Annotated in this window: 50 protein-coding genes (2 of these 50 only partly in view); 26 read left to right on the top strand and 24 right to left on the bottom strand. The window is 73.5% G+C overall.

The genetic code is table 11. The annotated features are described in order from the left end of the window. From J2S58_RS05395 to J2S58_RS05385, 3 genes are all read right to left on the bottom strand, one after another. Positions 1 to 596, bottom strand: the 5' portion of a protein-coding gene (locus tag J2S58_RS05395) for a HEAT repeat domain-containing protein (RefSeq protein ID WP_205257607.1). The gene continues 31 nt to the left of window position 1, outside the view; only the first 596 of its 627 coding nucleotides appear in the window; its start codon is at positions 594 to 596; the stop codon falls past the left edge of the window. A gap of 208 nt (positions 597 to 804) precedes the next feature. Next, complete coding sequence (locus tag J2S58_RS05390) at positions 805 to 2,988, bottom strand: HNH endonuclease signature motif containing protein (protein WP_205257606.1); 2,184 nt, start codon at positions 2,986 to 2,988, stop codon at positions 805 to 807. Between the two features lie 259 nt (positions 2,989 to 3,247). Continuing rightward, positions 3,248 to 3,880, bottom strand: coding sequence for a pyridoxamine 5'-phosphate oxidase family protein (locus J2S58_RS05385; RefSeq protein WP_205257605.1), 633 nt, complete (start codon positions 3,878 to 3,880; stop codon positions 3,248 to 3,250). Between the two features lie 203 nt (positions 3,881 to 4,083). Here J2S58_RS05385 and J2S58_RS05380 point away from each other — a divergent pair, with 203 nt between their 5' ends. Then, entirely contained in the window at positions 4,084 to 4,467 is a 384-nt protein-coding gene (locus J2S58_RS05380) for a DUF3500 domain-containing protein (RefSeq protein ID WP_205257604.1), read from the top strand. A 17-nt stretch (positions 4,468 to 4,484) separates the two neighbouring features. Here J2S58_RS05380 and J2S58_RS05375 read toward each other — a convergent pair whose 3' ends face one another. Genes J2S58_RS05375 through J2S58_RS05365 form a run of 3 tightly spaced genes read right to left on the bottom strand, consistent with a single transcriptional unit; the run spans position 4,485 to position 7,330 of the window. Then, positions 4,485 to 5,498, bottom strand: coding sequence for an alcohol dehydrogenase (locus J2S58_RS05375; RefSeq protein WP_205257603.1), 1,014 nt, complete (start codon positions 5,496 to 5,498; stop codon positions 4,485 to 4,487). Between the two features lie 38 nt (positions 5,499 to 5,536). Next, a complete protein-coding gene (locus J2S58_RS05370) occupies positions 5,537 to 6,412 on the bottom strand; it encodes a spermidine synthase (protein ID WP_205257602.1) in 876 nt (291 codons plus the stop codon). A 12-nt stretch (positions 6,413 to 6,424) separates the two neighbouring features. Then, positions 6,425 to 7,330, bottom strand: coding sequence for a potassium channel family protein (locus J2S58_RS05365; RefSeq protein WP_205257601.1), 906 nt, complete (start codon positions 7,328 to 7,330; stop codon positions 6,425 to 6,427). Positions 7,331 to 7,472: 142 nt separating this feature from the next. Here J2S58_RS05365 and J2S58_RS05360 point away from each other — a divergent pair, with 142 nt between their 5' ends. Next, positions 7,473 to 7,838, top strand: coding sequence for a hypothetical protein (locus J2S58_RS05360; RefSeq protein ID WP_205257600.1), 366 nt, complete (start codon positions 7,473 to 7,475; stop codon positions 7,836 to 7,838). Positions 7,839 to 7,856: 18 nt separating this feature from the next. Here the strand turns inward: J2S58_RS05360 and J2S58_RS05355 are convergent, their stop codons facing one another. Beyond that, entirely contained in the window at positions 7,857 to 8,720 is an 864-nt protein-coding gene (locus J2S58_RS05355; protein WP_370881854.1) for an NAD-dependent protein deacetylase, read from the bottom strand. Between the two features lie 63 nt (positions 8,721 to 8,783). On the opposite strand from J2S58_RS05355, the gene J2S58_RS05350 reads away from it, so the two are divergent. Next, positions 8,784 to 9,359, top strand: a complete 576-nt coding sequence (locus tag J2S58_RS05350; RefSeq protein ID WP_205257598.1) for a GNAT family N-acetyltransferase — start codon at positions 8,784 to 8,786, stop codon at positions 9,357 to 9,359. Between the two features lie 39 nt (positions 9,360 to 9,398). Here J2S58_RS05350 and J2S58_RS05345 read toward each other — a convergent pair whose 3' ends face one another. After that, positions 9,399 to 10,280 (bottom strand): NAD-dependent epimerase/dehydratase family protein, encoded by an 882-nt coding sequence (locus J2S58_RS05345; RefSeq protein WP_205257597.1) that lies wholly within the window; start codon positions 10,278 to 10,280, stop codon positions 9,399 to 9,401. A 114-nt stretch (positions 10,281 to 10,394) separates the two neighbouring features. On the opposite strand from J2S58_RS05345, the gene J2S58_RS05340 reads away from it, so the two are divergent. Together J2S58_RS05340 and J2S58_RS05335 are read left to right on the top strand one after the other, a co-directional pair. Continuing rightward, a complete protein-coding gene (locus tag J2S58_RS05340) occupies positions 10,395 to 10,970 on the top strand; it encodes a TetR/AcrR family transcriptional regulator (RefSeq protein WP_205257596.1) in 576 nt (191 codons plus the stop codon). 83 nt (positions 10,971 to 11,053) lie between these two features. Continuing rightward, positions 11,054 to 11,998 (top strand): septum formation family protein, encoded by a 945-nt coding sequence (locus tag J2S58_RS05335; protein WP_205257595.1) that lies wholly within the window; start codon positions 11,054 to 11,056, stop codon positions 11,996 to 11,998. A 41-nt stretch (positions 11,999 to 12,039) separates the two neighbouring features. Here the strand turns inward: J2S58_RS05335 and J2S58_RS05330 are convergent, their stop codons facing one another. Both J2S58_RS05330 and J2S58_RS05325 read right to left on the bottom strand, forming a co-directional pair. Further along, positions 12,040 to 13,275, bottom strand: coding sequence for a cation:proton antiporter (locus J2S58_RS05330; RefSeq protein WP_205257594.1), 1,236 nt, complete (start codon positions 13,273 to 13,275; stop codon positions 12,040 to 12,042). A gap of 95 nt (positions 13,276 to 13,370) precedes the next feature. Further along, positions 13,371 to 14,030, bottom strand: a complete 660-nt coding sequence (locus tag J2S58_RS05325; protein ID WP_306826484.1) for a pyridoxamine 5'-phosphate oxidase family protein — start codon at positions 14,028 to 14,030, stop codon at positions 13,371 to 13,373. A 103-nt stretch (positions 14,031 to 14,133) separates the two neighbouring features. Between J2S58_RS05325 and J2S58_RS05320 the strand changes: the two genes are divergently transcribed. After that, the gene (locus J2S58_RS05320; protein WP_205257592.1) at positions 14,134 to 15,498 is read left to right on the top strand and encodes an aminotransferase-like domain-containing protein; all 1,365 of its coding nucleotides are present in this window, start codon (positions 14,134 to 14,136) and stop codon (positions 15,496 to 15,498) included. 9 nt (positions 15,499 to 15,507) lie between these two features. On the opposite strand, the gene J2S58_RS05315 is transcribed toward J2S58_RS05320, so the two are convergent. Further along, complete coding sequence (locus J2S58_RS05315; protein WP_205257591.1) at positions 15,508 to 16,929, bottom strand: GntR family transcriptional regulator; 1,422 nt, start codon at positions 16,927 to 16,929, stop codon at positions 15,508 to 15,510. Positions 16,930 to 17,064: 135 nt separating this feature from the next. Between J2S58_RS05315 and J2S58_RS05310 the strand changes: the two genes are divergently transcribed. The 9 genes from J2S58_RS05310 (at position 17,065) to J2S58_RS05270 (ending at position 28,588) form a co-directional block, all read left to right on the top strand. After that, positions 17,065 to 18,543 (top strand): amidase, encoded by a 1,479-nt coding sequence (locus tag J2S58_RS05310; protein ID WP_205257590.1) that lies wholly within the window; start codon positions 17,065 to 17,067, stop codon positions 18,541 to 18,543. A gap of 2 nt (positions 18,544 to 18,545) precedes the next feature. After that, a complete protein-coding gene (locus J2S58_RS05305; RefSeq protein ID WP_205257589.1) occupies positions 18,546 to 19,742 on the top strand; it encodes an ABC transporter substrate-binding protein in 1,197 nt (398 codons plus the stop codon). After that, a complete protein-coding gene (locus J2S58_RS05300; RefSeq protein WP_205257588.1) occupies positions 19,742 to 20,797 on the top strand; it encodes an ABC transporter ATP-binding protein in 1,056 nt (351 codons plus the stop codon). Before J2S58_RS05305 ends, J2S58_RS05300 begins: the two co-directional genes overlap by 1 nt. A gap of 2 nt (positions 20,798 to 20,799) precedes the next feature. Beyond that, positions 20,800 to 21,735, top strand: a complete 936-nt coding sequence (locus J2S58_RS05295) for an ABC transporter permease (RefSeq protein ID WP_205257587.1) — start codon at positions 20,800 to 20,802, stop codon at positions 21,733 to 21,735. Further along, complete coding sequence (locus J2S58_RS05290) at positions 21,728 to 22,525, top strand: ABC transporter permease (protein ID WP_205257586.1); 798 nt, start codon at positions 21,728 to 21,730, stop codon at positions 22,523 to 22,525. Before J2S58_RS05295 ends, J2S58_RS05290 begins: the two co-directional genes overlap by 8 nt. 7 nt (positions 22,526 to 22,532) lie before the next feature. Continuing rightward, positions 22,533 to 24,722 (top strand): hydantoinase/oxoprolinase family protein, encoded by a 2,190-nt coding sequence (locus J2S58_RS05285; RefSeq protein ID WP_205257585.1) that lies wholly within the window; start codon positions 22,533 to 22,535, stop codon positions 24,720 to 24,722. Further along, on the top strand, positions 24,703 to 26,688 hold the full coding sequence (locus tag J2S58_RS05280; protein ID WP_205257584.1) for a hydantoinase B/oxoprolinase family protein: 1,986 nt from the start codon (positions 24,703 to 24,705) through the stop codon (positions 26,686 to 26,688). Before J2S58_RS05285 ends, J2S58_RS05280 begins: the two co-directional genes overlap by 20 nt. Positions 26,689 to 26,938: 250 nt before the next feature. Continuing rightward, a complete protein-coding gene (locus J2S58_RS05275) occupies positions 26,939 to 27,832 on the top strand; it encodes an SDR family oxidoreductase (RefSeq protein WP_205257583.1) in 894 nt (297 codons plus the stop codon). A gap of 147 nt (positions 27,833 to 27,979) precedes the next feature. Next, the gene (locus tag J2S58_RS05270) at positions 27,980 to 28,588 is read left to right on the top strand and encodes a gluconokinase (RefSeq protein WP_240189123.1); all 609 of its coding nucleotides are present in this window, start codon (positions 27,980 to 27,982) and stop codon (positions 28,586 to 28,588) included. A gap of 71 nt (positions 28,589 to 28,659) precedes the next feature. Here the strand turns inward: J2S58_RS05270 and J2S58_RS05265 are convergent, their stop codons facing one another. After that, positions 28,660 to 29,352, bottom strand: coding sequence for a metal-dependent transcriptional regulator (locus J2S58_RS05265; protein ID WP_205257582.1), 693 nt, complete (start codon positions 29,350 to 29,352; stop codon positions 28,660 to 28,662). 77 nt (positions 29,353 to 29,429) lie between these two features. On the opposite strand from J2S58_RS05265, the gene J2S58_RS05260 reads away from it, so the two are divergent. Beyond that, positions 29,430 to 30,254: a sulfurtransferase gene (locus J2S58_RS05260; RefSeq protein ID WP_205257581.1), complete on the top strand. Its 825-nt coding sequence runs from the start codon at positions 29,430 to 29,432 to the stop codon at positions 30,252 to 30,254. Between the two features lie 38 nt (positions 30,255 to 30,292). On the opposite strand, the gene J2S58_RS05255 is transcribed toward J2S58_RS05260, so the two are convergent. Beyond that, positions 30,293 to 31,747, bottom strand: a complete 1,455-nt coding sequence (locus J2S58_RS05255) for an amino acid permease (RefSeq protein WP_205257580.1) — start codon at positions 31,745 to 31,747, stop codon at positions 30,293 to 30,295. Between the two features lie 21 nt (positions 31,748 to 31,768). Next, a complete protein-coding gene (locus J2S58_RS05250; RefSeq protein ID WP_205257579.1) occupies positions 31,769 to 33,112 on the bottom strand; it encodes an alpha/beta hydrolase in 1,344 nt (447 codons plus the stop codon). A gap of 161 nt (positions 33,113 to 33,273) precedes the next feature. Between J2S58_RS05250 and J2S58_RS05245 the strand changes: the two genes are divergently transcribed. From J2S58_RS05245 to J2S58_RS05225, 5 genes are all read left to right on the top strand, one after another. Further along, a complete protein-coding gene (locus J2S58_RS05245) occupies positions 33,274 to 34,218 on the top strand; it encodes a MarR family transcriptional regulator (protein WP_205257578.1) in 945 nt (314 codons plus the stop codon). Positions 34,219 to 34,357: 139 nt separating this feature from the next. Beyond that, positions 34,358 to 35,365: an SDR family oxidoreductase gene (locus J2S58_RS05240; protein WP_205257577.1), complete on the top strand. Its 1,008-nt coding sequence runs from the start codon at positions 34,358 to 34,360 to the stop codon at positions 35,363 to 35,365. Between the two features lie 2 nt (positions 35,366 to 35,367). Continuing rightward, positions 35,368 to 36,216, top strand: a complete 849-nt coding sequence (locus tag J2S58_RS05235; RefSeq protein ID WP_205257576.1) for a helix-turn-helix transcriptional regulator — start codon at positions 35,368 to 35,370, stop codon at positions 36,214 to 36,216. Between the two features lie 43 nt (positions 36,217 to 36,259). After that, entirely contained in the window at positions 36,260 to 37,447 is a 1,188-nt protein-coding gene (locus J2S58_RS05230; protein WP_205257575.1) for an acetoin utilization protein AcuC, read from the top strand. A gap of 1 nt (position 37,448) precedes the next feature. After that, positions 37,449 to 40,181 carry a bifunctional acetate--CoA ligase family protein/GNAT family N-acetyltransferase gene (locus J2S58_RS05225; protein ID WP_240189121.1) on the top strand — a complete coding sequence of 911 codons (2,733 nt, stop codon included), beginning with the start codon at positions 37,449 to 37,451 and terminating at the stop codon, positions 40,179 to 40,181. Positions 40,182 to 40,283: 102 nt separating this feature from the next. On the opposite strand, the gene J2S58_RS05220 is transcribed toward J2S58_RS05225, so the two are convergent. The 3 genes from J2S58_RS05220 to J2S58_RS05210 all read right to left on the bottom strand — a co-directional run bounded on the left by J2S58_RS05220 (position 40,284) and on the right by J2S58_RS05210 (position 43,703). Further along, positions 40,284 to 41,279: a sigma-70 family RNA polymerase sigma factor gene (locus J2S58_RS05220; protein ID WP_240189120.1), complete on the bottom strand. Its 996-nt coding sequence runs from the start codon at positions 41,277 to 41,279 to the stop codon at positions 40,284 to 40,286. 414 nt (positions 41,280 to 41,693) lie between these two features. Further along, positions 41,694 to 42,122 carry a D-aminoacyl-tRNA deacylase gene (gene dtd / locus J2S58_RS05215; protein ID WP_205257574.1) on the bottom strand — a complete coding sequence of 143 codons (429 nt, stop codon included), beginning with the start codon at positions 42,120 to 42,122 and terminating at the stop codon, positions 41,694 to 41,696. Positions 42,123 to 42,170: 48 nt separating this feature from the next. After that, complete coding sequence (locus J2S58_RS05210) at positions 42,171 to 43,703, bottom strand: class I SAM-dependent methyltransferase (RefSeq protein WP_306826467.1); 1,533 nt, start codon at positions 43,701 to 43,703, stop codon at positions 42,171 to 42,173. Between the two features lie 114 nt (positions 43,704 to 43,817). Between J2S58_RS05210 and J2S58_RS05205 the strand changes: the two genes are divergently transcribed. Together J2S58_RS05205 and J2S58_RS05200 are read left to right on the top strand one after the other, a co-directional pair. Then, a complete protein-coding gene (locus J2S58_RS05205) occupies positions 43,818 to 44,405 on the top strand; it encodes an HhH-GPD-type base excision DNA repair protein (RefSeq protein WP_205257573.1) in 588 nt (195 codons plus the stop codon). Between the two features lie 192 nt (positions 44,406 to 44,597). Then, entirely contained in the window at positions 44,598 to 45,092 is a 495-nt protein-coding gene (locus J2S58_RS05200; protein ID WP_205257572.1) for a DUF3099 domain-containing protein, read from the top strand. Between the two features lie 89 nt (positions 45,093 to 45,181). Here J2S58_RS05200 and J2S58_RS05195 read toward each other — a convergent pair whose 3' ends face one another. Next, a complete protein-coding gene (locus J2S58_RS05195) occupies positions 45,182 to 46,060 on the bottom strand; it encodes a carbohydrate kinase family protein (protein ID WP_205257571.1) in 879 nt (292 codons plus the stop codon). Next, entirely contained in the window at positions 46,057 to 47,007 is a 951-nt protein-coding gene (locus J2S58_RS05190) for a pseudouridine-5'-phosphate glycosidase (protein ID WP_306826465.1), read from the bottom strand. The genes J2S58_RS05195 and J2S58_RS05190 overlap by 4 nt, the downstream gene beginning before the upstream one ends. Positions 47,008 to 47,256: 249 nt before the next feature. Here J2S58_RS05190 and J2S58_RS05185 point away from each other — a divergent pair, with 249 nt between their 5' ends. Further along, complete coding sequence (locus tag J2S58_RS05185; RefSeq protein ID WP_205257570.1) at positions 47,257 to 47,496, top strand: DUF3039 domain-containing protein; 240 nt, start codon at positions 47,257 to 47,259, stop codon at positions 47,494 to 47,496. A gap of 18 nt (positions 47,497 to 47,514) precedes the next feature. Here the strand turns inward: J2S58_RS05185 and J2S58_RS05180 are convergent, their stop codons facing one another. Beyond that, on the bottom strand, positions 47,515 to 48,762 hold the full coding sequence (locus J2S58_RS05180) for a YihY/virulence factor BrkB family protein (RefSeq protein ID WP_306826462.1): 1,248 nt from the start codon (positions 48,760 to 48,762) through the stop codon (positions 47,515 to 47,517). A 431-nt stretch (positions 48,763 to 49,193) separates the two neighbouring features. On the opposite strand from J2S58_RS05180, the gene J2S58_RS05175 reads away from it, so the two are divergent. Beyond that, complete coding sequence (locus J2S58_RS05175; RefSeq protein WP_205257569.1) at positions 49,194 to 51,092, top strand: DEAD/DEAH box helicase; 1,899 nt, start codon at positions 49,194 to 49,196, stop codon at positions 51,090 to 51,092. A gap of 58 nt (positions 51,093 to 51,150) precedes the next feature. Here J2S58_RS05175 and J2S58_RS05170 read toward each other — a convergent pair whose 3' ends face one another. Then, positions 51,151 to 51,684: a hypothetical protein gene (locus J2S58_RS05170; protein ID WP_205257568.1), complete on the bottom strand. Its 534-nt coding sequence runs from the start codon at positions 51,682 to 51,684 to the stop codon at positions 51,151 to 51,153. A 197-nt stretch (positions 51,685 to 51,881) separates the two neighbouring features. Next, positions 51,882 to 52,067 carry a DUF7455 domain-containing protein gene (locus tag J2S58_RS05165; RefSeq protein ID WP_205257567.1) on the bottom strand — a complete coding sequence of 62 codons (186 nt, stop codon included), beginning with the start codon at positions 52,065 to 52,067 and terminating at the stop codon, positions 51,882 to 51,884. 467 nt (positions 52,068 to 52,534) lie between these two features. On the opposite strand from J2S58_RS05165, the gene J2S58_RS05160 reads away from it, so the two are divergent. After that, a complete protein-coding gene (locus J2S58_RS05160) occupies positions 52,535 to 55,018 on the top strand; it encodes a glycogen/starch/alpha-glucan phosphorylase (protein WP_306826458.1) in 2,484 nt (827 codons plus the stop codon). 82 nt (positions 55,019 to 55,100) lie between these two features. Here the strand turns inward: J2S58_RS05160 and J2S58_RS05155 are convergent, their stop codons facing one another. Both J2S58_RS05155 and J2S58_RS05150 read right to left on the bottom strand, forming a co-directional pair. Then, a complete protein-coding gene (locus J2S58_RS05155) occupies positions 55,101 to 56,057 on the bottom strand; it encodes a ketose-bisphosphate aldolase (protein ID WP_205257566.1) in 957 nt (318 codons plus the stop codon). A gap of 58 nt (positions 56,058 to 56,115) precedes the next feature. Continuing rightward, on the bottom strand, positions 56,116 to 57,263 hold the 3' portion of the coding sequence (locus tag J2S58_RS05150) for an FGGY-family carbohydrate kinase (protein WP_205257565.1). The gene runs 430 nt beyond the window's last position; the window shows 1,148 of its 1,578 coding nt (coding positions 431-1,578); its start codon lies off the right edge, out of view — the gene reads right to left on this strand; the stop codon is at positions 56,116 to 56,118.

Genomic DNA, 57,263 nt, shown 5'->3' with positions numbered 1-57,263 from the left:
GGCGGCTCCTCGGGGTCGCGGATGAGTCGTTCGGCGGCGATGGCGTGGGCACGCACCGCCGGGTGCGGGTCCGTCCGCGATCGGCGGAGCGCAGGGAGTGCCACCTCGCCGAGCGTCGCGAAGGCTCGGCACAGACTGAGTTGGACGTCGCGCTCGCCCCGTCCGAGCTGGGCTGTCAGCGTCTCGGCCAGGGCGACGCGCTGCTCAGCCGGCACGAGCCCGGCAGCGGTGCGCCAGGCGGCCCGGGCGACGTCGTCGTGGGCGTCGGCGAGGAGGGCGGGGGTGATCGCCGGCCAGGCCCGCTGGTCGCCGATCTTCGACAGGGTGTGCAGCGCCTGACTGCGTGCCTGCGGGGTCTCCGAACGCAGCTCGACCAACAACGGATCGATGGTCAGCTCGGGGTCATGACGAATGAGCGCCCAGGTCAGGATCTCCCGCACGGAGAAGTCCGGTTCCACGGCGCACCGTTCGACGAGCACCTCGACGTACCCGGGGTCCGGCCTGGTCCCGGCGGCCATGGCAGCCTGCAGACGGGCGGACGGCTCTGCCGCCGTCAGCGCCGTTCTCAGCTTCCACGCCGCGGTGCTGTCCTCCACGAGGTCCTCCCTGCGTCGACCTGCTCTCCCCATTGTGGACGTCAGGTCCGCGGGGTCACGGGTACTCCGCCCGCGGCGGCGATCATGCTGACCGCCGATGGCGGACGACGCCTCGACACACTGACGCTCGCCGCTCACCGATGGCCGCTTCTCGGTCGTTCATCGTCGGCCGCGCGCGGCATCCTCCGTTGTCCCATGGCTACCCGGGTCAGAACGGCGGCGGGTCGTCACGGGCGTCACGGGCGTCCGGCGGGGTCCTGGAGTCGGCGTCGGCTGCGCGCGGTCTGTCGAGTTGTTCCCGGAGGTGCTGGTGCAGGAGGAGGGACACCAGGTCGTCCTCGACCATGCTCGGCCCGCGGTCGACCTCGAGATCCCTACCCGTACCCGCACCCGGGTCACCTGTGCTCCCGCCTGCCACATCGGGCTGGGTGGGGTCCGCCGGACATTGCAGGTGTCGGTGTTCCAACCGGTCGGTGACGGGGCGTCGTGTCACCGACTGTGCGGGCCGTGGTGGGGAGGAATCGCTCTGATGGTCCCGGATGTCCGCGGGGGCGGTGGTGTCGGACTCGATGTCCAAGCCGACTGCACTGTTGCTACCCACACCCCCGTCAGCGCCGGAGGTGATCGCCGGGGCGGTGGAGTCGTCGAGATCGGTGAGATCGATGGTGATCTCGCAACCCCAGTCCTCGGGGGTGCGCACGATCCAGCCCGAGGGGACGGCGACCTGGCGGGGTGGGTCGGGGTAGGTGTGTCCAGTGGGGCTGCGCCAGGTGACGCCCATCCCGGCGGGGTCGGCGGGTGAGGGCTGGTCTCGGCGCAGGGTCCAGTCGGTGTGGTGTTTGAACAGGTGGTGTCGTCGGCAGAGCGGGTCGAGGTTGGTCGTGGTGGTGGGTCCACCGGCGCCAGGTGTCCGGTGGTTGTAGGGGTTGCGGTGGTCGATGTCGCAGCGCCAGGCGGGTTGGCGGCAGGAGGGGAAGCGGCAGGAGTCGGCCAGGGCGGTGAGGTGATCACGCAGGTCTTGGCGTGGCCTGTACTGGTGGGTGCCGGCGTGGGTGACGGCGCCGGTGGTGGGGTCGGCGAGCAGGGTGCACAGGGATCCGGCGGAGGCGGCGATGGTGCGGGCCATGCCGGCGGTGATGGCGCCGTAGCCGGCGAGGTCGGCGGGCAGGTCGTCCAGGCCGGCCAGGGTCTCCAGCCCGAGGGTGACCTGCAGGTGGGGTCGGCGGCCCTGCCGGGACAGGCGGCGGGTGGCGCGCTGATCGGCGCGGCGGACCACACCCCCGGCAGAGGCAGAGGCGACGCTGGCGGATCCGGCAGAAGATCCCCCGGAGCGAGCAGGCGGGGCAGGCGCGGCAGGGCCCGACACCGAGTCGGCGTCGGCGTCGGCGTCGGCGGCAGCGAGATCTGTCCCGAGGAGCGATGCTGGATCAGCAATGTCGCTGGTTATGGAGCTGCCCGAAGCACCGGCAGTGTTCGCGGCAATGTCGGCGGCGACTCCCGTCACATTGATCGCGTTGGCGGTGTCAGGGGTGAGGTAGTCGGCGAGGTCGACCTGCCCGTGGGTGAGGATCTGCCCGGCCAGGTCGGTCAGCGCATCCACCCGACGGGCACTGATGGACCGGTCGTCGTCAGCGAAGCCGACGGTGTGCGTCGCGAGAAGATCCGCCAACTGGAAGATGCTGACCGCGCCGTCCGCCGTCAGGTAGGCCTTCAGGGTGGACATACCGTCGGTGCCGGGCTGCACCAACAGCCCCCGCTCCTTGCGCGCCTGCTCGTGCCGTTCCTGGGCTCCGCGGGGGTCGACAGCGATCACGGCGGCCGCGGTGGCCTTGCGGGTCGCCGCGGTGGACTGCGCCGCGGCGATCGGCAGCACCCGGCCCTCCACCACACCGGCGAGGTGAGCGGGCAGCGGCGCGGTGTATTCCGCGATGACCCTGGCCTTGCCCCGGTCGATCACCCCGGACGACAACGCCGCCAAAGTAGCGGGCAGTTCGGTGCACATCCGGATCGCGTCCCGGACCTTGACCCCGGCGGTGACCGGGGAGATCCGGAACGTCGCGGCGACCTCACCGGCGGCCATCGACTGCGCCGCATCCAGCACGAACGAACCCAGGACATCGGGATCGGAGTCGGCTGGACCGGTCACTTCCCGGCCGGCCAACCGACCCGCCAGCGCGTACGGATCTCCGGCCACGCCCGGGACGGCGAACGCCGCCAGAGCGCGCATCTGCCACGCCGCCACCGCGGACATCACCCGCTCGGACTCTGCGATCGCATCGACCAGGTCAGCACCGGACATCGACCCCGGGTCGGCACGCAACAGGTCAGGCACGGCAAGGGGCGGGACGACGTCGACCGCCGCCCCGTCCGACTCGTTCCCGTCGTCGTACATGTGTTCGATTCTACGGTTGGAAGAGGTGCGAAGGGAGTCCCCGTCCGGGTGGTCGTCGATAACGACCCAGCATGCGGCTCGTCGAGACGAGGACCGTCAGGACAGGGACAACCGATGAGCCGTTCGACGAAGGGCACCGTGACCCCGTCGGCGGCCCGATCCCATCGGTGTCGACATCACCGGAGTTCTGATCCGACCCATGCGAGGCCCCGCCCCCACCGGGCAACGACAGGAATGGATTCGAGGGCCCGGCCGGGGATCACGCGCGGTACAGCCGGTCGCCGTACGACTCTCCGTAGTACTCCTCGAGCTCGGCCATGGGGGCATCCGGAGCTACCAGGGTCTTGGCCAGGACGGCCGTCGACGGAAGCTCGTCCTTCCACGTCTCGGGGCTCCACAGCTGGGAGCGTAGGAACGCCTTGGCGCAGTGGTGGAAGACCTCGTCGATCTCGACGACGAGAGCCAGGATCGGGCGGTGGCCCTTCACCACGAGCTCATCGAAGAACGGCGCGTCCCGGACGAGGGTGGCGCGACCGTTGATGCGCAGGGTGTCGTCCCGGCCCGGGATGACGAACAGCAGTCCGACGTGCGGGTTGTCGACCACGTTGAGATACCCGTCCACGCGCCGGTTCCCAGGCCGCTCGGCCAGGGCGATGGTCCGGTCGTCGATCACGTGGGCCAGGCGACCGGCCGGATCGCCCTTGGGGGAGACGTCGCAACTGCCGTCCGCCGCGGACGTGGCCAGCAGGCAGAACGGCGACGCGGCCAACCACTGCCGGTCCAGGTCGTGCAGGGTCGGACGGACCTTCCGCACCGCGCGTTCCGCCGGCTCGCCGACCAGGTCGCGCAGCTCACGGGCATCCCGGACGGTTCTCCAGCGTGGATCGACCATGCGGTCACCCTAGGGCCCGCCGCCGGACGGCGGCCACGACATCCTCAGCGTCCGGCCAGCTCGTCCACGCCTCCCGGCCACCTCGGCGTGGTGCCCTGACGGGGTCAGCACCGGTCGTCGCCCGGGTCGGACGGTCGCCCGCCCGGCCCGGCCACGACGACCGACGTCCACGATCGGCCGCCGGGCCGGGAATCGAGACCGCCATGACCACCGTCGTCGCCAGCCCGTTCGCGCTGCCCCTGGCCCGAACCCGTTCCGGTCGGACCACTCTCGTCGCCGCGCCGGATCCACGGGGACTGCGGGTGGCCGATCTCGACGCGTCCCGGCAGGCCGACGTGCTGCAGGTGCTGGCGATCCTGGTCCACACACTGGGCCCGGCCGTGGGGATGGCTGAGGTCCACCGGCACTGGGACGAGACCTACCTCGGTCGCGTCGCCGGCACCGGCGGACCGGCACTGGGGTGGTGGTTCCGCCTGCAGAACCCGGTGCTGAGCTGTGAGTTCGACAGCGACGTGCCGGACCCGTTCGGGCCGGACGTCATCATCCCGGTCGCGCTCACCACCCCCGCCCGCGTCACCGCACCCTGAGCGGACCGCCCGCGGACCTACTCCATGGTCAGCACGACGCGGAACCGCGCGCCGCCGCTCATCATCCGGTCGTACCCCTCCGCGGCCTGCTCCAGCGGGTAGCTCTCGACCATCGGCCGGACGTCCTGCAGGGCACTGAACCGCAGGGTGTCCTCGGAGTCCTTGGACGTGCCCGAGGCGTGGCCGAGCACGCCGGTGCTCCCCGGGATCAGCGCGAACGGCGGGATCTGCATGGGATCCGCGGACGCACCGACGACGACCATCCGGCCGCGGGGGCGCAGACCACCGACCACCGAACTCATCGCGTCGGGGGCGGTGACGGTGGCCAGGATGGTGACCGCACCACCCAGCTTCTGCAGCTCCTCCGCGACGTCCACCGCGGTCGAGTCCAGGTAGTGGTGCGCCCCGAGCTGCAGGGCCTGCTCCTTCTTGTCCGTGCCTCGGGCGATGGCCACCGTCTCGAAGCCCATCTTCCGGGCGAACTGCACCCCGAGGTGGCCGAGGCCGCCGACACCGAGGATCGCGACGAGATCCCCGGCCCGGGCGCCGCTCTCGCGCAGGGCGTTGAACGTGGTCACCCCGGCGCACAGCAGCGGGGCGGCGTCGACGGCGGCCAGATCGTCGGGGATGGAGGCCAGCGCGCCGGCCGGGACGACGACGTGATCGGCATAACCGCCGTCGTACGCGATGCCGGGCACCTGCCCGTTCACACAGCTGATCAGGTCACCGCGCCGACAGGGGTCGCAGTGCCCGCAGTTGCCGCCGAACCAGCCGACGCCGACCCGCTGGCCGACCTGCCACGGTTCGACACCCTCGCCGACGGCCTGGATGGTGCCGGCGATCTCGTGGCCGGGCACCCGCGGGTATTCGATGGGCATGCCGCCCTCGACGGTGAACGCGTCGGAATGGCAGACGCCGCAAGCCTGCACCCGCACCAGCACCTCGCCCCGGCCCGGCTGCCGGATCTCGCGCTCGACGAGCTCGAGCTGCTGGCCGGGACCGGCCACCTGGACCACACGTGTCTGAGTCATGCGACCAGCAAACCACCCGGCGGCTCGGGCGCCCACGGTCAGGGCGCTGACCAGCCACCATGGGCAGCGTCGCGCAGGGCGCGACGGACGTCGACCGCCGCGCCCAGCTCGTCACGACCCCGGAGCTGGGCGGGGGTGCGGTCGCGGAGCAGGGCGGTACGGACGGCCGGGGTGACGAACGGGGTGTCGCTGCCGGCCAGGATGAGGTTGCCGCGCTGCCGGTCCTTCAGGGTCGAGGCGTGCGCGATGACGGCGATGTACGGGAACACCGCAGCCAGAGTGCCCAGCTCACCGTGGATCTCGCCCAGCACCCCGATGCTGTTCGCCAGGTAGAGGCCGCCGGGTCGGAGCACCCGCTGGACCTCCCGGGTGAACTCCACGGTGGTCAGGGCCGCGGGGGTGACGGCGCCCGCGAACACGTCCCGGACCACCACGTCGCGGCTGCCGTCCCCGAGGGACTCGGTGACGGTCCGGGCGTCACCGACGCGGATGCGCAGGACCGGTGCGGTCGGCAGCGGGAACCAGCGGCGTACCCCCTCGGCCAGGGCGGCGTCGATCTCCACGGCCAGGTGGCGCGAGCCGGGCAGGGCGTCGGCGAGATGCCGCGCCAACGAGCACCCGCCGGCGCCCAGGTGCAGCACGTCCGTTCGTGCCGTCGGGTCCACCGCTGGTCGGCTGAGGAGGGTGAGCGCGATCCAGCGCAGGTAGTCGAAGTCGAGCAGGCCGGGGTCGTCCAGGTCGTGCACCGAACTGGGCACCCCGTTGACCAGCAGGACCAGGGTGGACGGGCGATCCAGGTCGCGGACGATCTCCGCGGTTCCGGTGTCGATCGGGTGCGGCCCGAGCAGGGCGTCGGTGGCGGCGGCGGTGTCGCCGCCGGAGGTACGGGATCGGTCGGACGGTCGGCGGGGCACCCTGCCATCCGATCACACGGTGGGTGGCAGGCCGGTCGGTGTGACAGCGGGGCCGGCGGAGCGGGCCGCAGGAGGAGTGGAGCCCCCAGTGGAGCCGGCCGCGCGCAGATCGGCCAGCTCCGCGCGCAGGGCCCGGACCTCGCGGGCCAGCTCGGCGGTCTCGGAGAGCTGACCGGCCGGGACCGGGGTGTCGGGGGTCACGGCAGTGGAGGGAGTGGCAGCGGCAGCGGGCTGCGGAGCTGCCCGGGAGAACAACCAGTTGGCGAAGGACGCCGTCCAGACGCCGATCAGCGCGACACCGCCGAACACCAGCACCCCACCCAGCACCCGCCCCACGGCCGTGCGCGGGTAGGTGTCGCCGTACCCGACCGTCGTCACCGAGGTGACGGCCCACCAGACCGCGTCGCCGAGTGACCGGATCGTCGCGTCGTGCACGTGGCGTTCCACGACGAGCACGTTGACCGCGATACCCCACATGAGCACCACGGTGACGAACAGCGCGTAGATCATCACCTGATTGCGCAGCGATCGCATGGCCAGGTGGTGCACCACGATGACCAACGCGATCACCCGCAGGAAGTGCAGGTGCGGGACGATGGTCAGGACGATCAGCACGAGGTCGGGCCAACGTGCGCGCAGGAACCATCGGCGGCTGTGCGCCAGACACAGTCGGATCAGGTAGTCGACGAGGAAGTACGCCCAGCAGACCACCCCGACGGCGGAGAAGCCGACCACCGTGGCCCGGGGCGGACGGTCCAGGACGAACAGCCAGGACATCGAGGCCATGAACACCGCGGACACGACGACGACCGCCGGCACGCTCCGCCGCTCCCAGTCCAGCACCCGCTTCTCGCTCGGTGGGCCCGACCGGAAGAGGCGGGTGGGGCCGGACAGGGTCGCGGCACCCTCCACACTCATTGACTCATCGTAATCGAAGGCGCACTCAGAGTGGATGAGCCAGACCTGCGGCAGACTGGGTCCGATCGCCCGTCCCGATGACCGGAGGTGTCAGCGTGCCGCTGCACGATCGCCGCTGCGCCGTGGCCCGTGGATGGACGACATGGGGCCGCTGATCCAGCTCGTCCTCGTGCTGGCCGTCCTGGTCATCGCCGGGATGCTGCTGTTCCGGACCGCCCGCCAGGTTCCGCCGGCGTCGGGCCGGCGGGTACGACCGGTGGACGCCCTGCCGGCCCTGCCGGCCGTTCCCGCCCATCGCGGTCCCTGGCAGGCGCGGTACCTGCTGGACGGCGACACCATGGTGTGGTCGGTGGTGCGCACCGTCACCGACGCCCGCGGTGAGTGGGAGGAGACCCAGGCGATCATCCGGATCGACTCCGGGGCGGCCGATTTCGACGAACGCTTCGTGGCCGGGGAACGCAAGGCCCACGAACGGGCGCTCCTGCTGAACAGCTCCCTGTCGCCCTGAGGCTGCCGCGCCGGCGGGTCAGAGCGAGTCGAACAACTGCGACAGCGTGTCCGAGCAGCCCGCGTCGATCTTCACGGTCGCCTGCGGGTCGCCCCGGGTGGTGCCCCGGTTCACGATCACCACCGGGATGCCGCGGGCTGCCGCATGCCGGACGAAGCGGTACCCCGACATCACCGTGAGGGACGATCCGGCCACCAGTAGCGCCCCTGCCGCATCGACGGCGGCGTAGCAGCGGGCGACCCGGTCGCGGGGGACGTTCTCCCCGAAGAACACCACGTGCGGCTTGAGCACGCCGCCGCACACCAGGCAGTCGACCAGGTGGAAGCCGGAGGTGTCCTCCAGCTCGACATCGCCGTCCGGCGCGGTCGCCAGGTGGTCCTGCGCGGCCGCGTCGACGAGCGGGTTCACCGACTCCAAGCGCTCGTGCAGCTCGGCGCGTGAGCTCACCGTCCGGCACTGCAGGCAGATCACCTCGTCGATGCGGCCGTGCAGCTCGACCTGCGCGCGGGTGCCGGCCTCGGCGTGCAGTCCGTCGACGTTCTGGGTGATCAGGAAGAGCAGACGGCCCCTCGCCTCGAGCCCGGCCAGCGCACGGTGACCGTCGTTCGGGGCGGAATGGGCCAGGCGCCGCCAGCCGAGGTGGCTGCGGGCCCAGTAGCGCTGCCGGGCGACCGGACCGGAGCAGAACTCCTGATACGTCATCGGACGCCGCGGCGGGGCGCCCGGTCCGCGGTAGTCCGGGATGCCGGAGTCGGTGCTCATGCCCGCGCCGGTGAGCGCGACGATCGGTCGGCCGGTCAGCAGTCGGACGGCCCGCGCCAGGTCGTCCGCATCCCGTTCGGTCGCCGACGCACGTGTTCCGTCCACGGTGGTCTCGACGATCACGCCGTCGACGGTACGCGCAGGCCCGGGCCGGACAGTGCGCCTGGACTACCGTCCTCCGGCATGAGCGAACCGCCGCGGACGCCGCTGCCGGACCGGGTCGAACGGTCCGGGCTGACGCTCGTCCGCTGGCAGGAGGACGACGCGCCCGCTCTGCACCGGCTGATCCTGGACAACCTCGATCACCTCCGCCCGTTCATGGCCTGGACGGCGGGGGAGCCGCGCACACCGGAGGAGCACCATGCGCTGATCGCCGGCTGGACGCGGGAATGGGCGGCCGGCGGCAGTCTCGTCGTCGGCATCCGGCAGCACGACACCTGGGTCGGTTCGGCCGGCCTGCACCGCCGGGGCGGCCCGGACGAGCTGGAGATCGGCTACTGGGTCGACCACCGGCACCTCCGGCAGGGGGTGGCGACGGCGACGGGACGCGCGCTGACCGATCTGGCCTTCACCGTCCCCGGTATCCAGGTGGTGTCGATCGTGCACGACCTGGCCAACCTGGCCAGCGCCGCCGTCCCCGCCCGGCTCGGCTTCCGGCGGCTCGCCGACCGCGACTCCCTCGCCCCCCAGGGGCCCGCGGGGACCGGGCGTGACGGGGTGTGGGTGACGAGCCGGGCGGAATGGGCGGCGGCCCGGTGACGCCGGGGTCCCCGGACCCCGCCCGCCGCCGGGAACCGTTCAGGGTCGGAGGTTCTCGAGATCGGCGAGCAGGGCGGGGTGGGTCGGCCGCCAGCCCAGGGTGGCCCGGGTGTGCGCACTGGTCGCCGGCTGGTCCAGCGCGAAGATCGCTCCGAACGGGCCGAAGTCCTCGACCGGTAGCGGCTCGACGGGCAGGCCCAGTCGCCGGCCGATGACCGTGGCGATGTCCCGGACCCTGTCGCCCTCGTCGGCGACCGCATGCCAGGCCGTCCCCGCGGGGGCGGACTCCAGGGCGAGCCGGAACAGCACCGCGGCGTCCTTCGCGTGCACCGCGGGCCAGCGCTGGGCGCCGTCGCCCGGGTAGCCGGACACCCCGGACAGGCGGGCGGCCTCGGTCAGCATCCCGGCGAAACCACCCCGGCCCCCGTCGTGCACGGTGCGCGGCAGCCGCACCGCGGTGCTGCGGACGCCCTCGGACGCCAGCGCGAGCACCGCGTTCACCGTGCGCCCCCGGCCGCCGACCGGCCCGTCGGTCGGCAGCGGATCGGCCTCGGTGGAGGCGCGGCCCGGGATCCACGGCGTGCCGGACACGGTGACCAGGGGGCGGCCGGTGCCGGTCAGTGTCTCGCCGAGGGTGGTCAGCGCGGCGGTCTCCTCGGCCACGGACGCGGCTACGGCCCCGGCGGTGCTGTAGTCACCGCCGAAGGCCAGGCTGATCACCCCGTCGGCCCGCTCGGCCCCGGCGCGCAGGACGTCGAGGTCGGCGGTGCTCCCGCGGAGGACCTCCGCGCCGGCCTCGTGGATCTGCCGGGCGGCGGTGTCCGACCGGGCGAGGGCGAGGACGGTGTGGCCGTGGGCGAGCAACTCGGTGACCACGGCGGTGCCGATGGTGCCGGTGCCGCCGGTGACGAAGACCTGCATGACGAGCCTCCTGCTGTGATGGGACATGTGTCTCGTCACCGTAGCAAAGTCATGGGACACCAGTCCCGTCGCGAGGGCGCCGGGGTCACGTCCGGGTCTTCTAGGCTGGCGGACATGGGGCGATGGGAACCGGGGGCGACGCAACGTCTCGTCGTCGCGGCCGTGGACCTGTTCACCGAGCAGGGGTACGACGCCACCACGGTGGCGCAGATCGCCGAACGGGCCGGGGTCACCCGCAGCACCTTCTTCCGCCACTTCGCCGACAAGCGCGAGCTGCTGGTCGCCGGCCAGGAGACCCTGAGCAGACTGCTGGCCGACGGCATCGCCGAGGCGCCGGACGGGGCCAGCCCGCTCGAGGCGGTGGCCGTCGGCCTGGACCGGGCGTCCAGCGAGATGGGGCCGGTCAACCGGGATCTCGGCCCCCGGCTCTCCGCCGCGGTGGCGGCGAGCACCGAACTGCAGGAACGGGACGCGCTCAAGAGCGTCGGGATGGCGGCGGCCATGACCGCGGCGCTGGTGGCCCGCGGGATCCCCGATCCGACCGCGCATCTCGCGGCCGAACTGGGTGTGCTGGCGTTCAAGCGCGGGTACGCGGCCTGGTCCACGGGGGAGCGGGACGGGACGGGGCTCGCCCCGCACGCCCTCGCCGCCCTGGCCGAGCTGCGGGCGGCCACCGCGTCGTTGGGATAGGGCCCGGCGCCCGTCGGAGGGGGCCCGGCCTGCGACGGTCCGACCTAGGGTGAACCATGCGACGGCGCGGGACGGGTCTGGCGGTGATCGTCCCTGCCGTCCTGCTGGCCGTGATCCTGCCCAACCTGGGTGAGCGCCAACTGCCGGGTCGGGCCCAGGGGATACCGCTCCGCCTCGCTCCCGCCGTCGGTGACTGCGTGTCGACCCCGTTCCGGCCCGACCGGCAGGAGACGGGCGCGCTCGCCGTCGTCGCAGACGCGGACCTGCGGATCGGCCCGTGCGACGGCACCCGGTACGGGGAGGTCACCGCCGTGCTGGACGGGGCCGGGGCGTACGACGGCGCGAACAGCGACGGGCGATACCTGTCCGGCGAGTTCGCCGGCGCGGCGTACGTCTGCGATTACCAGACGCAGGATTACCAGGGGGTCCCGGCCGCGCTGCGCGGTGGGGCGCTGTTCGCCGACATCTGGTCCAGCAGGTTGTTCACCCCGTCCGTGTCGGTGGTCCCGGACGAGCGGCAACGTGCCGCCGGACAGAACTGGACGGCCTGCGTGGCCTTCCGGGTCGACGCCGCCGAGCAGGTCGCGCCGTTCGATGCTTCGGTGCGCGATCTGTACCGCACCGGCACGCCACCGGCGGACGCCGGGAGCTGCGAGGACGTCGCCGATCCCGCCGTGGCGCGGGCCGTGCCCTGCGGCCGGCCGCACCAGGTGGAGCTGATGGCAACCAGCACGACCATGCTGGTGGACTCGGCCACCGGACAGCTCGTCACGGACCCGTTGCTACCCGAATGCGTCGCACTGGTCGGCCTGCTGACCCGGCGGCCCGACCTGGACGCCGAGGGTGGGCTGACCGTGTCGGTGGACGCGAGCTACCGGAAGCAGGCCACCGGAGAGGCGGTGGGTGATCCCGGGGCGCAGACCGACGAGGTCCTCCAGGACCTGCGGTGCCGTGTGGTGGCACTGGCCGGTCGGACCCTGTCCGGAACGCTCCTCGGACTGGGTGACCGCCCCGTGCCCTGGACCTGACCCGTCCTGACCCCGCCCGACCGCCCGACCGCCCGACCGGCTCAGCCCTCCGGGTCGTTCGACCGGTCGATGTCGGCTGGGGCCGGGCCGGTGGCGGCCTCGTCGGTGACGGGGGCGCGGGCGTGGGCGAGCAGGCCGAGGAGGGGGAACAGCAGGACCGAGATGATGCCGGCGCCGACCAGCGACGCGGCCAGCGAACCGGTCAGCTCACCACGCTCCACCCCGATGCCGGTGACCGCGATGATGATGGGCAGACCGGTCGCGGTCAGCAGGGCCAGCGCGGCCCGGTCGGTGCGCGCCGCTCCCTTCGGTGCCGACAGCAGGCCGGATCCTCCGCGGATCACCAGCATGACCAGCACGAACACCGGGAGCAGGACCAGGGCCCGGCCGTCGCCGAGCAGGGCGGTCAGATCGAACGTCATGCCGGTGTGCACGAAGAAGATCGGCACCAGCAACCCGAACCCGAGGCCCTCGAGCTTGCTCTCCACCGACTCCGCGTCCGCCGGCGTCGCGTTCCGCAGCACCAACCGCATGAGCACCCCGGCCGCGAACGCACCGAGCAGCATGTCCAGGCCCAGGGCGAGGCTCAGTCCGGCCAGCACGGCCAGCACCAGGATGACCAACCGGACCGCGAACTGGCCGCTGGTGTGCAGGGTGGCGGTGATCAGCCGGTGCACCCGCAGGTGTGTGCCCTTCGCCGCCATGGCGATGGCCAGCGCGGTGACCGCGACGAAGGCGAGCAGGACGATCGCGGCCTTCCCGGGATTGCGTCCGGACAGGAACACCGAGATCGCGATCAGCGGCCCGAACTCGCCGACCGCACCGACCGCCACCACCGCGGTGCCGAACCGGGTGCGCAGCTCGCCGGCGTCCCGGAGCAGGGGGATCAGTGCCCCCAGGGCGGTACTGGTCAACGCCACGCCCAGGTACACCCCGGCCACCGGGTCGGGGGCGGCGACCACGCCGATCGCGACGGTCAGCACCACCGCGAGCAGCCATCCCGCGATCGACCGGCGCAGCGGCCGGCCGTTGATCTGCCGGAAGTCGATCTCCGTGCCCGCCAGGAAGAAGAGCATGGCCACCCCGAGGTCGGCGAGGTCGGCGGTGAACCCGTCCACGGGCGCCCAGCCGAGCACGGCCGGCCCGATGAGGATGCCGAGACCGATCTCGAAGACCACCAGCGGTACCCGCACCACCCGCCCGACGAGGGTGGCCAGCAGCGGAGCCAGCACCACGGCCAGGGGGACCAGCACGATGGCCGTCCAGGAGTCGATCACGGCAGCAGGACCGGCGGCCGGTGGCGGGGCTGGGGCATGCGTGCAGTGTGACGCACCGCCACCACCGGTGACAGAGGGCTCGGAGGGTCTGCGGGTCAGCGGCGGGTGATCCGGTCCGGGACCGCCACCCCGACGGCCAACAACGGGCAGGGCTCGGGCGTGCCCCACGCGGTGGTCAGCGGCAGTACCCCCGCCCACACCGGCGGTGCGCCCGGGGCCAGGTCGCGCTCGTCCTCCCCGGGGGGTCCGGTGCGGATCTTCACGCTCGCCTCGGCCAGGTCCAGGGCCAGGACGGCCGTGGCGGCCAGCTCCCGGCGGTCCGGCTGCCGGGTCGCCGTCCACGAACCGGGAGCCAGGTGCTCGGTGAGCACTCCCAGGCCGTGCCACCGATCGTCCGGATCGGTCACCGGCCGGGCCATCCCCTGGACGACGGCGCACCGGTAGTTCATCGAGTGGTGGAACGCCGAACGGCTGTAGACGATGCCGTCCACCTGGGTGACGGTGAAGCACACCGGCGTCCCGGCGGCCGCGGCCCGCAGCGAGGCCGCGCCGGAAGAGCCGTGCAGGTACAGGGTCTCGCCGTCCCGGCCGTAGCCGGTGGGGATGACCAGCGGACCGGCGTCCAGAGTCATGCCGAGATGCCCGATCAGGCCGGCGTCCAGGACGGCGTACAGATCGGCGCGGTCGGTCCGGGCGCGGCGGGCGCCGCGGTGCACGGTGGATCGGTCGGTGGGGGAGAGCGGAAGGGTGGTCACCGGTGCAGCCTGCCCGGGGCCGTGGCATCCTGGGAGAGCCAATCCGCCGCCGTTTCACCAGGCCACCGGAGCCGGCCACCGGGTTGGTGACGGAAGGAGCGCGGTGCAGCAACCGCCGATCGTGCTGGACCGCTCGACGGGTGTGCCGCTCGCCGTCCAGGTCGCTGCCGCCCTGCGCTCGTCGCCGACCGTGCGCACCGGGGACCGGTTGCCCTCGACCCGGGAGCTGGCCACCGCCCTCGGCGTCAGTCGGACGGTCACCGCCGCCGCCTACGACCAGCTGCTGGCCGAGGGCTGGCTGGAGGGGCGGCGGGGTGTCGGGTCGTTCGTGGTCGGGGCGGCCGGGGCCGTCCCGATCGCCCGGTCGTCGCCCGCGGACCTGCCGTTCGCGCCGACGATCGACCTGCGCCCCGGGGCCCCGTGCCTGGAGGTGCTCGACCGGGCCGTGTGGCGGCGGGCCTGGCGGGCCGCCGGTGACGAGCCGCCGGACGGGACCTGGTCGGCCGCCGGCGCCCCGGCGTTCCGGACGGCCGTCGTCGAGCACTTCCTGCGGGCCCGCGGCCTGGCGGCCGACCCCGCCGACGTGCTGGGCACCACGGGCACCTCGGCCGGTGCCGCCGAGGTCGCCCGGCTGCTCCCGCCCGGATCCCGTGTCGGGGTGGAGGATCCGGGCTACCGGCGGTCCGCCGAGGCGCTCCGCGGCACCGGCGCCCGGCTGGTGCCGCTCCGGGTGGACGGCGACGGGCTGGTGGTCGACGAGATCCCCGCCGGCCTGGCCGCCGTCTGCTGCACCCCCGCCCACCAGTTCCCCCTCGGCGGACGGCTGCCCGCCGCGCGGCGCGTCGCCCTGGTCGAGCGGGCGCGGGCCGAGGGACTGCTCGTCCTGGAGGACGACTACGACGGCGAGCTCCGGTACGACGTCGCCCCGCTCCCGCTGCTCGCGTCCCTCGGCCCCGATGTGGTCGTCCTGCTGGGCACCACCTCCAAGGTGCTGACCCCCACCCTCGGGGTGGGCTGGCTGGTGGCCCCGCCCGGCGTGCGTGATCGACTGCTGGCCGTCCGGACCGCGACCGGGACGCGGCCGTCACGGGCCGGGCAGCGGGTGGTCGCCGCGATGGCCGCGCACGGCGACCTGTCCCGTCACCTGCGCCGGTTGACCCGCGAACTGTCCGTGCGGCGGGAGCTGGTCCGGGACACGGTGATCGCCGCCGGACACCACACGCTCGGCGATGCCGCCGGGGCGCATCTCGTCGTGCCGCTGCTCGACCGGGCCGACGAGACCTCCGTGCGGGCAGTGGCTCTCGAGCGGGGGGTCGTCGTCGACGGTCTGGGACGGCACACCCTGCGACCGGAGAGTCCCGATGCACCTGCGGGTCTCGTCGTGGGGTGGGCCGGACCGGATCGGGCCGCGCTGACCCGGGGCCTGGCCGTGCTCGGCGAGGTGCTCCGCACGGTACCGCCGGGCTGACCGACCCGCTCAGGCGTCGACGACGCCGTCCCGGCCCGCCGCGACGAGCAGTTCGGCGAGCTCGGGCATCCTGACCGCTCCCGGGAGCTGGGGGGTGGCGACCCGCAGGAGCGGTCGCGCCGGCGCCGTGACGAAGGTGCGCGACGCGGGCACGAGGTTGATGCCGGCGGCGGCCAGCTCGGCCAGCGCCTGCCCCTCGTCGCGTGCCGGCAGCCAGACGAGCAGGTCGCCCGGGGGGCTCCAGCTCGGCACGCCGTGCCGATCCAGGGCGGCACGCAGCGCGGCGGCCCGGCCGGCGTGCTCGCCGGCCGCGTGGTCCACGGCCGCCAGGGCGCGGGGGTCGCGCAGCATGTACGCGAGGGCGTTCTGCAGGATCCGGCTCTGCGCGACGATGCCGTGACTGCGGAGTTCCCGCACCCGGTCCACCACGTCCCGGGCGCCGCCGATCACCGTCGTGCGCAGGTCGATGCCGAAGGCGCGGCAGTAGGACGTCAACCTGACCACCCGGTCCGGGAGCACCCCGGCGAGCGTGGGATCCCCCGCGGCGGCAGCGATCCCACCCGCGACGTCCTCCTCGACGACCCAGGTGTCGGGGGCCCGGGTGAGGATGACGTCGGCCAGTGCCGCCGACCGTTCCGTGGTCAGCCGGGTGTGCACGCTCAGCGTGCCCCGCGGTTGGTGGAGGAACGTGCGGGCGCCGGCGTCCAGGGCGGCGGCCAGGGAATCCTCCCGGGGGCCGTCCGGATCGGCCGCGACGCCGATGGTGGCGTACCCGAGGGAGCGCAGGTTCGCGACCGTGCCCGGGGTCGTCGGCTCCTGCACGGCCACCAGTCCGCCCGGGGGAGTGGCCGCCTCGCACGTCATCAGGGTGGCCTCCCCGGAGCCGGACACCGTCGTCCACGCCTCGGCCGGGAAGGGCCAGCCGTCGGCGACGGTGGCCCGGAGCAGCTCGGTGATGTGCTCGCGTTGCAGGGCATGGGTGCGCGGCTCCCCGAGACTGGACTCGAAGGCGCGGCGCAGGTCCGGGAGGTGCTCGGCGGCGGGGTGGGCCGAGGACAGGTCGACCGCCGCCCAGCCGTGGAACGGGCGCGGGGCCGCCGCGGAGGTGGGGACGGGCGGCGTCGGCGTGGCCGACGGCGGTCCGACGACGACGGTGCCACCGCGACGCCGGGTCCTGATCAGGCCGCGCTCACCGAGCCGCGACCAGGCCGCCGCCACCGCGGACACACTCGCCCCCGAGGCGGCCGCGAGGTCGCGGATGGTCGGCAGGCGGCTGCCCGCTGTGAGGGCGCCCGACTCGATCCGCCGGGCCACGACCTCGGTCAGCTCGCGGGCCTGCAACCCGCGCACGTCGGCGAGCAGGCGCGCGATCGCCGCGTCGGGGGGCGGTTCGGTGTCGCCCGGTGGGGGAACTGTCGCGGGGGCGCTCATATCGTCGCGAACTATAACCGCCGGAGTGTGTGATCCCCGCCATGATCGATCCGAACGACCCGTGCAGCTCCGCGCAGGTGCCGATACGCATCGGGATGGCCTCGGAGGATGCTGGGAGGAGGGTATGTTCTGCCCATGGCGAAGTATCTACCAGCATTTATCTCGGTGACCGCGGTCGCCGAGATGGTGCGCACCCGTCGGGTGTCCGCCACGGCGGTGGCCGAGCACTTCCTCGACCGGATCGACGAGAACGACCGGGCCGTGCACGCCATCGTGTGGCGGGACGACGAGCAGACCCTGGCCGATGCCGCCCGCATCGACGCGCAGCTGGACGGGGGTGGCCCGCCGCCGCCGCTGGCCGGCGTCCCGATGACGGTCAAGGACCTCTTCTCCGTCGCCGGCCAGCCGGCGACGCACTCCTCCCTGGCCTACGACGAGACCCCGGCGCAGCAGACCGACCTGCTGGTCACCGCGGCGACGTCGGCCGGACTGGTGCAGATCGGCCGGGCGGCCTCCCCCGAACTGGGCATGACCACCTCCTGCGAGAGCGACCGGTGGGGGATCACCCGCAACCCCTGGGACCTGGACCGCTCGCCCGGTGGGTCCAGCGGCGGGTCGGCCGCCGCGGTCGCCGCCGGCCTGGTCCCGGTGGCACTCGGCAGTGACGGCGGCGGGTCCATCCGGGTCCCCGCGGCGTTCTGCGGCGTCATCGGGCTCAAGCCGAGCCGCGGTCTGTTGCCCACCCGCGTCCAGGGCTGGGCCGGGGGCTCCGTCGAGGGCGCGCTGACCCGCACCATCGCCGACACCGCGGCGGTGTACACCCAGCTCGCGCAGGTCGACCGGTACGCCTGGGCCCGGCAGGCGCAGGCCGCACCCGATCTCACCCGCGCACTGGAGGCCCCGACCCCGCTGGTGCGGGTCGGTGTGATCACCCGGGCGCTGGACCCGTCGATCCCCGTCGACCCGGCCTGTGCCGCCGCGGCGTTGGACGTGGCCGACCGGCTGCGCGCCCAGGGGCACGAGGTGGTGGACCTCGACCCGATCGAGGCGATGGCCGAGGTGATGGACATCTACCCGCGGACGATCATCCCGGCGTGGCTCGGGCTGACCCCGGCCGACCACCCGGAGCTGCTCCCCGCGCACGTCCGGCGGGCCCTGGAGAGGGGCCGCGGCATCGACGCGGGCAGCTACCTGCAGGAGGTGCAGCTGTTCCAGCGGCTGGCCCGGGAGATCCTGCACCACCTGTTCGACCGGGTGGACGTGGTCGTCACGCCCACCACGGCCACCCGGGTCCCCGCCATCGGTGTGGTCCGGGCCGAGCTGCTGGACCGGGGCCCGTCCCGCGACTGCCGGGTCTACGAGCAGACCCTCGCGTTCACCACCGTGCCCAGCGTGCTGGGCTCACCGGCGATCTCGCTGCCCACCCACGTCGACGAGGACGGCCTGCCCATCGGCGTGCAGCTCTTCGCCGAACCCTTCGCCGAGTCCCTCCTCCTGCAACTCGGACGCGACCTGGAGGCCGCGTACCGCTGGCCGGAGCGATGTCCCGACACCCGTACCGCCCCCCTCCCGGTCGCCGCGGCGTCCGGATCAGCCCCCCTCCCCGGAGAGTGACCATGTCCCGACCCTCAGCAGCCACCCGGCTCGTCCTGACCGTCTCCGCGCTGTCGCTGGCCCTGGCCGGCTGCGCTTTCGGCGGCTCGGACTCCACCAGCAGCACCGGCGCGGCCGGCGGCGCCGCCAGTAGCGCCCCCGGCACGTCCGATCCGGCCGCCGCCGGCTCGTCCGCCGCGACCGGCTCGGCTGCGGCCGGTTCGGCCGACTTCACCGGGCAGACCCTGACCATCGCCGCCTACGCCGGTTCCTGGGGCGACTCGTTCTCCAAGGCCTTCGTCGAGCCCTTCGAGCAGGCCACCGGCGCGAACGTCGAGCTCGTGCCCGGCGGCCCCGCCGACTGGCTGACCGCCCTGCGGTCCGCGTCCGGCGGGACGCCGCCGTACGACCTGGTCGCCTTCACCCCCAACGTCATCCCGAACGCCGTGGCCGCGGGTGTCGTGCAGCCGCTGGACACCGCCCGGGTGGCCGAGTTCGCCGACCTCAACCCCACGCTGGTCGCGCAGAGCACCGTGGACGGCGTGCAGTACGGGGTCCCGCTCACCGTCGGGTCGACCGGGATCGCCTACCGCACCGACAAGATCACCGATCCGCCGACCGACTGGACGGACCTGTTCCGCCCCGAGCTGTGCGGCCACGTCGCGGTCTCCCCGTTGACCTTCAACACCGGGGTCGAGTTCATGGCCGGTCTGATCAACGAGGCCGGCGGCTCGATCACGAACCCCGCCGACGTGGACGCCGCGTTCGCCCAGTTGCAGAAACTGGCCGACTGCGCGTCCGTCTTCCCGGCGGACGGCACCTCGGTGGAGACCGCCCTGGTCAACGGGGACGCCTGGATCGCCGCCCACTGGGACGGGCGCGCCTTCGTGCAGCAGAACAACGGTGAGCCCATCGGATTCGCCTACCCCGCCTCGGGCTCGGTGGGCGCGCTGACGTCCTTCTTCACCACCAGCGGCAGCGAGCACACCGATCTGGCCTACGCCTTCCTGGACTACCTGGCCTCGGCGCAGTACCAGCCCACCTTCTCCGAAGGCACCTACTACGCCGCATCCAACGACACCAACGTCTACCCGGCGTCGTTCACCGATCAGATCAAGAGCGGGCCCGGCGCCTACGACGACTTCGTCTGGGTCGACTACGCCACCATCACCCCGCAGCTGGCCGATCTGCAGGCCCGCTGGCAGGAGATCTTCGGCTGATGGCATCCGGTCGCATCCACGCCCAGGACCTCCGGCTGGGCTACAACGGTGAACTCGTCCTGCACCTGGACGAGTTCACCGTCGAGGCCGGGGAGTTCGTGTCCGTGCTGGGCCCGTCCGGGTGCGGCAAGTCCACCCTGCTGGCCGCACTGGCCGGCTTCAACGAACCGATGACCGGCTCGATCTTCATCGACGACCGCGACGTCACCCATGTCCCGCCGAACAAGCGGGACACCGGGATGGTGTTCCAGCAGTACGCGCTGTTCCCGCACATGACGGTGGGCAAGAACGTGGAGTACGGACTCACCACCCGCAAGGTGCCGCGCGCCGAACGGGCCGAACGGGTGCGGGAGGTGCTGTCGTTGGTCGGCCTGAGCGAGTTCGTCGACCGGTACCCCAAGCAGCTCTCCGGTGGGCAGCAGCAGCGGGTGGCCACCGCGCGTGCGCTGGTCACCCGGCCCAAGGTGCTGCTGCTCGACGAACCGCTGTCCAACCTGGACGCCAAGCTGCGCCGGCAGATGCGCCACGAGATCCGCGAGCTGCAGCAGCAGGTCGGCACCACGATGGTCTTCGTCACCCACGACCAGGCCGAGGCCCTCGCGACCTCGGACCGGGTCGTGCTGCTGGCCGGCGGGGTGCTGGAGCAGCAGGGCACCCCCGAGGAGCTCTACCGCGCGCCGCGCACCGCCTTCGCCGCCGACTTCATCGGGGCGGCCAACCTGCTGTCCGGGACGGTCGACGACGCCGGCCGGGTGGCCGTGCTGGGGCGGCCCACGGTGCTGACCGCCGACGCGGCTCCGGGTGCGGCGGTCACCGTGGCGCTGCGGCCCGAGGCCGTCACCGTGCACGACCCGGGAGCCGACGATCCCCGGGAGGCGCTGGCCACCGTGGTCTCCGTCGGGTTCAGCGGCGAGCGCTACGACTACCGCCTCCGCCGCAACGACGACGGCATGCTCTCGGCGTCGCCGCCCGCCGGTGCCGCCCCCTGGAGCCCGGGCGACCGGGTCGCGGTGCGCTGGGCCGACTCGGCCCCGATCCTGGTGGGCGAGAAGTGACGGTGACCCACCAGGGCGCCCGCCCGGTGCCCGCCGTCGAGCCGGGACCCCCGGCCCGGCGCGGCCTCCGGAACCGGGCGGCGGCATTCCGTCATCCCGGGGCGCTGGCCGCGGTGGTGCCGTCGGTGTTCCTCGTCGGGGCGTTCGTCGTCCCGCTGGCCGGTCTGCTCGTGCTCTCGCTGCGCCCGACCGACGCCCTGAACAACCCGCTGCCCGGCGTGGGCCTGGACCAGTACCGGGAGGTGTTCACCACTTCCTACCTGTGGGGTTCGGTGGTCGAGAGCCTCGGGCTGGCCGTCCGGGTGTCGCTGACCTGCGCCGTCCTCGCCTACCCGGTGGCCTGGTTCCTGGCCCGGTCCCCGGGCCGGACCAGTCGCACGATCGTCTTCACCATCGCGCTCTCCCCGCTGCTCACCTCCGAGGTGGTGCGGTCCTTCGGCTGGCGGATCGTCATGTCGGGGGAGGGACCGGTGAACTCCACGCTGCAGGCCCTGGGCCTGATCGACGAGTCGCTGCCGCTGCTGCGGTCCCCTTGGACGGTGTTCCTGGCCGTGGTGCACGTCCTGCTGCCGTTCGCGATCATCACCCTGACCGCGTCGCTCACCGCCATCGACGGGTCCCTGCTGCGGGCCTCGGCCAGCCTGGGGGCGTCGCGGATCCGCACCTTCCTGCGGGTCGTGCTGCCGCTGTCGGCGCCCGGCCTGGTGGCGGGCACCGTGCTGGTCTTCTCGTTGACCATGGGCATCTACGTGACCCCGCTGCTGGTCGGCGGGGCCAACCAGCAGCTGGCCGGGCTGCGCATCCAGAACGAGGCCATGGTGTCGTTCGACCAGCCCCGGGCGGCGGCGTTGAGCTTCGTGCTGCTGGTCGTCACCCTGCTCGCCTGCGCAGCCATCACCGCGTTGGGGCGCGTGTGGGAACGGGGCAACCGTGGCTGACGCCCGCAGCACGTCCCGCCGGGTGCTGGCCGCGGTGCCGCTGGTCCTGGTGTGTGCGTTCCTGGTCTTCCCGCTGCTGATCGTGGTGCTCAGCTCGTTCAGCGACCGCAACAGCTTCCGCTTCCCACCGGACGGCTGGTCGCTGCGCTGGTACGGGCAGGTCTTCGAGAACGCCCAGTGGCTGCAGTCGCTGTCGGTCTCGGCCCAGCTCGTGCTCATCGTCGTCCCCCTGGTGGTGATCCTCGGGACACTCGGCGGGTACGCGGTCGGCGCCGGGGAGTTCCCCGGCCGCCGGGTGCTGGCGCTGATCTTCCTGGCGCCCATCGCCGTCCCCGCGGTGATGCTGGGCCTGGCCCTGCTGCACCAGCTGCAGGGGGCCGGCCTGGTCGGCACGCCGGTGGCCCTCGTGCTCGCGCATCTGCTGGTGACGTTCCCGTTCTGCGTCCGGGTGGCCGCGGTCAGCGCCGCGGGCATCGATCCGCGGCTGAACCGGGCCGCGCGCAGCCTGGGCGCCTCACCACTCCGGGCGTTCCTCACCGTGACCCTGCCGCTGATGCGGCCGGGAATCCTGGCCGCGGCCTTCCTCGGCGCGGTCATCTCCCTGGGCGAGGTGGCCGTGTCGGTGTTCGTCGCCGGCGCCAGCGGCGTCACCGTGCCCGTCCGGGTCTACTCGGCCGTCCAGGTCCAGCTCGAGCCGACCATCGCCGCGGTCTCCACCCTGCTGCTCGCGGCCTCCGTGCTGGTCATCGCCCTGCTCGACCGCTTCCTCAACGTCTCGCGACTCCTCTAGGACCCCTGTGCCCCCCACCCCCACCGACCCGCGCTGGCGTCTGGGCATCGACGTCGGCGGAACGTTCACCGATCTCGTCGCCGTCCCGGCCGGCGGCACCCGTCACGATCTGTCCCGGGTGATCGCCCACAAGGTGCCCAGCACCCCGGCCGACCCCGCCCGGGCGGTGATCACCGGGCTGCGACACCTGCTCGCGCAGGGCATAGGCGGCGCCGACGTCGTCGCCGTCACCCACGGCACCACCCTGGGCCTGAACGCGATCCTGCAGCGGCGCGGGGCGCGGGTGGCGTTGCTGACCTCGCGCGGGCACCGGGACATGCTGCACATCGGTCGGGCCCGGCTGCCCCGGTCGTTCGACCTGCACGCGCGCCCGCCCCGTGCCGTGGTGCCCCGGGAACGGGTGGTGGAGATCGACGTGCGCCTCACCCCGCGCGGCGGCACGGTGCACGAGCCGACCGACGTCGGGTACGCCGAGGCCCGGGACCGGCTCGCGGCGCTGGACGTGCAGGCGGTGGCCGTCTCGTTGATCGGCGGCTACGCCGGTGCCGCCACCGAACGGGCCCTGGCCGAGCGGTTGGCCGCCGACCTCGGCGTCCCGGTCACCGCGGCGGCCGTGGTGTGGCCGGAGGCGGGGGAGTACGAGCGGACCACCGTGGCCGTGCTCGACGCGCAGATCCGGCCGTTGATGACCGCGTACCTGACCACCCTGCGCGACCGGCTCGCGGACCTGGGACTGGCTGCGCCGCTGTTCATCTCCACCTCCAACGGTGGGTCGATGTCGCTGTCCTCGGCGCTGCAGCGGCCCATCGACACCGTGCTGTCCGGACCGGCCGCCGGCGTCGCCGCGGCGTCCCGGCTGTGGCCCGGGGTCGACCTGGTGACCATCGACATGGGCGGGACGAGCAGCGACATCGGGGTGCTGCGCGGCGGACGGCCGGTGCTCACCACCACCGCCACCATCGGCGACCACCCGCTGACCATGCCCGTCGTGGAGGTCAGTGCCATCGGTGCCGGTGGGGGATCGGTCATCTGGGCCGACGACTCCGGCGCGGAGACGGCGCTGCGGGTCGGCCCGGCCAGTGTCGGTGCCGATCCCGGTCCGGCCGCCTACGGCGCCGGCGGGCTCGAACCGGCGCTCACCGACGCCTACGTGCACGCCGGGATCGTGGACGCGGCGGCGTTCCTGGGTGGAGCGATGCAGCTGGACGCCCGGGCGGCCGCGACCGCCCTGGCCCGGCCGGCCACCGCCGTCGACGTCGACGGCACCACCCCGGCGCTGGCCGTGGTGGACGGCGCCTTCCGGACGGCCACGGCCGGGATGGCCGCCCGGGTGCGCACCGTGCTGGCCCGGCACGGCGAGGTGCCCGAGCGGTTCACCTTCGTCGCGTTCGGAGGTGCCGGTGGCACGCACGCGGCCATGCTGGCCGACGCCCTGGGCGTCCGCCGGGTCATCGTCCCGGCCACCGCGGGGACCTTCTGCGCGCTCGGCGCCGCCGTGACCCCGGTCCGGCGGGACTTCGTGGCGTCGGTCCGGGTACCGGTGACCCCCGGGAACGAGAGGGGCTCCTCCGATGATCACGCCGGCACCACGGGCGCCCGCGAGATCAGCCGCATCGCCGCCGATCTGACCGCCGAGGCCGTCGGCTGGCTGGAGAGCCAGGGGTCCGGCCGTGCCGGGGAGGTGTCGGTGACCGCCGATGCCCGGTACACCGGTCAACCGACCTCGTTGACCGTCGAGCTCACCACGCACGACGTCGACGGTGCGGCCGCGCCGGTGGATCTCGCCGCCGCCGACATCCGGGCCGCCTTCGCCGCTGCGCACACCCGGCACTACGGGTTCGCCGACGACGACGCCGTCGTCCAGATCGACGCGGTCCGGGTGGCCGTCACCGGCGCCGCGCAGGAGTTGCACCCCGGTGACGCGGTGCACCGGCTCGCCCGGCGGCCGGGACGGGACGTGTGGATCGGTCGGCGGTGGATCCGCGCCGAGGTGCTCGAGCCCGTCCTCGCCGACCCGGCCGGGCACCCCGACCGCACTCCGCGGGCCCGTGCGGTGTCCGGCCCGGCGGTGGTCGAGAAGGCCGACACCAGTGTGCTGGTCCCCCCGGGGTGGACGGTGTCCGTCACCGAGTCCGGCGATCTGCACCTCGTCCGCACCGAGCAGCAGGAGGTGGCCGATGCTGTCGGTCCTCGATAAGGACATCGCCCAGACCCGGCTGATCGCCGTGGCCGAGGAGATGTGCCTGACCCTGCAACGGGCCAGCCGCAGCCTGTACGTGCGGGAGACCGCCGACTTCGCCTGCGCCCTGGCCGATCTGTCCGGCCGGTTCATCGCCTACCCGCAGGCCATCGGGGTGTCGGGGTTCGTCGGCCTGGACGTCTCCCACGCCGTGTCCGTGGTGCGGGAGCGGGAGGGCCTGGAACCCGGTGACGTCATCCTCACCAACGACCCCTACCTGTCCGGCGCGCTGTCCACCCATCTGCCCGACGTGCACGCCATCGCCCCGTACTTCCACGACGGCGAGATCATCGGCTACGGCTGGACCTTCATCCACGTCTCCGACGTGGGCGGCCGGGTGCCGTCCTCGGTCAGCGTCCTCAACGACTCGGTGTTCGCCGAGGGGCTCCGCCTGCCGCCGGTCAAGTACGTGTCGGCCGGGCGGGTGCTGCCCGGCATGGCGGCACTGCTCCGGGCCAACACCCGCACGCCGGACGCCAACGACGGCGACCTGGCCGCCATGCTGGCCTCGCTGGACCGGGGTCGGGAACGGGTCGCCGGCCTGGTCGGGGAGCACGGCCCGGCCGGGTTCGCCGAGATCGGCGCGCACGCCCGGCGGCAGACCGCCGCCCGGGCCCGCTCCGCCCTGTCCCGGCTCGCCGACGGGGTCTACCGGTTCGCCGACTACCTGGACGACGACGCCGTCTCCGACGTTCCGCTGCGGGTGGCCGTGACGGCCACGGTGCGGGCGGGCACGGTCGACCTGGACTTCACCGGCACCGATCCCCAGGCGCGGTCCGCCCTCAACGTGGTGACCCTGGGCCGCGCCCACTCCTGGGTCGTCACCCGGCTGTTCGCGCTCGTCGGCACCCTGGACCCGGAGATCCCGCTGAACGGCGGCCTGATGGACGGCATCGGGTTCCGGGCCCCGTCGGGCACCCTGCTCAACGCCGAGGCGCCCGCCGCGATCGGCGTCCGCCACGCGACGGTGTCCCGGGTCAACGACGTGGTGTCCGGGGCGCTCATCCAGGCCGCGCCGCAGACCCTCCCGGCGGCCTCCAGCGGCCTGGTCGTCCCCGTCGTGTTCGCACCGTCGGCCACCGGCGGGTCGACCGTGCAGGTGGTGGAGCCGATGGTCGGCGGGACCGGCGCGCGCCACGGCGCCGACGGGATCGACGGCCGCGACTCCGGCATCTCCAACCTGTCCAACAACCCCGTCGAGGTGGTCGAGTCCTCGATCGCCGTGCGGGTGCTGCGGTACGGCGTCCGGACCGGGTCCGGCGGGGCCGGCCGGTGGCGCGGCGGGTGCGGCCTGGAACTCGAGTTCGAGGCCCTGGAGAACGGCAGCCTGCTCGCCCGCGGACTGGAGCGGCAACGCTTCCGTCCGTGGGGGTACGCCGGCGGCGGGCCGGGGTCGGCCACCGAGATGGTCGTCAACGAGGGTGCGCCCGGCGAGATCCGGCTCTCCGTGGTCGATGTCGTGCCGCTGCGGCCGGGTGACCGGGTGGTGCTGCGGACCGCGGGGGCCGGCGGGTACGGCCACCCCTTCGACCGGGAGCCTGCCGCCGTCCTGGCCGATGTGCTCTCCGGGTTGGTCGGCCCGGAACAGGCCCGGGCGGACTACGGCGTCGAGATCACCGACGACGCCGTCGATCTCGTCGCCACCGCCGCCCTGCGGTCCACCCGTCCGGACCGGTCGGCCTGGGGGTTCGGTCCCGAACGCGAGCAGTGGGACCGGGTGTTCCCGGGCGAGGCACTCGACCGGCTAGCCGACAGCCTCGGCGACCTGCCGGCCCACCGCCGCAACGACCGCCGCCACCAGCTGATCCGGGAAGTGCGGGACACGCTCCCGGCGGGGTTCCCGGTGGCGGTCGCCTCGCAGGCCGGGCTGGACCGGGCCCGCCGGCTGTTCCTGGACGTGGTCTCCCGCGACGACCCGGCCTGACGGCGGCTCGCGGCGCCGCCGGGTCGCGATCGCGGGGTGGAGTCGGCCGGGGGCGGCGGTGGATGACACGTCTACTGTGGGATCGGGGTCGCCCTGCCGGGTCGGCTCCGGACACCGCCCGTCGCAGCCGTCCCCCGGTCCGCGACGTCCCGGGTCCTCGACCGGGCGGTCCAGACCGTGGCCGCCCGTCCTGCCGGTCCTGCGGTGCACGCGTGTGCGCCCGGGCCGGCCCACGTCCCCGGAGGACGACATGACCGACCAGTACACCTTCCAGGATCCGACCACCCAGTACCCGCAGCCGGAGTTCGCCGAGCAGCAGCAGTCCGAGCCGGGTCTGGCCCGGGACATGGACCCCAAGCCCGACCACGGCGAGGAGACCTACCGCGGGACCGGCCGGCTCACCGGCCGCAAGGCCGTCGTCACCGGTGCGGACAGCGGCATCGGTCGCGCCGTGGCCATCGCCTTCGCCCGTGAGGGCGCCGATGTCGTGCTGTCCTACCTGCCCGAGGAGGAGCCGGACGCCCGCGAGGTCGTCGCCCTCGTCGAGGCCGCCGGCCGCAAGGCCGTGGCCTACCCCGGTGACCTGAAGGACGAGAGCTACTGCGAGCAGCTCATCGCCACCGCCGTGGCCGAGCTCGGCGGACTGGACATCCTGGTCAACAACGCCGGCAAGCAGCAGGCCGTCGAGGACATCGCCGACCTGACCACCCAGCAGTTCGACGACACGTTCAAGACGAACGTCTACGCGACGTTCTGGCTCAGCAAGGCGGCCGTCCCGCACATGAAGCCGGGCAGCACCATCATCAACTCGTCCTCGGTGCAGGCGTACACGCCGTCACCGATGCTGCTGGACTACGCCACCACCAAGGCGTCCATCAACACCTTCTCCAAGGCGATGGCCCAGCAGGTCGCCAAGAAGGGCATCCGCGTCAACGTGGTCGCCCCCGGCCCGGTGTGGACCCCGCTGCAGGTCGTCGGCGGCCAGCCCGCCGACGCGGTCCCGGAGTTCGGTGCCCAGGCCGAGCTGGGCCGCCCCGGCCAGCCGGCCGAGCTGGCCCCGGCCTACGTGTTCCTGGCCAGCCAGGAATCCAGCTACGTCCTCGGCGCCACCCTCAGCGTGACCGGCGGTTCGCCCACCCCGTGATCGCGTGATCGACCGGCCCCGCTCCCGGGGCCGGTCGGTCTCCCGGTCGGTCCCGGTTGGCGCGGTGGCCCCGGACCGACACACTGGGGCCGTCGCCGCGCCGCCCGCGGAACGGCGACACCTGCCATCGACGTCGAAGGAGTCCCCATGGCCGTGGTCCCCCCGCAGGCTCGCAAGCCCGTCCCACCCCAGCAGCCGGTGCTGGTGATCATGGGGGTGTCCGGGTCCGGGAAGTCCACCGTGGCCGCGATCCTGGCCGGTCAACTGGGCTGGGACTTCGCCGAGGGCGACGACATGCACCCCGAGAGCAACGTGGCGAAGATGGCCGCGGGCGAACCGCTCACCGACGAGGATCGTTGGCCCTGGCTGGATGTGGTGGCCGGCTGGATCCGCGAGCACACCGACGCCGGGCAGCCCGGCATCATCACCTGCTCCGCGCTCAAGCGGATCTACCGCGACCGGATGCGCCGGGAGAACGTGTGGTTCGTGCACCTGTCCGGCAACGACGAGGTGATCACCCGCCGGATGGCCACCCGGACCGGCCACTTCATGCCCCCGGCCCTGCTGAAGTCCCAGCTGGCCACGCTGGAACCGCCGGGGGAGGACGAGCAGACCCTGGTCGTGGACCTGGGTCGTTCCCCCGCGGAGGAGGCGGCCGAGATCATCCACGCGCTGCGTCTGCAACCGGCCTACGGGTCGTCCGCGCTGGGTGCCCCGCGTCCCGGTGCGTCGTCCGTGCAGACCCCGCAGAGCTGAGTCGCGGCTCAGGACGCCACAGCACGGAGCCCGGGTCGGTGTTCCGACCCGGGCTCTGCGTGCTCATCGGCTCAGGCGGCCGCCGGGCGGACGTGGATGCCGTGGGCGACGTCCGGGTGCAGTTCGGTGGAGATGGGCCCGTCGACCACCACCAGGGCGTCGTTGCGGACCTCGAACTGGAGCACGGCGCCGGGGACGACCCCGGCCCGCTGCAGCCGGTCCATCACTCCCGGCTGGTTCTGCACGATCTCGATGATGCGGCGCACCTCGAACCGACCCCCGCGCACGGCGGCGGCCTCGGCGCTGATCAGGTCCCGGTGGGTCTCCTGGACCGACGGTGCCGTCTCGCCGAGGGAGTCCAGTCCGGGGATGGGGTTGCCGTACGGGGAGGTCTGCGGGTGGCCGAGCAGGGCCACGAGCTTCTGCTCGACCTGCTCGCTCATCACGTGTTCCCAGCGGCACGCCTCGACGTGCACGTCCTGCCAGTCGAGCCCGATGACGTCGAGCAGCAGGCGTTCGGCCAGCCGGTGCTTGCGCATGACCGACACGGCGCGTTCCCGCCCGGCGTCGGTCAGTTCGAGATGACGGTCGTCGGATACGACGAGCAGCCCGTCCCGCTGCATGCGGGCGACCGTCTGGCTGACGGTCGGGCCGCTCTGGTTGAGCCGCTCCGCGATCCGGGCCCGGAGCGGGACGATGCCCTCCTCCTCCAGCTCGAAGATCGTGCGCAGGTACATCTCGGTGGTATCGATCAGATCGTTCACCCTGGAATATCCCCTTACTCGCCGGTGTCGATCCTACCCGGCGGCAACGCTCCGTCCGGTCCGGGCACACTGCCGGGATGACGACCGCACCCTCGCCCCTGATCACCGCGGCCGAGCTGGCCGACCGCCTCGCGTCCGGGCACCCGCCGGTCCTGCTCGACGTCCGGTGGACACTCGCCGGCGCCGACCCGGCCGCCCACCGGGCCGGGCACCTGCCCGGTGCGCTGTTCGTCGACCTGGACGCCGAACTGGCCGGTGCACCCGGGGCCGGCGGTCGGCACCCGCTGCCCGATCCGGTTGCGCTGCAGGCGGTCTGGCGACGACTCGGGATCGACGACGACAGTGCGGTGGTGGTGTACGACGGCGCCGACGGCGCACCGGCGGCCCGGGCCTGGTGGTTGCTGCGCTGGTCCGGTCTGACCGACGTGCGGGTGCTCGACGGCGGACTGGGGGCCTGGACCGCGGGCCTGGTCGGCGGCGAGGAGATGGCCGCGGTGCCCGGGTCGGTCACCGTCCGGCCGGGGTCGATGCCCACCGTCGACATCGACGGCGCGGCGGACCTTGCGGCGACGGGAATGCTGCTCGACGCCCGCGCCGCCGCCCGGTACCGCGGGGAGGTCGAGCCGATCGACCCCGCCGCCGGGCACATCCCGGGTGCGGTGAACCTGCCGTACGCGTCGCTGATCGGCCCGGACGGCACGATGCGACCCGCCGCGGAGCTGCGCGCGGCGTTCGCGGCCGCCGGGGTCGACGGCTCCACCCCGGCGGGCGCGTCCTGCGGTTCCGGGGTCACCGCCTGCCATCTGGTGCTGGCCGCGGCGGTCGCCGGTGTGCAGCTCGCGCTGTACCCCGGGTCCTGGTCGCAGTGGTGTGCCGCCGGGCGTCCGGTCGCCACCGGCTGACGGGCTCCGCCGGGGCTCGGCTGCCGTCGGTGGCCGGCTCAGCCCGCCGCCTCGGCGATCTCCTCCGCCCGGTCGGTCGCCGGGTCCTCCGCATCGAGCACCCTGTCCCGGGACCGCAGCATCACGGCGAACCAGACGCCACCCAGCAGGGCGAGCCCGACGACGATCAGCACGGGGACGAGGGCCTGGCCCGGGGTGACCAGGCAGACGAGGGCCACGCCGATCCAGATCAGCGCGGCGACGGCCACCGGCATCTCCAGGCGGCCGAGGCTGAAGCCACCCTCCCGCCGCGCGAATCGGTTCCGCACGCCCAGGTAGAGCACGACGATGCCGCCGTAGATCATCGCGGGGAGGATGGTGCCGATGTTGATGAGCTGGACGAGCGCCGCGCCGGGCAGCGCGACCATCAGCACCACGCCGACGACCACGATGAGCACCGTGGCCGCGATCGGGGTCCGGGTGCGGGGATCGACGCGCCGCAGCAACGCGGCGGCCGGCAGGCGCCGGTCGCGGGCCATCGCGAACACCTGCCGGGAGCACGCCGCCATGACCACCATGCCGGCGCCGAACATGGCGACGACGATGCAGGCCAGCATGACCCGCTCCCAGACCGGGCCGAGCTGCTCCCGGATGATCGCTGCCACCGGCGAGCCGGCCGCGGAGACGGCGACGATGTCCTTGATCGAGACCGTCAGCGCGATCAGGAAGAGCATTCCGGCCACCCCCGCGGCGATCACCGAGGCCACGATGGCCCGCGGGACGGTGCGGAACGGGTCCTTCGCCTCCTCCGCGAGGTTCGCCGCGGAGTCGAATCCGACCAGCGTCGTCAGGCCCATGAGCATGCCTGCCATCGCGCCGCCGCCCAGCGCGAAGTAGTTCGGGTCGCCGGCGGCCACGCCCCGGGAGGCCAGGTTGCCGACATCCCCGCTGCCGGTGGTGATCACCACGGCCAGCAGCACCACCACGAGCACGACCACGATGCCGATCTCGATGGCCACGGCGGTCGACGAGATCAGGCCGAGCAGGCGGGTCGAGGCGATGACCAGCACCGCCTGCACCACCAGGACGGCGATCGTGATGAGCCGGGCGTCGTCCTCGCTCTCCGGCATGCCGAGCAGGGGCATCAGCGCCTGGCTGGCCAGGGCGTTGTCCATCGCCACCACGGCGGTGGCCAGGTACCAGAGCGTCAGGTACCCGAAGAACCACCCGACCTTCGGACTGGCCAACCGGGAGGCCCACTGGTAGGACGAGCCGCTCAGGGCGATGCGGGCGGCGAACTGGGCGACGACCAGGGCGACGAGGGTCTGCCCCACGGCGGAGATCACCCACAACCAGATGCCCACCGGCCCGGCCGTGGTCAGCATCTCTCCGTAGGTGGCGAACACCCCCACGGCCACCGAGATGAAGGCGAACGAGACGGCGAAGACCTGGAAGCCCCCGAGGGTGCGCTTCAGCTGCGGCTCGTCCGTGGCGGGGGAGTGCGAGGTACTCATCGGGTCCGTTCGGTCAGGGGGTCAGAAGTGGGTCAGGAAGTCGGTGAGGGCGTCGACCAGCACTCCGGAGTACGGGCGGGTGATCTGCTCGGCGGGTGCGGGCACACCGGGGGTGGTGATGTCCCGGAGGAGGTGGACGGTGTCGGGGAGGCGGACGAAGGTGGCGAGAGCGGGGTCGAGGTCCGCGGCCACCGCAGCGACACCCGAGCCCGGCGATCCGTCCCCGCACGGGGTGTTGAAGTCCTTGGTGCCGCAGGTGATCAGCGTCGGCACGATCACCTCCGTCGCGAGGTGTGCCGGGTCGATCGCGTCGTACTCCCGGCCGTACCGGGTGCGGTAGGCGTGCGAGACCACCATCTGGGCGGGGTCCGAGCCCCAGAAGTTGCCGCCGACGGAGGTCTGCAGTTCGGCGGCGTACCCGGTCGCCGTGGGGAGCGGGGGCGCGACGGGCGGCGGGTCGACGTCCCCCGCGCGGATCTCGGCGCGACCGAGGTCCATCCAGTCGGCCAGTGCCTTCTCGTCGGCGGCCGACAGGGCCCCGCCCGTCACGGCAGCCGCGGCCTGGTCCTGCACCTGCCGGCCGAGGATGTCCAGGATGCGGGTGTAGGCGGGCTCGATCAGCAGCAGCCCGGCCACGGCCGGGGCCTCCCGGCGGTCCGTCGTGACGGTCAGGGCCAACGGGCCGCCCTCGCTGTGCCCGAGCAGCAGCAGGCGGTCGGTGTCGATGCCCGGCTGCCCGGCCACGAACGTCAGGGCGTCCCGGACGGGTTGGACGCGGAGTTCGTCGTACCCGTGGGCGAGCAGGGCCGAGGGGTCGGCGGCGTACGGGCCGAGGCCGGTGGCCCCGGTGCCGAGCTTGTCGTACCGCAGTGAGGCGATGCCCAGGTCGCTCAGCCGGTCGGCGAGCCACCGGTAGGCCCCGGTGGCCAGGCCCGGGGCGTCGCCGTTGCGGTCCACGGCCCCGGTGCCGCCGACGATGACCACCGCGGGGACCGGGCGGGCGGGGTCCACCGGACCGCGGTAGCTGCCGTGAACGGTGACACCTCCGCTGACGTAGGTGATCTCGGTGTCCCCGCCGATGGCGGTCGACGGTGCGCGGGCCGGAGTCCCGGTGGATCCCGCGCTCGGGCAGCTCACGGTCCCGGCGTCCCCGTCCGTGGCCCGGGCCACGGGGGCGGGTCCGGCCACCGTCCCCCCGACCACCAGCACGACGACCAGGCCCACCGACATCCCCACGGGCGTCGGCACCGCCCGACGGCGGGGTCGGACGACGAGACAGACGGCGCCGAGGAGGAGCAGCGCGACCCCGGCCAGCAGCCACGGTCTGATCCCGCCCGGGCCGGTGGCCGCGAGACAGCCGATCATGGTTCCTCCAGGACTGGGGGCGCGGACCTGCCTACCCAGCGTGGAGTGTCCGGATGGTCCTGTTCCAGAATCAAGATCCGGTTGCGGACATGTCCGGTTGCGGGCAGTGTTCAGGTATGCACGCTCGGTCAACCCCGGGGGTGCCGTCAGCAAGGATGGTCATGGACGACGACACGCTGCTGGCGGTCATCCATCGTGGTCGACCCGCCACGGTCGGGGAGATCGCCGCCCTGGCCCACCTCGACCCCACGCAGGTGGGGGCGGCCGTCGACCGGCTGCAGGCCCGTGGGGTGCTGGAGGTCAGGGACGGCCGGATCGACTACCGGCACCCGGCCGACTGGGCCGCGCAGGCGGCCGCCGCCTCGCGGGCCGACGTGCGCGCCAGGGTCGCCGACGGTCTGGGGGACCTCGAGCGGATCGTGACCGCCCTGCCGGGGATGCTCCGCCACTTCGCGGTCGGCGAGGTCTCCACCGATCTGGTCCCGGTGACCATCCGCCACGGCGAGCACGCCTCCGAGGACCTGTGGTTCGACACCGCCCAGCACGACAGCGGGACGCTGGACGCCGTGCTCCCCGCGATCGAGCGGTTCCTGGCCACCTCGCCGGAACGCCGGGAACGATTCGGCCGGGCCCTGGCCGCCAAGGACACCGTGCGGGTCATCGTGCCCACCTCCTCCCTGGGCGACCCGGCCGCCCGGGACCGGATGGACCGCTACACCCGGGCCGGCCTGGCCTTCCGGAGCATGCAGACTCCGCCCAGTTGGTTCTGGGTGGACGGCGACCAGGTCTCGATGCCGTTCGAGTGGGGCGAGGGTCGCCCGACCAGCGTGCTGGGTATCCGCAACGCCGCGTTGGCCGATCTCACCCGCGCCTACTTCGCGGAGATCTGGCAGCGGGCCGACCCGCCGGCGGGAGGCGAGCCCGCGTGGACCCCGTTGCTGCGGCTGATGCGCCAGGGCATCACATTGGAGACCGCCTCGCGCACACTGGGTATCAATCCACGAACGGGGCGGCGCCGGGTCGCCGCCGCGATGGAGCACTACGGGGTGGCGACGCTGTTCGCCCTGGGCGTGGCGTGCCGCACCGATCTCGAACACTCCGGCTGAGCCCACCGCACCGTCCCGGGCGCCCCGGAAGGGGGGACCGCCGATCCGTGGACGGGACGGGCCTGAACCCGGACGCGCCGGTGCCCGACAGTGGGGTCGTACCCGCCGACGTGGCGGGCCGGACACCGAGGAGACCGTCATGGTGCGCACCCCCACTCTGGACCTGCCGGACCTGACCGGGCGGCTCGCCCTGGTCACCGGAGCCAGCGACGGCATCGGTCTGGTGATCGCGCGTCGGCTGGCCGCGGCGGGCGCCGAGGTCCTCCTGCCGGTCCGGGACGCGGCGAAGGGCGCCCGGGCGGTCGACCGCATCCGGAGTTCCGTGCCCGCCGCGGCCGTGTCCACCCGGGTGCTGGACCTGGCCTCGCTGGAATCGATCGCCGCGCTGACCGACGCTCTGCTGGCGCAGGGTCGACCGATCCACCTGCTGATCGACAACGCCGGGGTGATGCGGCCGCCCGCCCGACAGGTCACCCGCGACGGGTTCGAGCTGCAGTTCGGCACCAACCACCTCGGCCACGTCGCCCTCACCCTGGGACTGCTGCCGCTGCTGCGGGCCGGCGGGGCCCGGGTCGTCCACCAGACCAGCATCGCCGCCCGGCGCGCGAGGATCGGGTGGGACGACCTGAACTCCGAGCGGCGTTACGACGTCGACCGGGCCTACAGCCTGTCCAAGCTGGCCGTCGGGCTGTTCGCCCGCGAGCTCCAGGACCGCAGTGCGGCCGCCGGATGGGGCATCACCAGCGCCCTGGCCCATCCCGGTGTCTCGCCCACCAACCTGCTGGCGGCCCAGGCCGGCCTCGGCCGGGACGCCGACACCACCGCCGTCCGCGTCATCCGCGCGCTGTCCCGGCGGGGCATCCTGGTGGGCACCCCGGAGACCGCCGCCCTGCCCGCCCTGCTCGCCGCCGTGGGCCCGGACCCGGTCGGCGGGCGGTTCTTCGGCCCGTCCGGCCCCGGCGGACTGGGCGGCGCTCCCGCCGAGCAGAAGCTCTGGGTGCCGCTGCGCAGCGGCGCGGACGCCCGCCGCATGTGGGACGTCTCGATCGATCTGGTCGGGATGCGGGCCGCGCGGTCTGACGCCGACGGCCCGGCTGTCGCAGGATGGACGGGCCCGCCGCGCAGGGCCCGTCGCGAGGAGGAGTGATCGTGGATCGCAGTCAGCTGGCCGACTTCCTGCGCCGACGCCGGGAGGCGCTCCAGCCGGAGGACGTCGGGCTCGGTCGGGGCCCGCGGCGACGGGCGAACGGGCTCCGCCGGGAGGAGGTGGCCGCCCTGTGCGTCATGTCGGTCGACTACTGGAGCCGCCTGGAGCAGGCCCGCGGGCCGCAGCCGTCGGTGCAGATGCTCACCGCGATCGCCCGCGGCCTGCGCCTCACCCACAGCGAGCGCGACCACCTGTTCCTGCTGGCCGGGCACAATGCGCCGGCCCGTCATGCCGATCTGCACGCACGGCACGTCGCCCCCGGGCTGATGCGCGTGCTGGACCGACTGCAGGACACCCCCGCCCAGATCATGACCGACCTCGGGGAAACCCTGGTGCAGACCCCGCCGGCCCGCGCGCTGTTCGGTGACGAGACCCGCTTCGCCGGGATGGCACGCAGCGTCACCCACCGCTGGTTCACCGACCCCGACGCCCGCCGCGTGTATCCGACGGAGGACCACGACCTGCACTCGCGCGCCTTCACCGCGGATCTGCGCGCCGCCTCGGTGCGGCAGGGGGCGGGGTCCCGGGCGGCCGCCGTGGCCGCGGATCTGCTGACCACCAGCGAGGAGTTCGCGCGGTTGTGGAGCGCCCACGAGGTGCCGGGCGTCCACCAGTACGAGAAGCGGGTGCAGCACCCGGACACCGGGGTGATGACCGTGCAGTGCCAGCTGCTGGCCGACCTGGACCAGAACCAGGCGCTGCTGGTGCTCACCGCCACCCCCGGGACGGACAGCTACGACCGGCTGCAACTGCTCGGGGTGCTCGGCCAGGACGTGACCGCACCGCGGTGAGGGGTCGGGCGCACGGTGGGGGCCGTCGCCTAGCCTTGCCCGGATGAGGCCGCCGATGCTCGTGTGGGATCCCCGGATGCTCGCGTACGACCTCGGTGGCTACCACCCGTTCCACCCGCTGCGGTGGGAGCTGACCTGGGCGCTGGCCGACATCCTGGGGGTACTGGACGGGGTCGATCTCGTCCGCCCGGAGCCCGCCGACGACGCCACCCTGCTGCGCGTGCACACCCCGGAGTACCTGGCCGCGGTGAAGGCCGCGTCGGCGCGCGGGCTGAGCCCGGAGAGCCCGCAGTTCGGCCACGGGCTCGGCACCTCCGACGACCCGGTCTTCCCCGGCATGCACGACTCGGCCGCGCTGATCGCCGGAGGATCGGTGGCCGCGGCCCGGGCCATCGCGGCCGGGGAGGTCGACCGGGCGGTCAACATCGCCGGGGGGTTGCACCACGCCATGCCCGACCGGGCCAGCGGGTTCTGCGTGTACAACGACGCCGCCCTGGCCATCGCCGCGCTGCTGGACGCGGGCGTGGACCGGGTCGCCTACGTGGACGTGGACGTGCACCACGGTGACGGCGTGCAGGAGGCGTTCTACGGCGATCCCCGGGTGCTGACGGTGTCGATCCACGAGAGCCCGCTGACCCTGTTCCCGGGGACGGGATGGCCGGTGGAGACCGGCCGCGGCGCCGCCGAGGGCACCGCGGTCAACCTGGCCCTGCCGTCCGGCACCGACGACGCCGGCTGGCTCCGCGCGTTCCACGCCGTCGTCCCGTCCGTCGTCGCCGCGTTCCGCCCGCAGGTGCTCGTCACCCAGCACGGCGCCGACTCGCACGCCGAGGATCCGCTCGCGGACCTGCGGCTGTCCGTGGACGGGCAGCGCGCCTCCTACCTGGCCCTGCGCGAGCTGGCCGAGACCGTCACCGGCGGACGGTGGCTGGCCCTCGGCGGCGGCGGGTACTCCCTGGTCCGGGTGGTGCCGCGGGCGTGGACGCATCTGCTGGCCACCGTGCTGGGTCGGGACGTCGACCCCGACCGTGACATCCCCACCGGGTGGCAGGACATCGCCCGCGGACGGCGGCGGTCCATCGAGCCGCCCACCCACATGGGCGACGGGGTACCGCCGCGGTTCGAGCGGTGGGCGGGGCGTGGCGAGAGCCCGCTGGACCGCGCCGTGCTGCAGACCCGGCAGGCGATCTTCCCCCTGCACGGCCTCGACCCCGTCGACCCCCGGGACTGACATGACCGAGCCGACCGACATGACCGTGCCCGTCCCCGGTGACGTCAGACCGGTGCGGTATCCCCAGCACTGGGAGGCCGACGTCCTGCTGACCGACGGGGGAGCGGTGCACCTGCGCCCCTCGGGTACCGGGGACGCCGACGCCATCCGCGCCATGCACGGCCGGTCCAGCTCGAGAACCCTGTACCTGCGGTACTTCTCCACGATCGCGGAGATCTCGGACAGTCAACTGCGGGTGTTCACCGACGTCGACCACGTCACCGCCGTCGGGCTGGTCGCCGAGCTCGGCGGGCAGATCATCGCCGCCGGCACCTTCCACCGCAGCCCGGCCGGCAGTGGCCTCGACCCGGACGCCGCCGAGGTCGCGTTCCTCGTCGAGGACTCGCAGCAGGGCCGCGGCCTGGGGTCGCTGCTGCTCGAGCACCTGGCCGCCGCCGCCCAGGAGCTCGGCATCCGCCGCTTCACCGCCGAGGTGCTCAGCGAGAACCAGCAGATGGTGCGGGTGTTCATCGACGCCGGCTACGCCGTGCGGCGCGAGTTCTCCTCCGGCGTCCTTGATCTCGTGTTCGACATCGGCCCGACGGACAAGTCCCGTGCGGTGCTCCTCGCCCGGGAGCACCGGGCCGAGTCGCGGTCGATCAGCCGACTGCTCAACCCCCGTTCGGTCGCCGTCATCGGGGCGTCCACCGAGCCCCGCAAGCTGGGCCACGCCGTCCTGGTCAACCTGCTGCGCGGCGGATTCACCGGACCGGTCTACCCGGTCAACCCCGACGCCCTGTCGGTGCAGGGGGTGCGGGCCTACCCGAGTGTCACCGACATCCCCGACCCGGTGGACCTGGCCGTGGTCGCCGTCCCGGCGGCGTCGGTGTCCGAGGTGGTGCAGGCGTGCCGGGAGAAGGGCGTGCACGGGCTCGTGGTCATGACGGCGGGCTTCGCCGATGCGTCCGGGAGCACCGAGGGGGGCGCGGACGGCGGGGGAGCGGCGGCGCAGCGGCGGATGGTCGCCCTGGCCCGGGCGTCCGGCATGCGGGTGCTCGGCCCGAACTGCCTCGGGCTGATCAACACCGACCCGGCCGTGTCGATCAACGCCACCCTGGCGCCGGTGGTGCCACCGGCGGGCCGGATCGGCTTCTTCTGCCAGTCCGGTGCGCTCGGCATCGCGATCCTGGCCGACGCGGCCCGCCGCGGGCTGGGGCTGTCCAGCTTCGTCTCCGCCGGCAATCGGGCGGACGTGTCCGGCAACGACCTGCTGCAGTACTGGCACGGCGACGCCGGGACCGAGGTCGTGCTGCTGTACCTGGAGTCCTTCGGCAACCCGCGGAAGTTCACCCGGCTCGCCCGGGTGCTGGCCCGCACCAAGCCGGTCATCGCGGTGAAGTCCGGCCGGTACGCCCTGGCCGCCCCCGGTCTCGCGGCGACCTCCACCCCGGTCTCCGACGCCGCGGTCGCCTCCCTGTTCGCGCAGTCCGGGGTGCTGCGCACCACCACGCTGGCCGAGGCCTTCGACGTGGCCCAGCTGCTGTCCACCCAGCCCGTCCCGGCCGGCGGGCGCATCGCCATCGTGGGCAACTCCACCGCCCTGGGCGTGCTGGCCTACGACGCCTGTGTCGACGAGGGACTCACCGTCGCGGACGGGGTGCCGTCGGATCTCGGCGTGGACGTCACGCCGCCCGATCTGGCCGCCGCGGTCCGGGCGGTGGCCGCGCGGGACGACGTGGACGCGGTCGTCGTGGTGTTCGTGCCGCCGGTGGCCACCCCGGGCCTGGCCCACGCGGCGGCGCTTCGCTCGGCGGCGGGCGAGGCCGGGGTCCCGGTGGTGACCACGTTCCTGGCCGTCGACGGACTGCCCAGCCAGTTGGCCGTGACCGGGCCGGACGGCGGGGCCGCACGCGGCTCGGTGCCGTCCTACGGGACGCCCGAACGGGCGGTCGCGGCGCTGGCCCACGGGGTGCGCTACGGCACCTGGCTGGCCCGGCCCGTCGGCGCCATGGTGGAACCGGACGGGCTGGACCGGCCCGCCGCCCGCCGGTCGATGGCCGGTCTGCGGGGGACGGACGACCCCGACCGGGCGCTGACCGACGCCGAGCTCAGCGGCCTGCTGGCGGCGTACGGCATCGTCCTCGAGCCGTTCCGGGCGGTGACCGGGATCGACGAGGCGGTGACGGCCGCGCAGGACATCGGTTTCCCGGTCGCCCTCAAGTCCTTCGACGAGACACTCCGGCACCGGGCCGACCGCTCGGGGGTGCGGCTCGGGCTGTCCTCACCGGATCACCTGCGGGCCGCCTGGGCCGGGTTGGCCGCGCTGGCCGGGCCGTTCCTCTACGTGCAGGCGATGGCCCCGTCGGACCGCACCGAGGTGTCCACGGTGTTCTCGGTGACCGCCGACCCGTCGTTCGGGGCGCTGGTCTCCTTCGGCCTGGGTGGGTTGGCCACCGAGCTGCTGGACGACCGGGCCTACCGCGCCGTCCCGCTGAGCGACACCGATGCGGCGGATCTGATCGCCGCGCCGCGGGCCGCCCCGCTGTTGGACGGCTACCGCGGCTCGCGGGTGGTCGACCGCGGCCCGCTGGTCGATCTGGCCCTGCGGCTCTCCGCCCTGGCCGACGACCTGCCCGAGCTGGTCGAGCTGCACCTGCGGCCGGTGCTGGCCGGACCGGGCGGAGTGTCCGTCACCGGCGCCACCGGCCGGATCGGTGCGCCGGTGCGGCTGGACGAGCGCCGCCGGCTGACCTGAGCCGGACCGGACGTGAACCCGGGTACGGGAAAGGGCCGGGCCGACCTCGACGGTCGGACCCGGCCCTGCTGTCCCGCTGGGCACCCCGCGGGTGCCCCGTTCTCAGCTCGCGTACGAGCGGAGCATCTCCGACCGGTCGCCCGTGCGGAGCTTGGCCATCGAGTCGCGCTCGATCTGCCGCACCCGCTCCCGGGAGATGCCGAACACGCGGCCGATCTCGTCCAGGGTGCGCGGGCGGCCGTCGTCCAGGCCGTAGCGCAGGCGCACCACGGTCTGCTCGCGGTCGTCCAGCGTGTGCAGGACGCGGTTGATGTCGGTGTGCATGAACCCGGCGACGACCGCGGCCTCGGCCGAGGTGGACTCCGCGTCCTCGATGAAGTCACCCAGGGGCGCTTCCTCGTCGCTGCCGACCGGCATGTCCAGGCTCACCGGGTCGCGGGCGTGGTCCAGCAGATCCGCGATCTTCTCCTCGGGGATGCCCGACTCCTCGGCCAGCTCGGCCATGGTGGCGTCCCGCCCGAGCTGCTGGTGCAGCTCGCGCTTGAGCCGCGACAGCTTGTTGACCTGCTCCACGAGGTGGACGGGCAGCCGGATCGTGCGGCCCTGATCGGCCATGCCGCGCGAGATCGCCTGCCGGATCCACCACGTGGCGTAGGTGGAGAACTTGAAACCCTTGGTGTAGTCGAACTTCTCGACCGCGCGGATCAGACCCAGGTTGCCCTCCTGGATGAGGTCCAGCAGCGGCATGCCGCGGCCGGTGTAGCGCTTGGCCAGCGAGACGACGAGGCGCAGGTTGGCCACCAACAGGTGGTTCCGTGCGCGGCTGCCGTCCCGGACGATCGCCTTGAGATCCAGGCGACGCTGGGCGGACAGGCGCTTGCCGACCTCGAGCTTGTGCGCGGCGAAGACGCCGGCCTCGATGCGCTTGGCCAGTTCGACCTCCTGCTCGGCGGTCAGCAGGGCGGTGCGGCCGATGCCGTTCAGGTAGACCCGGACGAGGTCGGCCGCGGGGCCCTGCGCGTCCAGATCCTCGGACTCACGCTCCAGAGCGGTGGCGGTGAGGGTCTGGCTCAGCGGATAGGCGGGGGAAGCGGTCATCGGGGGCTCCCTTCAGGTATGCGTGCCGCCCGGGATTCGCTCGGGCCGACATCTTTTCCAACAGTGCGACGTGCCATTTCGTTCCCGTCACCGGCGGAGTGCCCGGCCGGTCGATCACCGTGCAACGGTCCCGGACGACCCGGTCGGCATTCGTCAGCCGGGCGTCCGGAGATGGGTGACGGGAGGTCGACCACCTGCAGGTCTTACGGCGTAACCCCTCCGCCGTGGCGGCGCAGGGAGTGCGTCAGACGTACTACAGCCGGTGGGGGCACGCGGGATCTGTATTGATGATGGGAAGCCCATGGGAACGGGACCGCCGGGATCGGGTGACCATTTCCCGGCCGGGTCCGCATTTCCCCCGCCCGGCCCCGCCCGGGGCAGGGCGATCCCCCCGACCCCGGCGAGGGCCGGTGGTCAGTCCTCGTCCAGCAGGATCGTCATCGGCCCGTCGTTGACACTGCTGACCTGCATCATCGCGCCGAACACCCCGGTGGACACGGTCGCGCCCCGGCGGCGCAGCTCGGCCACGACCTCGTCGACCAGCGGCTCGGCGACCGGGCCGGGGGCGGCCTGCGCCCAGGCCGGGCGGCGGCCCTTGTCCGTCCGGCCGTAGAGGGTGAACTGGCTCACCACGAGGATCGGGGCGCCCGCGGCGGCCGCTGACGCCTCCCCGGGCAGGATGCGCAGCTCGTGGAGCTTCGTCGCGACCGAGCGGGCGACGGTGGGGGTGTCCGTGCCGGTGACGCCGACGAGCGCCAGCAGCCCCGGGGCGGCCAGCTCGGCCACCACCTGGCCGTCCACGGACACCGACGCGGACAGGACCCGGGTGAGGACGACGCGCATGCGGTGATGCTGTCATCCCCGCACGGCGGTCCCACCCGCCCCCGGCGCTCAGGCCGGGAGGGAGTCCACCGGGTGCAGCAGACCGCGCAGCACACCGACCCGGACGGCGGGCAGCACGGCCCCGGCCAGGGCCGCGACGTCCAGTCCGTGCGCCGCGGCCAGCACCTGCAGCTGGAGGGCCAGCGGGACCGTTCCCGTGCACCCGCCGAGCAGGGCCTCGCCCCACTCGTCCACCTGCAGGGTCGCCCCGGGCCCGCCCGGCCGGCGGAGCAACCGCAGCACCGGCTGCCAGCCGGCGTTGCCGGGGATCGACCGGTGCTCGAGCATCGTCCCGGGGGACACCGAGAACGCCGTGCCCAGCAGGTCGGCGTCACCGGCCCGGTCCAGCCACCGGCGGCGGGCCAGGAAGGCGTCCGCCTCCGGTCCGGTCACCGCCTCACCGGCCCCGGTGATCTCGTCCAGGGTCACCAGGGGGGTCGCGGAGTCGTTGCGCTGCAGGGTGATCAGCCCCATGCCGATCCCGGTGACCCGCTCGGCGGCGAACCAGTCGAGCCAGGCGGTGGCGACCGCCTCGGCCTGGCCACCGCGTTCGCCGGCGTCCTTGAGCCACAGGCTGACGTACTCGGCCGGATCGGCCAGCTCCCGCTGCACGACCCAGGCGTCCAGCCCGCTGCCCGTCACCCAGTCACCGACCCGCTCCCGCCAGTCGCCGTCGTCCCGGACGATCCAGTTGGCCAGCAGCTGGGCGGTGCCACCCGGGTTCAGGTGATCGGCCATGGCGCCGACCAGGGTGGCGCCCAGACCGTCGCCGGCCACCCCGGAGTCGCGGTAGACGTAGTCCTGCCGCCCGTCGCCGACCACGAACGGCGGGTTCGACACGATCAGGTCGAACCGCTCACCGGCCACCGGCTCGAACAGCGAGCCCCGGCGCAGATCCCAGTGCTGTCCGTTGATCCGGGCGGTGGCCCCGGCCAGGGCGAGCGCCCGCCGGCTGACGTCGGTGGCGGTGATCGAGCCCGCGTGCGACGCGGTGTGCAAAGCCTGGATGCCGCACCCGGTGCCCAGGTCCAGGGCCCGGCCCACCGGTCGCCGGATCACCGCGCGGGCCAGGCTGACCGACGCCGAGCCGATGCCCAGCACGTGCTCCCGCCGCACCGGCCCGGGGCGGGTGTCGGAGTCCAGGTCGGAGACCACCAGGAACTCGGCGTCCTCGTCCGCGTGCGGCCGGATGTCCAGGCCGGCCCGGAACCCGTCGGCATCGGGCTCCAGCACGCCCTGGGCGACCAGGGCGGCCAGGTCGGCCGACGGGAGCGTCGCCCGCACCGCCGACTCCGGCTCGGTCGTCCCCAGCAGGAACAGGCGGACCGCGGTGGCCAGCGGGGGGCCGTCGCGGGTGGCGCGCAGGGCCGGGAACGGCTCGCCGCGGCCCAGCGCCGCATGGGCTCCCGCGCCGAGCAGCTCCGGGACGCCGTCGGAGTCGAACCCGGCGGCCCGCAGATCGGCGCCGACCCGGTCGACGACGTCCGGGTCGGACAGCGGCTGGTCGGACAGGTCGAGGGTGGGCTGTGGTGATGCGGGCACGGTGCTCCTGGGGTCTCGCGACTGGATCGGCGGGGCGCCGGACGGACCGGCTGTGCCCCGGGCGAGTCAACCACCCGGGTGCCGTCGTCGACGGCGTGTGCCACCCTTCGGCCCATGAGCGACCACGCCCTGACGATCACCGGCGACCCGCGGGCCGACGCCCTGCTGTCCACGGATCCGAACGCCCTGCTCATCGGCATGGTCCTCGACCAGCAGATCACCATGGAGAAGGCCTTCGCCGGGCCGGCCGTGATCGCGGAGCGGATGGGGGGCACCTTCGACGTGGCGGCCGTCGCGGCCGCCGACCCGGACGAGTTCGCCGCCCTGTGCGCGCAGCGCCCGGCGGTCCACCGCTTCCCCGGTTCGATGGCGGCGCGGGTCCAGGCCGTCTGCCGGGTGCTGGTCGACACCTACGACGGCGATGCCGCCCGGATCTGGGCCGATGCCGGGACGGGGGCCGAGATCCGGGAACGGATCGCCCTGCTGCCCGGGTTCGGCGCGCAGAAGGCGGCCATCTTCACCGCCCTGCTCGGGAAGCAGTACGGCGTCACCCCGGACGGCTGGCGGGAGGCCGCCGGCGCGTACGGCGAGGACGGCTGCTTCCGGTCGGTGGCCGACGTCGTCGACGACGAATCGCTGGGCCGCGTCCGGGCCAGCAAGAAGGCGGCCAAGGCAGCCGCGAAGGCCGAGCAGGGCGGCTGAACCGGATGCACCTGCACAGGTGATGTTCCTCGCGGCCCGGGGCACTCCGCGACCGCTCGTGGCGACATGCTGCGGCGTAGCGTGGAACTCATCGGCCGTTGCAGGTCAGGACGGTCCGATGACAGCGATGCGGCCCGTTCGGGCTCGCACCGACACCAGTACGAAGAACGCAGAAGCGGGGGTCCGGCAGGAATGTCGACCGCAGCGCAGGACGATCGTTCCACCTCCGGCCCGGAGCAGGGTGCCGATGGCCCCTACCGGTCCGACGACGGCAGCTTCGTCTACGAGACGTCGCACTCGTCGAAGCAGGCCCGCAAGCTCCGGATGAGCGCGGCCGAGCGGCGCGCCGAGACCACGGTGATCACCGAGGTCGAGGCGTCCTACGACGAGCAGCTCGCGCGCCGCCGCAAGCGCTACCTGCTCACCATGTCGTTGCGTGTGCCGCTGCTGGTCATCGCGGCCATGCTTTACCAGACCCCGTGGCTGGCCGTGCTGGTCATCGCCGTGTCCATCCCGCTGCCCTGGTGCGCGGTGCTCATCGCCAACGACCGGGCGCCCCGCAAGCGGCACCCGGCACCCGCGCCGGTCGCCACCGTCGATCCGGAGCGCGGTCTGGCCGGACAGCGCAAGCAGCTCAGCTCGGCCATCGTCGTCGACGGCACCACCGGGGACACCGCCAACCGCTGAGCGCGCACGTGTCCCACGCACGAAGGGCCGACCCCGTGGGGTCGGCCCTTCTGCTGTCTCCGGGGCAGGGCGGGGTGTTCCGGGGGCGATCAGGGGCGGCGCGGGCGGGCGCCGACGTGCTGGGCCGCCGCGGTGCCGGCGGCCACTCCCGCCGTCAGGGATTCCCGGGCGCTGCCCCCGCGCAGCCGGGTGGACAGCAGTCCGGCGTTGAACGCATCGCCCGCCCCGGTGGAGTCCGAGTCGTGGCTGCGCGGTGCGGCCACGCTGATCCGTTCGTCCGGGGACAGCCAGGACGCCCCGTCCCGGCCGTGCGTCACCACCACCGTGCCGACCGCGGCCAGCGCCGCGTCCGCACCACCGAGGGCGGCGAGCTCGGAGTCGTTGGGCAGCAGCAGGTCCACCCCACGGATCCAGTCCAGGAACACCGCCCCGCCCAGATCGGCGATGTGCACCGAGGCCTGCGGATCGACCGACGTTGTCCATCCGGCCGCCCGGGCCCGGTCCAGGGCGGCCAGACCGGCGGCCCGGGACCCGTCGTCGAGCAGGACGTAGCCGGAGACGTGCAGATGTCCCGGAGCGGCCAGGACGGGCAGATCGACGTCGTCGACGCAGAAGGCGGAGTTGGCGCCGCGGTCGGCGAACATGGTCCGGTCGCCGTCGGGGGTCACGATGACCACGACGCAGCAGGTGGGCAGCTCCGGATCGCGGGCGAAGCGACAGTCCACCCCCATCGCGGAGAGTTCGGTGGTCGCCGTCCGGCCCGCCTCGTCGTCGCCGACCCGGGCGATCAGCGAGACGTCCAGATCGTGGTCGGCGAGCCACGCGGCGGTGTTGCCGCCGGCGCCGCCGGGGACCGAGGTGATCCGGGCACGGGTGTCCTGGCCGACGGCGACCGGGCCGCCCAGGACGGCGAGCACGTCGAGCCCCACGTCGCCGACCACGGTGACGTGGGGCCGGGTCGCGGTCACGGGGTGGCGCGGGGCGTGGCCGCCAGCTCGACGGCGACCTGACCGGCCAGCCCCGCATTGGCCGACACCAGCTCGATGTTGGCCCGCAGGCTCTCGCCGCCGGTGTGGTGGTGGAAGAACTCCAGCAGGGCCGGGGTGACGTCCTTGCCGACGACGCCCCGGGACCGCAGCAGCTCCATGCCCTGCGCCAGGGTCGCGTCGTGCAGGGTCGGATCGAGCTGGCGGTCCACCGGGAGCGGCTGGGCCAGCACCACACCGGCGGAGGCCACCCCCAGCTCCTGCTGGGCCCGCAGGATCGCGGCGACCTCGCCCGGCTGCTCCACCCGCCACGGCACGCCCTGACCGGAGTCGGCCAGGTAGAAGCCGGGGAACGCGTCCGTGCGGTAGCCGAGCACGGCCACCGACTGCGTCTCCAGGTACTCCAGCGTGTTCGGCACGTCCAGGATCGACTTCACCCCGGCGCAGACCACGACGATCGGGGTGCGGGCCAGCACGCCCAGATCGGCGGAGATGTCGAAGGCCGCTCCGGAGCCCACCGGGAACACCCGGTGCACCCCGCCCAGGCCGCCGGTGGCGAAGACCTCCACGCCGACCCGGTGGGCCAGCGCCGCCGTCGAGGCGACGGTGGTCGCGCCGGACAGGCCGAGTCCGGCGGCGGGGCCGAGATCCCGGACGGAGAGCTTGCGGAGGGCGCCGTCGGCCGGCGGGGTGCACAGCCGGTCGAGCCGGTCGGCGTCCAGGCCGATGTGGGCCACCCCGTCGAACACCGCGATGGTGGCGGGGACGGCGCCCGCGGCCCGGACCGTGGCCTCCAGCTCGTCGGCGACCCGACGGTTGTCCCCCTCCGGCAGCCCGTGCGCCAACAGGGTGGACTCCAGGGCGACGACGCCCCGGCCGGTGGCCAGCGCCTCGGCGACCTCGGGATGGACGTGCAGGGCGGGGCTCACGGGTGACGACTCCTGGGGTGAGGGCGGTGCGGGACGGCGGGCCGGTGATCGCGGTGGGTGCGGCGGATGTGTGGGGGCCGACCGGCTCGGGCCGGGTCGGCGATCGCGTCGCGATGGCATCATGAACGACGGATCGGGCGCCAGTCGTCCGCATCCCGGAGACCCTGCACACACGTGGACCGCGGCGTGCGGGCCCGACAGCACACCGGACTCGACCCGAGCCGGGGCAGCACAGCCGAGGGAGAAGCCATGACCAGCACCGAGGTGCTCGAGAAGCCGGACACGCAGACCACCGACCGGACCGGCGACGACACCCCGAAGATGTTCCACTACGTCGACAAGGCGCAGATGGCCGAGTCCGCGGTGATGGGCACGCACGTGACCGCGCTGTGCGGCGAGAAGTTCCCGGTCACCCGGTCGCCCAAGCCGGACTCCCCGGTGTGCCCGGACTGCAAGAAGATCTACCAGTCGCTGCCCCAGGGCGACTGACCCCGGGCCGGCCCCGGCTCAGGCCTGGGCCGGCTCGACGGGCTGGTACTTCTGCCAGCGCTTGAGCTCCCGCCGGGAACGCCGCGGCGGGTAGAACTCGAGCAGGGCGTTGTTGAACTGCGCGCCGATGACGATGGCCATGCACGCGAAGTAGTAGAAGAGCAGGAACGTGATCGGGGTGGCCAGCGCTCCGTAGGTCAGCCCGTGCGAGTACACGTACGACAGGTAGAGCCGCAGTCCGAAGCTGGCCACCAGGAAGACCGCCGCGGCCAGGAACGCCCCCGGCAGCCCCCGCTTCCAGGCGTGCCGATGCTTCGGCGCGACCTTGTACAGCGTGGTCAGCAGCAGGATCATGCTGATCGCCAGGACCGGGTAGTACGAGATGTTGACGATCGAGGCCACGTTGTCCCGCCAGTCCTGGGGGAACAGCCGGGGCAGGTACTCCGGGCCGATCGCGACGAGCGGCAGGAGCAGGATCCCGGCGAACAGCGCGACGAGGTAGAGGCCGAGGGCGAAGAACCGCTCCACCACCGGGTGCCGCACCTCGTGCTGCCCGTAGGCGATGGTGATCGACTCCACGAACGCCGACATGGCCGAGGATCCGGCCCACAGGCTGATGACCAGACCGACCGAGACGACATCGCTGCGACCGTTGTCCAGGATGGTGTTGACCGTGTCGCCGACCAGGTTGTCGGCGACCTCCCGGTCGAAGATCTGGTTCAGGAACACGAAGATCTGGTCGCGGACCTGGTCGATCGTCCCGGCCGGGAACCAGTGCAGCACGTACCCGACCAGGCCGAGCAGGGCCAGCAGCAAGGGCGCGGTGGACAGGGCGCACCAGAACGCGGCCTGCGAGCTCATCCCGAAGAGCGAGTCCCCCCAGGCCTTGCTCAGGGTGCGCCCGGCGACCTTGCGCCACCGGTGCTTGACCGGTCCGTGCAGGGTGGGGACCGGGCCGGTGCCGTTGCGGTGCCACGGCAGGGTGAAGTCGTCACCGGGGTCGAGCGGTTCGCGATCGGTGCCCATGCCGGGCCGGCGGGTCAGCAGTTCGGGGCGTCGACCGCGGGCGGGTGCGGCCTGGTCGCCGGGGACGGGCCATTCCCCGTCGCGTGGGGGGCTGACGGGCGTACCGCCCGCCCGTCCCCAGTCCGGGGAGTACGCGTCGCCATCCGTCGACCCGTCCGTCGACGGCACGGCCGGATCGAGGGTGGGTCGGGTGCCGACGGCCGTTGGCTGGGCGTCGGGCTCATCGGCAGAACGAGTCACGACCACGAGCATGCCCGCTGGGAGCTCCGACGGGAACGCGACACCACCGCCGCCGCCACAATGTGATCCACCCTTTGCGTTCCCCCTGTGCGATCCATCCGGCGATCCACCCGACGATCCATCCGGTGCGCCGGACGGCGCGGACGGTCGGGTGCGCGGCGACACGCGGGTGACCGGTGTCCCACTGGTCCGGGGACGCCGGCCGGCTGCCCGGACGGGCCGTCGCAGGTCGGGACGGGCGCTGCCCGCCGCCTCCCGGCAGAGGCGGCCGCAGGACGCGCCGACCGCGCCCGCACGCCTCCGGGGACGGGCCGCGCGGGCCGGTAGGGTCGGGCGTCGAGGCCCTCGAGACGCCCTGCCGGACATCGTCCGCGGCGGGTGTGGCGAGGGTCTTCGTGCGGTCTTACGTCAGGCGAGGGGGATTGCGGCACATGGCATCAGGGGGGTCCGCCGTCCGGTCTTCCGCGCATCCGCTGCGCAGCATCGGCATCGACGAGTCCCGTCTGCGGCCCTGGCAGCTGGTCGCCCTGGAGGCCTACGACGCGGCGCACGCCCCGGCCGATCCGCCCGCCGCCGTCGAGCTGCCGGGCGGTCGGTCGATCCCCGCCCCGCCCCGCCGCGACTTCCTCGTCACCGCCACCCCCGGTGCGGGCAAGACCACCTTCGCCCTCGCGGTGGCGGCGCGGCTGCTGCAGCGGCGCACCGTGGACCGGGTGGTGGTGGTCTGCCCGACCGATCACCTGCGCACCCAGTGGGCCGACGCCGCCGGCGGTATCGGCCTCGTCCTGGACCCGGGCATGACCAACGCCCAGGGTCCGGTGCCCGACGGCGCGCACGGCTACGTCACCACCTACGCCCAGGTCGCCGGGCGTCCGGCGATCCACGCGGCCCGGTGCCGCACCCGGCGGACGCTGGTCATCCTGGACGAGATCCACCACGCCGGCGACGGGCTCTCCTGGGGCGAGGCGACCGCCGAGGCGTTCGACGAGGTGCACCGCCGGCTCAGCCTGACCGGCACCCCGTTCCGGACCCGGCCGGGGGAGCGGATCCCGTTCGTCGGCTACCGCACCGACGGCGACATGCTGCGTTCGCTGGCCGACTTCACCTACGGCTACCGGCAGGCCCTGGCCGACCGGGTGGTGCGACCGGTGGTCTTCGCCGCCTACACGGGCGTGTCCCGGTGGCGGAACAGTGCCGGTGAGGTGATCGCGGCCTCGCTCACCGACTCGGGCACCAAGGCCGTGGAGGCCGCGGCCTGGAAGACGGCCCTGGACCCGACCGGCGGCTGGGTCCCGCACGTCATCGCGGCCATGGACGAGCGGATCACCCACCTGCGCGAGCACGGCATGCCCGACGCGGCCGGATTGATCCTGGCCAGCGACCAGGACGCCGCCCGCGCCTACGCCACCGTGGTCCGGCGGATCACCGGGACCAAGCCGGTGCTGATCCTGTCCGACGACCCGGCCGCCTCCAAGCGCATCGAGTCGTTCCGCACCTCCACCGCCCGCATCGTGGTGTGCGTCCGAATGATCTCCGAGGGTGTGGACATCCCGCGGGCCGCCTGCCTGGCCTGGCTGACCAGCTACCGCACCCCGCTGTTCTTCGCCCAGGCCGTCGGTCGCGTGGTGCGGGCCCGGGGCGAACACGAGTCGGCCACCGTCTTCCTGCCCGCCGTGCGGCCGCTGCTGGCGCTGGCCGCGGAGCTCGAGCAGGACCGCGACTTCGTCATGATGCCGCCGCCCAAGGCCGACGAGGACCCGGACGGCGAGCTGGTCGACCCGTTGGACATGCCCGAGCAGGGTGAGACCGAACGGATCCGCGACATCGTCGAGGGCCTGGAGTCCCAGGCGGAGTTCGCCCATCTGCTGCACTCCGGCCGCGCCGTGACCGCGACCCCGGAGCCGACCGGGGCGGGTCCGTCGGGCATCGGGTACGGGGTGGCCGTGCACACCGGGGCGGCCGCCCCGGTCACCGAGCAGGACGAGGCCTACCTCGGACTGCCCGGGCTGCTCACCCCGGAGCAGACGGCGGCCCTGCTGGCCCGCCGCGACGGTGATCTGCGCAAACGGGTGGACGCCGCGGCCCGGGAGCACGCGCTCGGCGGGCCGGACGAGCCGCACGAGCACGACGACGAGGTGGCCGGCTGGCGGGCCGCGTCCGCGTTGCGGCGGGAGGTCAACCAGCTGGTGTCCAGGGTGGCCGCCCGGACCGGCAGCCCGCACGCCTCCGTGCACGCCCAGCTGCGCCGCTCGGTGCCGGGTCCGGCTTCCGCCGCGGCCGGGCCGGATCTGCTCGAACGCCGGCGGGACCACCTGCTCGGGCTGCTCTGAGCCGGCCATCTCATCGTGATGTTCCCCGGGTCGTCGTCCGGGGGTGTGCCTGCCGGTGTCAGCCGGTGGCCAGCGCCTTCACCGAACCGAACAGACCGAGCACCCCGCAGGCCAGGAACAGGTACCACCCGGCCTGGGCCCCGGTGAACATCCCCGCGGCGCTGATGCCGAACAGGGTGGTCGACCGCAGGACGAGCAGACACCCGGCGATCAGGCCGACGACGGCCACCAGCAGCGCCCCGGTCCCCATCGGGCGATGGTCCATCGGCGTCAGCAGCAGCAGACCCAGCAGCACGAGCGCACCGCCGCCGACCCCGACGGCGAGCACCGCGTAGGAGGCGGCGGTCTGGGTGAGCCCGGGGTCGGGGAGGTTCCGCAGGCTCTGGAAGAGCTCGTAGCCCGTGCCGGTGCCGAGCCCCGTTCCCACCTGCGGCCAGGTCGCGGTGCGCCAGGGCGCCACCAGCTGGAGGATGCCGGCGAACCCGGCCAGCAGCAGCAGGGCCGCACCGACGGGATCGGCGCGGGGGGCCATGACGGCGGTGGGGATGTATGGACGCCCGCTCGCGGCGATCGGCATCCCGGGACGGCTCACGGTGGACCCCCTCCGGGCGCACGCCCACCCCGGACGGGTGGGTCCGCCGACCCGCGACCACGGGGCGACCGCCCGATCATGCCGTACCGCGCCTGCGGGAGGCGGGAGAAACCATCAGGGGCGGCCCGCCGTGGCGGACCGCCCCTGATGGCGGGCCGGCGCAGGGCGCCGGCGGTATCGGTCGGTGATCGGTGCGATCAGCTCTCGGAGTGGTGCAGCTGAGCGGCGAGCTCCTCGAGGCGCGCCTGGTGGGCGCGGGCGTGGTGGCCGCAGAAGAGCAGCTCCCCGCCGGTCGGCAGCACGGCGCGCACCTGCGCGGCCGCTCCGCAGCGATCGCACCGGTCCGCCGCGGTCAGCACGGGCTGGGCCAAAGTTCCTGTCATGACATCTCCCATCGTCGGTCACCGCCGCAGCGGTGGCACGGCCTGCGCTCGAGTCCTGCGGCGACTTCCGAGGTGTTCAACGACCGCATCGCGCTCGTTCTTCCCCAGTAGCCGTCAAGACCGTGGTTTCCCCGATGTCGGGGACTTCCGGCCGGGAATTCGTCGCCACCGGCCGTGAGGACCGGTGGAGGTGGAGGAACGGGACTTCTTCATCGTGCCACCTGTTCCGGTGCGCACCGGGTGAATTCACCAGCAGCGAACAGCCGTGGCGCGGCGCGGAGCACGGCCGGCCCCGGGAGGTGAGCGTGTTCACAACGGTTCGACGACGAGGGGGTTTCGGGCAGGTCACGGGCCTGTGACGGCCGTCCCGGACGGGGTCGGCGGGTGGGCCCCGGGGTCGGCGGGCCCGGGCCGGGAATGCGCCAGGGGCCAACGTCACGACAACACCGGGTCGCTACTCTGCTCCCGTGTCAGAACCCAGGTACCCCGCCATCGTGCCGTCCGACGTCGACAGCGTCGACACGTTCACCACCGAGTTCCTCAAGCGCCTGCAGTTCGGGCAGGGCGTGGTGCTCGCCCGGGCGACCACCAACGACCTGTACTTCGCGCTGGCCCGGACGGTGCGCCAGCAGCTGATGTCGCGCTGGCTGGAGACGCTGAACGTGCAGCGCAAGGCGAAGGCCAAGGCGGTGGTGTACCTGTCCGCCGAGTACCTGCTCGGCCGCCAGTTGGACAACAACCTGCTCGCCTCCGGTCTGACCGAGATCGCCGAGCAGTCCATGGAGCGGCTCGGTATCGACATCACGACCCTGCGCGAGGCCGAACTGGAGCCGGGCCTGGGCAACGGCGGCCTGGGCCGTCTCGCCGCCTGCTTCATCGACTCCCTGGCCACCATGCAGATCCCGGCCGTCGGCTACGGCATCCGGTACGAGTACGGCATCTTCCGGCAGACCTTCGTGGACGGCGTCCAGGTCGAGCAGCCCGATTCCTGGCTCACCAACGGCTCCCCGTGGGAGTTCCCGCACCCCGAGATGGGGGTCAAGGTCCGGTTCGCAGGCCACACCGAGACCGAGCACCGCGACGACGGCTCGGTGGCCACGACGTGGGTGCACGGCTGGGAGGTCATCGGGATCCCCTACAACTACATGGTTCCCGGGTATCGCACAGAGAACGTGAACGCGTTGCGCCTGTGGAGCGCGCGGGCCACCCAGGCCTTCGACCTCCAGGTCTTCAACAGCGGCGACTACCTGCAGGCCGTGCGGGCGCAGGCATTCGCGGAGAACATCAGCAAGGTGCTGTACCCGGAGGACTCCACGCCCCAGGGCAAGGAGCTCCGCCTGCAGCAGCAGTACTTCTTCGTCGCCTGTTCGCTGCGCGACTACCTGGACAACGTGCTGCCGGCCGACTTCGACCTGCGCCGGCTGCCCGAGCGGGTGGTCTTCCAGCTCAACGACACCCACCCGGTCATCGCCATCCCCGAGCTCATCCGCATCCTGGTCGACGAGCGCGGGATCGCCTGGGACGTCGCGCTGGACATCGCCCGCCAGGTCTTCAACTACACCTGCCACACCCTGCTGCCCGAGGCGCTCGAGGTCTGGTCGGTGGAGCTGCTCGGCCGGCTGCTGCCGCGACACCTGGAGATCATCTACCGGCTCAACGACGAGTTCCTGGCCGATCTGCGCGAGGCCTACCCGGGCGACGAGCTGCGGGTGCGGCGGATGTCGATCATCCAGGAGCACCCGGAGCGCGCCGTCCGGATGGCGTACCTGGCCACCGTCGTCGGCACCAAGGTCAACGGCGTGGCCGAGCTGCACAGCCAGCTGCTCCGCGACAAGGTGCTGACCGACTTCTCCGCCCACTGGCCGGAGAAGTTCACCAACGTCACCAACGGCGTCACCCCCCGCCGGTTCGTCCGGCTGGCCAACCCGGGGCTCTCGGGCCTGATCACCGAGACCATCGGCGAGGGCTGGCTCAAGGACCTCGCGGAGCTTCAGCAGCTGGAGCCCTACGCCGACGACGCGTCGTTCCTCGAGCGTTTCGCCGCGATCAAGTCGGCCAACAAGTCGCGGCTGTCCGAGCTCGTCGAACGCCGCCAGGGCATCGTGCTCCCGCAGGCCGCGCTGTACGACGTCATGGTCAAGCGGCTGCACGAGTACAAGCGTCAGACGCTCAAGCTGCTCCACGTCATCACCCTGTACCAGCGCATCCAGGAGAACCCCGACCTGGACATCGTCCCGCGCGTGGTGCTCTTCGGGGCCAAGGCGGCGCCCGGCTACCGCATCGCCAAGGACACCATCGCGCTGATCAACGCGGTGGCCACGACCATCGACGCGGACCCCGCGGTGAAGGGTCGGCTGAAGGTGGCGTTCCCGGCCAACTACAACGTCTCGCTGGCCGAGATCCTTATCCCCGCCGCCGATCTCAGCGAGCAGATCTCGCTGGCCGGAAAGGAGGCCTCGGGCACCGGGAACATGAAGCTCGCCCTGAACGGTGCGCTGACCATCGGCACGCTGGACGGCGCCAACGTCGAGATCCTCGAGCAGGTCGGCGCGGAGAACTTCTTCCTGTTCGGGCTGACCGAGCCGGAGGCGCAGGCGATCCAGACGGCCGGCTACCAGCCGCACGAGCACTACGCGTCCAGCCCCGGGCTGCGCAAGGCGCTCGACGCGGTGGCGAGCGGGGAGTTCTCCGGCGGCGACACCGAGGCCTTCGCGCCGCTGGTGGACTCGCTGCTCTACCAGGACCGGTTCCTGGCCCTGGCCGACTACGACGCGTACGTCGCCGCGCAGGACGAGGTCGAGGTCGCCTACCGGGACACGAAGGCGTGGACCCGCAGCGCCGTCCTCAACACCGCCCGGTCGGGGTACTTCTCCTCCGACCGGTCCATCCAGGACTACCTGGACCGGATCTGGCACGCCAAGCCGGTGCCGGTCGCCGGTCCGACCGGCTGAGACCGCGTCGCCGACCGCGAGGGTTAACGGTCGGCGACGCGGCCTCGGGCAGGGCCCCCCTAGGGGCGCCCCTGTATGCGGATCAGGCCGGGGCGTCCTGGAGCGCGAAGATGCGGATGCGGCGCTCGATGATGTCGGTCATCTCCTCGCGGCCCCGGCGCAGCGCGTCCGCGGGGTCCACCGCCATCAGGTCGGCGGCCATCGCCTCGCGCTGGCCCGCGGCGAAGGCCAGGTGGGAGTCCATGCCCTGGTTGATCTTGCGGACGCCGCGCCGGACGGCCTCGACCTTTTCGTCGTCGGAGACGCCCCACGACTCGGGCACCCCGCCGCCGGCGGCGTTGATCCGGCTGCGCAGCGACCCGGGCAGCGACGACGATCCGTGCAGCACCAGGTAGGTCTGCGGCAGCAGCTCGTGGATGCGGCTGATCAGGTCCTGTCGGAGCACGTGGCCCACCGGCTCCTGGGCGAACTTGTACGCGCCGTGCGAGGTGCCGACCGCGACGGCGAGCGCGTCGACGCCGGTGGTCTGCACGAACTCCACGGCCTGGTCGGGGTCGGCCAGGATGATCTCCTTGACCTTGTCGGCCCCCTCGTGCCCGCCGATGGTGCCGAGCTCACCCTCCACCGAGACCCCGGCGGCGTGCGCGAATGCGGTGACCTCGCTGGTCAGTGCCACGTTCTCGGCGAACGTGGCGGGGGTCGACCGGTCCGCGCCCAGGCTGCCGTCGATCATCACCGAGGTGAAACCGGCGTCGACCGCGCGCCGGCAGGTCAGCGCGTCCGGGCCGTGGTCCAGGTGCAGGGCCACGTCCACGTCGGGATAGGCCTCCACGGTGCGCCGCAGCAGCGCCCAGTACAGGTCCTCGTTCAGGTAGGGCGAGACGCCGGCGAGCGTCTGCACGATGACCGACGCCTTCGCCCGGGAGGCGGCCTCCAGGACGGCCTCGGCCTGCAGCACGTCGGACACGTTGAAGGCGCCGACCGCGTGACCGGAGGCATCGGCGTCGGACAGGACGGCGGCCATACTGCGCAGAGCCATGACAAACCTTTCGTCGGGGTACTCCGGCCGCCGGGCTCGATGCCCGGCGGACGGGGGATCAGGGTGGGCCGAGCGGGGCCAGGGTGGCCGGGGCGGCGGCCTGCACCGCACGCAGCGCCGGGGACAGCAGCGCGTACTGGCGGCGTCGGCCGGCGTGCCAGTCGGCCACGGCCGGGTCGGGGTCGATGATCTCCTGCGGGTGCACCAGGGCGGCCGCCTGTGCCAGGTCGGACCACACGCCGGTGCCGGCCCCGGCCACCATGGCGGCGCCGCGGGCCGTGGTGTGCCCGGCCACCGGCTGCAGCGGGACGCCCGCGGCGTCGGCGCGGGCCTGCACGGCGCGGCGGCTGCGGATGCCGCCCCCGGTGACCCGGATGGTGTCCCGCGGGGCGTGACCGTGCTGGTGCAGCGCGGCCAGGTTGATGACCATCTCGTGCCCGGACGCCTCGATCAGGGCGAGAACCAGGTCGGCGCTGGTGGTGTCGTGCGTCAGGCCCAGGAAGGCGCCGCGGGAACCGGCGTCGTTCTCCACCGTTCCGGAGCCGAGGAAATGCGCCAGGGCCAGCACCGGTGACGGTTCGGCGGGGAGTCGCTCCATCACCGCGCTCAGCGTGGTCGTCGGGTCGGTGCCGTTCAGGCCGGCCAGCCACAGCAGGTTCGACCCGCCCGCCGGGACGCCGGCCAGGGTCACCCAGGTGTCGCCGTCGTCGGACGGGTAGGCGGAGATGTTGGACTCGATCAGCCCGTCCGGCCGCCCCCGGGTCAGGCTGGTCAGGCACTCGGTGGTGCCCAGCGACAGCCCGGACCGGTGCGGGGCGACCAGGCCCGAGCCCCACAGGGCGCACGTCTGGTCGTGCGCGCCGGCCACCGCCTGCACCGAGCCGGTCAGCCCCAGTCCGGCGGCCACCGCGGACGGCAGCGTCCCCAACGGGGTGCCGACCGGAACGGGCGTGGGCAGCAGGGCCGGGTCGACGTCCACCGCGGCCAGGATGTCGGTGTCCCACCGGCGCGCGTCGACGGCGAAGGCCTGGGTGCGGGCGGCGAGGGTGTAGTCGACGGCGGGCTCGATCCCCCAGTGGTGCAGCAGGGAGCCGGCCATGTCGGTGATCCGGGTCAGCTGCGGCCACCACGGTGCGTGCTCGCGCCACCAGGCCAGACTCCACACCCCGAACATGGGGTGGACCGGGGCGCCGGTCCGGGCCCGCA

The sequence above is a fragment of the Nakamurella flavida genome, assembly GCF_030811475.1.
GTDB classification, from domain to species: Bacteria; Actinomycetota; Actinomycetes; order Mycobacteriales; family Nakamurellaceae; genus Nakamurella; species Nakamurella flavida.
Note: the sequence above shows the minus strand (reverse complement) of the source record. Positions and strands in the feature narration are given on the sequence as shown.

Excerpts from the sequence above, each read along its gene's own strand:
- J2S58_RS05375 (WP_205257603.1), bottom strand. The coding sequence starts at position 5,498 with ATGACTCAGACACGTGTGGTCCAGGTGGCCGGTCCCGGCCAGCAGCTC.
- dtd (WP_205257574.1), bottom strand. The coding sequence starts at position 42,122 with ATGCGCGTCGTCCTCACCCGGGTCCTGTCCGCGTCGGTGTCCGTGGAC.
- J2S58_RS05270 (WP_240189123.1), top strand. The coding sequence starts at position 27,980 with ATGGCCGTGGTCCCCCCGCAGGCTCGCAAGCCCGTCCCACCCCAGCAG.
- J2S58_RS05385 (WP_205257605.1), bottom strand. The coding sequence starts at position 3,880 with ATGGTCGATCCACGCTGGAGAACCGTCCGGGATGCCCGTGAGCTGCGC.
- J2S58_RS05315 (WP_205257591.1), bottom strand. The coding sequence starts at position 16,929 with ATGAGCGCCCCCGCGACAGTTCCCCCACCGGGCGACACCGAACCGCCC.
- J2S58_RS05280 (WP_205257584.1), top strand. The coding sequence starts at position 24,703 with ATGCTGTCGGTCCTCGATAAGGACATCGCCCAGACCCGGCTGATCGCC.
- J2S58_RS05175 (WP_205257569.1), top strand. The coding sequence starts at position 49,194 with ATGGCATCAGGGGGGTCCGCCGTCCGGTCTTCCGCGCATCCGCTGCGC.
- J2S58_RS05305 (WP_205257589.1), top strand. The coding sequence starts at position 18,546 with ATGTCCCGACCCTCAGCAGCCACCCGGCTCGTCCTGACCGTCTCCGCG.
- J2S58_RS05275 (WP_205257583.1), top strand. The coding sequence starts at position 26,939 with ATGACCGACCAGTACACCTTCCAGGATCCGACCACCCAGTACCCGCAG.
- J2S58_RS05390 (WP_205257606.1), bottom strand. The coding sequence starts at position 2,988 with ATGTACGACGACGGGAACGAGTCGGACGGGGCGGCGGTCGACGTCGTC.
- J2S58_RS05230 (WP_205257575.1), top strand. The coding sequence starts at position 36,260 with ATGAGGCCGCCGATGCTCGTGTGGGATCCCCGGATGCTCGCGTACGAC.
- J2S58_RS05185 (WP_205257570.1), top strand. The coding sequence starts at position 47,257 with ATGACCAGCACCGAGGTGCTCGAGAAGCCGGACACGCAGACCACCGAC.
- J2S58_RS05225 (WP_240189121.1), top strand. The coding sequence starts at position 37,449 with ATGACCGAGCCGACCGACATGACCGTGCCCGTCCCCGGTGACGTCAGA.
- J2S58_RS05340 (WP_205257596.1), top strand. The coding sequence starts at position 10,395 with ATGGGGCGATGGGAACCGGGGGCGACGCAACGTCTCGTCGTCGCGGCC.
- J2S58_RS05205 (WP_205257573.1), top strand. The coding sequence starts at position 43,818 with ATGAGCGACCACGCCCTGACGATCACCGGCGACCCGCGGGCCGACGCC.
- J2S58_RS05380 (WP_205257604.1), top strand. The coding sequence starts at position 4,084 with ATGACCACCGTCGTCGCCAGCCCGTTCGCGCTGCCCCTGGCCCGAACC.
- J2S58_RS05240 (WP_205257577.1), top strand. The coding sequence starts at position 34,358 with ATGGTGCGCACCCCCACTCTGGACCTGCCGGACCTGACCGGGCGGCTC.
- J2S58_RS05155 (WP_205257566.1), bottom strand. The coding sequence starts at position 56,057 with ATGGCTCTGCGCAGTATGGCCGCCGTCCTGTCCGACGCCGATGCCTCC.
- J2S58_RS05220 (WP_240189120.1), bottom strand. The coding sequence starts at position 41,279 with ATGACCGCTTCCCCCGCCTATCCGCTGAGCCAGACCCTCACCGCCACC.
- J2S58_RS05310 (WP_205257590.1), top strand. The coding sequence starts at position 17,065 with ATGGCGAAGTATCTACCAGCATTTATCTCGGTGACCGCGGTCGCCGAG.
- J2S58_RS05260 (WP_205257581.1), top strand. The coding sequence starts at position 29,430 with ATGACGACCGCACCCTCGCCCCTGATCACCGCGGCCGAGCTGGCCGAC.
- J2S58_RS05300 (WP_205257588.1), top strand. The coding sequence starts at position 19,742 with ATGGCATCCGGTCGCATCCACGCCCAGGACCTCCGGCTGGGCTACAAC.
- J2S58_RS05365 (WP_205257601.1), bottom strand. The coding sequence starts at position 7,330 with ATGAGTGTGGAGGGTGCCGCGACCCTGTCCGGCCCCACCCGCCTCTTC.
- J2S58_RS05350 (WP_205257598.1), top strand. The coding sequence starts at position 8,784 with ATGAGCGAACCGCCGCGGACGCCGCTGCCGGACCGGGTCGAACGGTCC.
- J2S58_RS05250 (WP_205257579.1), bottom strand. The coding sequence starts at position 33,112 with ATGATCGGCTGTCTCGCGGCCACCGGCCCGGGCGGGATCAGACCGTGG.
- J2S58_RS05245 (WP_205257578.1), top strand. The coding sequence starts at position 33,274 with ATGGACGACGACACGCTGCTGGCGGTCATCCATCGTGGTCGACCCGCC.
- J2S58_RS05165 (WP_205257567.1), bottom strand. The coding sequence starts at position 52,067 with ATGACAGGAACTTTGGCCCAGCCCGTGCTGACCGCGGCGGACCGGTGC.
- J2S58_RS05255 (WP_205257580.1), bottom strand. The coding sequence starts at position 31,747 with ATGAGTACCTCGCACTCCCCCGCCACGGACGAGCCGCAGCTGAAGCGC.
- J2S58_RS05360 (WP_205257600.1), top strand. The coding sequence starts at position 7,473 with ATGGGGCCGCTGATCCAGCTCGTCCTCGTGCTGGCCGTCCTGGTCATC.
- J2S58_RS05345 (WP_205257597.1), bottom strand. The coding sequence starts at position 10,280 with ATGCAGGTCTTCGTCACCGGCGGCACCGGCACCATCGGCACCGCCGTG.
- J2S58_RS05200 (WP_205257572.1), top strand. The coding sequence starts at position 44,598 with ATGTCGACCGCAGCGCAGGACGATCGTTCCACCTCCGGCCCGGAGCAG.